Raw genomic sequence first — 57,671 nt, forward strand, 5'->3', positions numbered from 1 at the left:
CCCGGCGCCGGCCGCCGCCGAACCCGCGGCGCCCGCCGCGAACCCGCACGCGGGACACGGACGGTAGCGCCCCATGATCAAGCGAATCATCCGCTTCTCGGCGGAGAACCGGTACCTCGTCATCGCCGCCACGATCGTCGCCCTCATGGGCTCGGTCTGGGCGATGCGGAACATCCCGCTCGACGCGCTGCCGGATCTCTCCGACACCCAGGTGATCGTCTACTCGCGCTGGGACCGGAGCCCGGACATCATCGAGGACCAGGTCACCTATCCCATCACCACCGCGCTCCTCGGCGCGCCGAAGGTGAAGGCGATCCGCGGCTTCTCGGACTTCGGGTTCAGCTACGTCTACGTCATCTTCGAGGACGGGACCGACATGTACTGGGCGCGAACGCGCGTCCTCGAGTACCTGTCGAAGATCACCTCCCAGCTCCCGCAGGACGTGAAGGTGGAGCTCGGCCCCGACGCGTCGAGCGTCGGCTGGGTGTACCAGTACGCGCTCGTCGACCGCAGCGGGCAGCACTCGTCGGACGAGCTGCGCTCGTTCCAGGACTGGTTCCTGCGCTACTCCGTCCAGAGCGTCCCCGGCGTCTCCGAGGTCGCGACGGTGGGCGGCCAGGTCCGCCAGTACCAGATCACCGTGAACCCGAACGCCCTCGCCTCGTACAAGCTGCCGCTCGAGGCGGTGATCAACGCGGTCCGCAAGGGCAACAACGACGTGGGGGGGCGCCTCGTCGAGTTCAGCGGCCGCGAGTACATGGTCCGCGGCCGCGGCTACGTGAAGAACATCTCGGACCTCGAGAGCCTCGTCTTGCGCTCGGAGGGCGGCACGCCCGTGCTCGTGAAAGACGTCGCCACGGTCGCGCTCGGGCCCGAGATGCGCCGCGGCGTGGCCGACCTCGACGGCGAGGGCGACGTCGTCGGCGGCATCGTGGTGATGCGCCAGGGCGAGAACGCGCTCAACGTCATCAAGCGCATCGAGAAGAAGCTCGAGGAGGTGAAGCCCTCGCTGCCGAAGGGCGTCGAGGTGGTGACGACCTACGACCGGTCGGAGCTCATCGACCACGCCATCGAGACGGTGAAGGGGAAGCTCGTCGAGGAGATCGTCATCGTCTCGATCATCATCCTCATCTTCCTCTGGCACGTCCCGTCCGCCATCATCCCCATCGTCACCATCCCGGTGTCCGTCGCGCTCGCGTTCATCCCCATGTACGCGATGGGCCTCAACGCGAACCTGATGTCGCTCGCGGGCATCGCCATCTCCATCGGCGTGCTCGTGGACGGCGCCATCGTCGAGGTGGAGAACGCCTACAACAAGATCCACCACTGGGTGAAGGACGGGAAGAAGGGCGACTTCCACCACGTCCGGCTCGAGGCGCTCCTCGAGGTGGGGCCAGGCGTCTTCTTCTCGCTCCTCGTGATCGCGGTCGCGTTCATGCCCGTGTTCACGCTGGTGGACCAGGAGGGCCGGCTCTTCCGCCCGCTCGCCTACTCGAAGAACCTGGCGATGGCGATCGCGGCGTTCCTCGCCATCACGCTCGACCCCGCGATGCGGATGCTGTTCGCGCGCATCGACGAGTTCAGGTTCCGGCCGCGCTGGCTCGCCTGGATCGCGAACCAGGCGCTGGTCGGGAAGTACTACTCGGAGGAGGCGCACCCGATCTCGAAGCTCCTCCACCGGCTCTACGAGCCGCCCTGCCGGTTCGTGCTCCGCCACCCGAAGGCGACCATCGCGGCGAGCATCGCCCTCGTCCTCACCACGATCCCGGTGTACCTGTCGCTCGGCTCCGAGTTCATGCCGCCGCTGCGGGAGGGGACGATCCTCTACATGCCCTCCGCGGTCGAGCCCGGCATGTCCGTCGCGGAGGCCCAGAAGGCGCTGCAGGTCCAGGACAAGATCCTGAAGACGTTCCCCGAGGTGGAGCGCGTGTTCGGCAAGGCCGGCCGCGCCAACACCTCCACCGACCCGGCGCCCTTCACGATGATGGAGACCACCATCATCCTGAAGCCCGAGTCCGAGTGGCGGGAGGCGCCGCGCTGGTACTCCTCCTGGGCGCCCGAGTGGGCGAAGTCCCTGCTCCGGCCGTTCTGGCGCGATCGCATCACGCAGGAGGAGCTCGAGAACGAGATGAACGCGAGGCTCCAGCTCCCCGGCATCTCGAACGCCTGGACGATGCCGATCAAGGGGCGCCTCGACATGCTCTCGACCGGCATCCGCACGCCCGTGGGGATCAAGATCAGCGGCGCGGATCTCGCGACCATCGAGCGCGTGGCGAAGGAGACCGAGGCCATCATCCAGAAGGTCCCCGGCACCCGCAGCGCCTACGCCGAGCGCGTCGCGGGCGGCTACTTCCTCGACTTCGTCCTTAAGCGCGAGCAGCTCGCCCGCTACGGGCTCACCGTCGACGACGCGAACATGATGGTGATGACGGCCGTGGGCGGGGACAACCAGTCCACCACGGTGGAGGGGCGCGAGCGCTACGGCATCAACGTGCGCTACGCCCGCGACTACCGCGAGGACCTGTCGGCGCTGCGACGGGTGCTCCTGCCGCTGCCCGGCGGCCAGGGCCAGATCCCGATGGAGGAGATCGCCGACGTCGTGCTCGCGCAGGGCCCGTCGATGATCCGAGACGAGAACGGGCTCCTCGCCGGCTACGTGTACGTGGACTTCGACACCTCGAAGATCGACGTGGGCTCGTACGTGACGGAGGCGAAGAAGGCGGTGGCGGCGGGGCTGAAGCTCCCGACCGGCTACAGCATGGTCTGGAGCGGCCAGTACGAGAACATGCTGCGCGTGAAGGAGCGCCTGAAGCTCATCATTCCGCTGACGCTCGTGCTCATCTTCGGGCTGCTGTACATGAACACGAAGTCGTCGTTCAAGGCCACGCTCGTCATGGCTGCGGTGCCGTTCTCGGCGGTCGGCGCGGTGTGGCTCCTGTGGGCGCTTGGCTACAACGTCTCGATCGCGGTGTGGGTCGGGCTCATCGCGCTCATGGGGCTCGACGCCGAGACGGGAGTGTTCATGCTCCTCTTCCTCGACCTCTCCCACGACGAGTACAAGGCGAAGGGCCTGCTCCGCACGAGGCGCGACCTCGTCGAGGCCATCGTCCACGGCGCCGTGAAGCGCGTGCGGCCCAAGGCCATGACGGTGTTCGCCGCGATGATCGGCCTCTTGCCGATCATGTGGTCGGTCGGCACCGGCGCGGATCTCATGAAGCGCATCGCCGCGCCCATGATCGGCGGCCTCGTGACCTCGTTCCTGATGGAGCTGCTCGTCTACCCCGCGGTGTACTACCTGTGGAAGAAGAAGGAAGTGAGCGACGAGGACACGATCACGGCGGTCGCCGCCTGAAGAACGCGGCGCCGGGCACGCGTTCCCGGGGCGCGGGACCCGGTCCGTCGCGGGGCGGGCCGGGGGCGGCGGGGTTGCCGGCCAGGGGGACACGGACTTGAGTGCGCTGACATCGCCTGCCGGGAGCCTCGCGATCGCGATCTCGGCCCTGCTCCTCGTCATCGGCTTCCGTCTGGCCGCGCCGGGGCGGTTGCGCGAGTGGCTGGCCGTCGCGGCGTACGCCGGCGCGCTGGCGGCGCAGGCGCTCGGGGCCCTCGGCCTTTTCGGGCCGGCGAGCGTGCCCGCCATGAGCCAGCGCATCGCCGGGGCGGCCTTCCTCGTCGCCGGGATCCTGCTCGCCGGGGGCCCCTCGCGCGCGCGCAGGCGCACCGCGCTGGGCGTGCCCGCGTCGCAGGCTCCGGCTCCGCCGCGGGTGGATCCGGTGTACGCGGGGCTCGCGCTCGTCCTCGTCGGACAGCTCCTGCGCGGCCCCTCTCGCGTCGGGGCCACCGCGGTCGCGGTGGCGTTGCTCGTGGCCGGCTGGGTCGCGCTGTCGCCGCGGGCGGGCGGCCGTGCCCGCGAGGCCAGCGCCCGTTGAACGCGTGAGGGAAGGGACGAGCGGGTTCGTGCGGCGCGCGACGGCGTACGAGCGTGCGGATTCGATCTTCTCGGACACACCGCGGATGCGGTCGGTCCGACGGCTCGCGACTCGTCGCGGGATTCACCGACATCCCGCTGGCGGGATCCCTGGCACGCGAGAGCATGCTCCACCTCCCCGAGGCTACCTCGGAGCCTTCGCGGCCCCGAGCTTCACGGTGTCGGCGCGAAGGCGCTCGCCGACGTGCGTCCCGCGGATCACCGCGCGCTGCCCCACCTGGACGTCCTCGCGCCTGGCCGGCTTCTCGCCCCGGAAGAATCGCGTCTCCGGCGTGACCGTGAACGCGACGGAGTGTCCGTCGGCCGTCTTCACGACGAGCTGCTGGGCGGTGACGCTCTCGACGACCCCCATCGCGCGGCCGCCCTGCTCGTGCGCGGCCGCTGCCGGTGCGGTGAGCAGCGTCGCCAGCAGCGTGAGCGTTCTCGTGCGCTTCATCTGTGCTCCTTCCCGTGCGGGTGGGCCCCGTCCCCGGGCGGACGCGCCGCCGGCTCCTCGCCGCGCAGGAACGCGTCCTCCTCCTGGAGGGCGCGCCACTCTTCGGGTGACCTCGGGTTGAGCGCCTCCATGGACGCCCTTTCCTCGGCGGTGAGCGTCGGGAGGTGGCGGATGAAGTGGACGAGGTGCCAGCTCTCCTCCGCGGTCCCCGGACCGCCCCACGCCGGCATCCCCGTGAGCCGCACGCCGTTCTCGATGATGTAGAAGAGCTCCCCGTCCGTGAGCCTCTGCGTCTCCGCGGCGCGCAGGTCGGGCGCGCGCGGATAGAGGCTCCTTCCGAGCTCGGTCTGGCCGCTGCCGTCGTTCGCGTGACAGGTGGCGCAGTGGTCTGCGAAGTGCGCGAGCCCCGACTCGAGCACGCGCGGGCTCGGCGCGATCGGGTTCGTCGCCTCGCGCGCCTCCCCCGGGATCGCCCAGCCCCGCAACGCGCGGGCGACGCGCGCCTCGAGCGCCGAGGGCCGTGCGCGCGCTGCGATCCCTCCGCGCAGCACGTGCGCGCTGCCGAGCGCCGCCAGGGCGATGATCACGAGCCCGATCCCACCCACGAGCCAGCACGCGCTTCGCATCCGCGGTCCTCCAGCGCCCCCTCGCCTGCTAACGCCCGCCGCGGGCCTCGAGGTCCTCGGCGCCCAGACGCTCCGCGCCACAGTCCTCGGGGCTCATGTCCGGCGGAGGCGCGCGGCGCGCGTCCACGTAGTGGCGCGGCCCCGCCGGCTCGGCGAGTGCACCCTCTTCGAGCGCTCGGGCGCTCGCCGCGCCGCCGGCGGCGAGGGCGAGGACGCGGCGATGCGTGATCCCCTTCTCTCATTGCACGGCGCGCCTCTCATCGTGCGATCCTTTGGCGTTCCAAGCGATTTGGAGCGCGCCGCCGCGGAAGCTCCAGGCCGGCGACACTGGTGCCCGCGGGGTGCGATCGTCTGGAGGCGCGCGCTGCGGCGGCTCGAGCGAGCTGAACCGTTTCGCCACACGCCGTGTTCTCCCTGTCAGGAGATCTCATGCGAAATGACCTCAAAAGTCCGCCCCCCGAATTCCTCCCCGCCGCTCTCGGCGCGGTGCGCCGCGCCTCCCGACCGCTCGCCCTGCTCGCGATCGGGGCGGGACTCCTGCTCGCCGCGTGCGGCGGCGGCGGCGACACCGGCGGGCCGGGCACCTCGGGCGCCACGCTCAGTGGAACCGTCGTGAAGGGGCCGGTGGGTGGCGCCGCGGTGACCGCGTTCGCCGTCGCGAACGGCACCAAGGCGGCGCAGCTCGGCACGGCGGCGACGGATGCGCAGGGACGGTTCACGATGACCCTCGGGTCGCACACGGGTCCCGTCATGATCGAGGCGATCGGCGGGACGTACACGGACGAGGCGACCGGCGCGACGATGACGATGCAGGCGGGGAGCGTCATGACCGCCGTGATGCCCGCCGTCGACGCGGGAGCGGCGGCGGACGTCCAGGTGACGCCGCTCACCTCGATGGCCCAGGCTCGTGCGCAGAGCATGCCGGGCGGGATGACGGCGGCCAACGTCGGGACCGCGAACTCCGAGCTCGGCGGCTACTTCTCGGTCGGCGACCTCCTGCACACGATGCCCATGAATCCGCTCGTACAGGGCTCCGGCGCAGCCGCGACGCAGGAGATGAAGAACTACGGGATGACGATCGCGGCCATGTCGCAGTACGCGGCCATGATCGGCATGACCACCTCGTCCTCGGGCGTCGTCACGGCGATGATGCGCGACGCCTCCGACGGCGTCATGAACGGCATGTCGGGATCGACGGCGGTCTCGATGAGCGGGATGGGCGGCATGATGGGCGGCAGCCTCGCGCCCTCGGCCGGCACGGCCGATCTCGCGGACGCCATGTCACGCTTCGTGAGCTCCGGGATGAACAGGTCGGGCGTGGCGCTGGCGGACATGCAGGCGCTCATGGACAGGCTGCGCCTCTCCGACGGCCAGCTCTCGGGGACCGGCACCGGGACGACGAGCGGCATGCTGACCGGCAGGGCCTTCATGGGCACGATGTCGGGCGGGACGATCGGCGCGTTCGCTGTCCAGAACGGCCAGGTCGGCGCGATGATCGCCAGCGCCGCGCTGGACTCGACGGGGAGCTTCAGCCTGCCGCTCGGCTCGTACACGGGGCCGATGATGTTGCGGGTGAGCGGCGCGTCGTACGCGGACGAGGCGACGGGCTCCAGGATGACGATGCTCCCGCGCGACGTGCTGACGGCGGGGATCCCCGCGGCCGCTGCGGGCATGAGCGACATCCAGGTGACCCCGCTCACCTCCATGGCCGAGCTCCGGGCGCAGGCGATGACGGGGGGCTCGAGCGCCGAGAACATCGCGGCGGCGAACTCGGCCGTCGCCACCTACTTCTCGTGCGGCGACCTCCTGACGACCGCGCCGATGGATCCCTCCGCCGTGGGCTCCGGCTCCTCGGCGGACGCGAACAGCAGGAACTACGGGATGTCCATCGCGGCCATGTCGCAGTACGCCCAGATGATCGGGATGACCACGTCCTCTGGCATCGTCACGGTCATGATGGACGACGCCTCGGATGGCGTGATGAACGGCATGATGGGGACGACGCCCATCTCCATGACCGGGATGGGCGGGATGATGGGCGGCGGCGGCATGATGCAGCCCACGGTCGGTACGTCCGGCCTGGCGACGGCGATGACCACGTTCGTCGGCGACACGTCCGTCAACAGGTCGGGCGTGACGATGGCCGACATGCAGCCGCTCGTCGACCAGCTGGCGCGCTCCAACGGCGTGATCCAGTGACGCCGGCGGCCGACCCGGATCTCTGCGGGATTCCCCAGCTGTACGCCGGCGTCCTCGCGGTGACCGGGTCCCGAGCCGGCGTCCGCTTGACCTGACACCTCTCCGTTATCTAGGATGCCTCCGTTATCACGGACGGGGGGGGGGGGGGCCGGGGGCGCCGCCCCCCGCGGGGACAGGGCCGGGGGGGGGGGGGGGGGGGGGGCCCCCCCCCCCCCCCCCCGCGCCCGCCCCCCCCCCCCCCCCCCCCCCCGCCCCCGTGTGGAAACGGGCAGGCATGGCGGTCGTCCCGACGTACCCCGCGAGCACGCTCTCGCACCTGGACTGGCTGGAGGCGGAGGCGATCCACGTCCTGCGGGAGGTCGCCGGTCAGTGCGCGAGCCCCGCGCTGCTCTTCTCCGGCGGCAAGGACTCGATCTGCCTCCTCCGGCTGGCCGAGAAGGCCTTCCGGCCGGGGCGCTTCCCCTTCCCGCTCCTGCACATCGACACCGGACACAACTACCCGGAGGTCCTCGCGTTCCGCGACCGCCGCGCGGCGGAGCTGCGCGAGCGGCTCGTGGTCCGCTCGGTAGAGGACTCCATCCGCGCGGGCCGCGTCGTGCTGAAGCACCCGCAGGAGTCGCGCAACAAGCACCAGTCGGTGACGCTGCTCGACGCGATCGCCGAGCTCGAGCTGGACGCGTGCATCGGCGGCGCGCGCCGCGACGAGGAGAAGGCGCGCGCGAAGGAGCGCGTGTTCTCGTTCCGCGACGAGTTCGGCGGCTGGGATCCCAAGAACCAGCGCCCCGAGCTCTGGAGCCTCTACAACGCGCGCGTCCACAAGGGCGAGAACGTGCGCGTCTTCCCGATCTCCAACTGGACCGAGCTCGACGTGTGGCAGTACATCGCGCGCGAGCGGCTCGAGATCCCGTCCATCTACTTCGCCCACCGGCGCCCGGTCGTCCGGCGCGGCGGCGCGCTCGTGCCCGTGACGCCGCTCACCCCGGCGCGGCCCGGCGAGGCGGTCGAGGAGGTCTCGGTCCGGTTCCGCACGGTCGGAGACATCACCTGCACCGCGCCGGTCGAGTCCACCGCCGACACGCTCGCGAAGATCGTCGCGGAGACCGCCACCACCACGATCACCGAGCGAGGCGCGACCCGCCTCGACGACCAGACCTCCGACGCCTCGATGGAGCAGCGCAAGAAGGAGGGGTACTTCTGATGCTCGCCGCCGAACGGCTCTCCGCCCCCGCCGCGGACGGCCTCCTCCGCTTCCTCACCTGCGGCAGCGTCGACGACGGCAAGAGCACGCTCATCGGGCGGCTCCTCCTCGACACGCGCTCCATCCTCGCCGACGCGCTGCACGCCATCGAGCGCACCTCGCGCAGGCGCGGCCTCGAGGCGGTGGACCTCTCGCTCCTCACCGACGGCCTCCAGGCCGAGCGCGAGCAGGGCATCACGATCGACGTCGCGCACCGCTACTTCTCCACCGGGACGCGCAAGTACATCATCGCCGACGCCCCCGGGCACGAGCAGTACACGCGGAACATGGTCACCGCCGCCTCCACGGCGGACCTCGCCGTCATCCTCGTCGACGCGCGCAAGGGCGTGCTCACGCAGACGCGCCGCCACTCGTACCTCGCGCACCTCGTGGGGATCCCGCACCTCGTGGTCGCCGTGAACAAGATGGACCTCGTCGGCTACTCGCCCGACGTCTTCGAGCGCATCCGCGCCGACTACCTCGCCTTCGCGGCGAAGCTCGGGATCAGGGACGGCGTGCACTTCGTCCCGATGTCGGCGCTCGCGGGCGACATGGTCGTGGAGCGCGGCGCGAACCTCCCCTGGTATCAGGGGCCGACGCTGCTCGAGCTGCTCGAGGAGGCGCCGCCCGCGCGCGACGCGTCGCAGGGGCGGTTCCGGTTCCCCGTCCAGTGGGTGTGCCGGCCGCAGACGCTCGAGCACCACGACTTCCGCGGGTACACGGGGCGCGTCGAGTCCGGCGAGATCCGCCCCGGCGACGCCGTGCAGGTCCTCCCCTCCGGCCAGACGACGCGCGTGAAGCAGCTCCTCCTTCACGACGCGCCGCTCGCGCGCGCCTTCGCGGGCCAGTCGGTCACGATCCTCCTAGAGGACGCCGTCGACGTCTCGCGCGGCGATCTCCTCGTCCGCGCGGGCGAGGCGCCGGAGCCGACCCGCAAGCTCGACGCGACGCTCTGCTGGCTCTCGGAGCGGCCCGCCCAGGCGGGCCGGAGGGTGCTCCTCCGCCACGGGACGCGCGAGGTGCGCGCCACGCTCGCCGAGCTCGCCTACCGCGTGGACCTCGCGGAGCTCGCCGAGGCGCCCGCCGCCGCGCTCGGCATGAACGACATCGCGCGCGTGTCGCTGCGGCTCGCGCAGCCCGTCGCCGCCGATCGCTACGCGGACAGCCGCGCCACGGGCGCGTTCATCCTGATCGACGAGGCGACGAACGACACCGTGGCGGCGGGGATGATCCTGTGAGCGGCCGCACGCGCGAGGAGCTCGCCCGCTGGGCGCGAGACCTGGAGGGGAAGCACCCGGCGGAGATCCTCGCGGAGGTCACCGCCGCCTTCCCGCGCGGTCGCGTCGGCTTCGCGACCGGCTTCGGTCCAGAGGGGTGCGTGCTCATCGACGTCGCCGCGCGCGCGGGGCTCCCCATCGACGTGTTCACCCTCGACACGGGCGCCCTCTTCCCCGAGACCTACGCACTCTGGAACCGGCTCGAGGCGCGGTACGGGATCGCCATCCGGCGGGTGGCGAGCGCCGCGGCGGACGAGCTCGTGCCCGACGGCGCGCCCCCGCCGTGGGAGGCCGATCCGGATCGCTGCTGCGAGCTCCGCAAGGTGCTGCCGCTCCGCGCCGAGCTCGCCCGCTTCGACGCCTGGGTGACCGCGATCCGCCGCGACCAGACCGCCGACCGCGCGACCGCGGCGATCCTCGAGTGGGACGAGAAGTTCGGGCTCGTGAAGGTGAACCCGCTCGCCGCGTGGTCGAGCGCCGACGTGTGGCGGCACGTGCGCGCGCACGAGGTGCCGACGAGCCCGCTGCACGACCAGGGCTACGCGAGCATCGGCTGCGCGCCCTGCACGACGTCCGTCGGCGCGGGCGAGGACCCGCGCGCCGGCCGCTGGCGCGGCCGGTCGAAGAAGGAGTGCGGGCTGCACGCGAGGCCGGCGGCACGAACGACCGCGACCTCGACCTCGACCTCGACCTCGACCCTTCCCCTCGCACCCGAGCGCCGAGGCTTCATCCTGTGGCTCACCGGTCTCTCCGGCGCGGGCAAGAGCACGCTGTCGCGCGCGCTCCGGTGCTCGCTCGCCTCGGAGCGGCCGGTCGAGATCCTCGACGGCGACGAGGTCCGCGCCTACCTCTCGGCGGGGCTCGGGTTCACGAAGGAGGACCGCGACACGAACGTCCGTCGCATCGGGTTCGTCGCGCGCCTGCTCGCGCGGAACGGGACCGCCGCCGTCACGGCGGCGATCTCGCCCTACGCCGCGACCCGGGACGAGGTGCGGTCGCTCGCCGAGCGCGACGGCGTCCCGTTCGTGGAGGTGTTCGTGTCCGCGCCGGTGGCGGCGCTCGCGGCGCGCGACGTGAAGGGGCTCTACCGCAAGGCCCTCGCCGGCGAGCTCGCGCGCTTCACGGGCGTGTCCGATCCCTACGAGGCGCCCGAGCGGCCCGACGTCGTCGTCCGGACGGACGTCGAGTCGATCGAGGAGTCCGCTGGCCGCATCCTCGAGCACCTCCGCGCGCGCGGGCTCGTCCGCGCGGCGGCCCCGCCCGCCGCCGCGGAGCGCGCCTCGTGAGCGCCGACGCCCGCCGCGGTGTGCTGCCCGGGTTCGGGCTCTCGACGGGGTTCACCGTGCTGTACCTGTGCCTCGTGGTGCTCGTGCCGCTGTCGGCCGTCGCGCTCCGCTCGAGCAGCCTCGGGTGGCAGGAGGCCTGGAAGGTCGTCGCGTCGCCGCGCGCGCTCGCCTCCTACCGGCTCAGCTTCGGCGCGTCGCTCCTCGCGGCCGCCGCGAACGTGGTCTTCGGGGGGCTCGTGGCGTGGGTGCTCGCGCGCTACCGCTTCCCCGGTCGCGCCTTCGTGGACGCGCTGGTGGACCTGCCGTTCGCGCTCCCGACCGCGGTGAGCGGCATCGCGCTCACCGCCGTGTACGGTCCCACCGGCTTCATCGGGCGGCACCTCGAGGCGGCCGGCGTCCGGGTCGCCTTCTCGCCCCTCGGCGTGACCCTCGCGCTCACCTTCATCGGCCTGCCGTTCGTGATCCGGACCTTGCAGCCGGTCCTCGAGGACCTCGATCCCGAGGTGGAGGAGGCCGCGGCGGTGCTCGGCGCGTCGCGCTGGGAGACGTTCCGCCACGTCCTCTTGCCCGCGCTCGTCCCCGCCGCCACCACCGGGTTCGCGCTCGCGTTCGCCCGGGGGCTCGGCGAGTACGGCTCGATCGTCTTCATCTCCGGGAACATGCCGATGCGGACCGAGATCGCGCCGCTCCTCGTCATGACGCGCCTCGAGCAGTTCGACTACGCCGGCGCGGCCGCGCTCGCGACGGTGCTGCTCCTCGCGTCGTTCGTCCTGCTCCTCACGATCAACCGGCTCCAGGCCTGGACGCGGACGCGCGCGGGGGCGGCGTGACGTCCCCCGCCCTCGCGGTCCCGGCGCCCGATCGCGAGGCCCCGCCGCGCCCGGCGCCCTCCCGGCCCGCCGCGGTCCCCGCGCCGCCGCGCCGGCGACCCCGGCGCGCCACGGAGGACCCGGCGCTCGTCCGCTGGGCCCTCGTCGCCATCGCGCTCCTCTTCGTCGGCGCGTTCGTGCTCGTGCCTGCCGCGACGGTGATCGCCGAGGCGCTCCGCGGCGGCGTCGCGCTCTGGTGGAAGGCGCTCGCCGACCCCGAGGCGCTCGCGGCGGTGAGGCTCACGCTGCTCGTCGCGGCGATCGCGGTGCCCCTCAACGCGCTCTTCGGGCTCGCCGCCGCCTGGTCCGTGACCCGCTTCCGCTACGCGGGGAAGAGCGTCCTCGTCTCGCTCGTCGATCTGCCGTTCGGCGTCTCGCCGGTCGTCTCGGGCATGGCCACCGTGCTCCTGTTCGGCGCGCACGGCTGGCTCGGCCCGTGGCTCCTCGCGCACGGCGTCAAGGTCGTGTTCGCCGTCCCGGGCATCGTCCTCGCGACCGTGTTCGTCACGTTTCCGTTCGTGGCGCGCGAGCTCATCCCGTTCATGGAGGCCCAGGGCGTGGAGGAGGAGGAGGCCGCGCTCGTGCTGGGCGCGAGCGGCTGGCAGATCCTCACCCGCGTCACCCTGCCGAACGTGAGGTGGAGCCTGCTCTACGGCGTCATCCTCTGCAACGCGCGGGCGATGGGCGAGTTCGGCGCCGTCTCCGTCGTCTCGGGGCACATCCGCGGCCTCACGAACACGGTCCCGCTCCAGGTCGAGATCCTGTACGGCGAGTACGCGTTCCAGGCGGCGTTCGCGGTGGCGTCCCTGCTCTTCCTGCTCGCCCTCGTGACGCTCGTCGCGAAGAAGGCGCTCGAGTGGCACCACCGCCCCCGTCCGTCCGCCGTCCGGAGCGCCCCATGAGCATCGTCGTCCGCGAAGTCGAGAAGGCCTTCGACGCCACCCCCGTCCTGCGCGGCGTCTCCCTCGAGATCCCCGACGGCGAGCTCGTCGCGCTGCTCGGCCCGTCCGGCTGCGGGAAGACGACCCTGCTCCGGATCATCGCGGGGCTCGAGTCCGCCGACGCGGGCGAGGTGCGGCACGACGGCGAGGACGTCTCCGCGCGGAGCGCGCGGGAGCGGAACGTGGGCGTGGTGTTCCAGCACTACGCGCTCTTCCGGCACATGACCGTGGAGGAGAACGTCGCGTTCGCGCTGCGCGTGCGGAGGCGCCCGAGGGCGCAGGTGGCCGCGCGCGTCGCCGAGCTGCTCCGCCTCGTCCAGCTCGAGGGCCTCAAGGGACGTTATCCGCAGCAGCTCTCGGGCGGGCAGCGCCAGCGCGTCGCGCTCGCGCGTGCCCTCGCGACCGAGCCGCGGATCCTGCTCCTCGACGAGCCCTTCGGCGCGCTCGACGCCCGCGTGCGCCAGGAGCTGCGCCGCTGGCTGCGGCGCCTCCACGACGAGCTCCACGTCACGAGCGTCTTCGTCACGCACGACCAGGAGGAGGCGTTCGAGGTGGCCGACCGCGTGGTGCTCATGAACGCGGGGCGCGTGGAGCAGGTCGGGACGCCGGCGCAGGTGTTCGAGGAGCCCGCGAGCGCCTTCGTGATGCGCTTCCTCGGCGCGGTGAACGCCTTCAAGGGCTGGGTCGAGGGCGACCGCGCGTTCGTGAGCGGCCTCGACCTCGAGCTCGTTGCGCCCGCGTCCGCGGCGCACCGCGCGCGCGCACACGTCTTCGTCCGTCCGCACGAGCTCGACGTCCACCGCGCCCCCGTCCCCGGCTCGTTCGCGGCGAACGTGGACCGCGTGCTGCCGCTCGGCGCCGCCGTCCGGATCGAGCTGTCGGCGCCAGGGTTCGGCGGGATGGTGGAGGCGGAGCTCGACGTCCGCCGGAGCGAGGCGCTCGCGCTCGCTCCCGGAGACGCGGTGCACCTCTCCCCGCGCCGGGTGCGCGTGTTCCCCTCGCGCGAGGACGAGCTCGACAGCCTCACGGCGAGCGGCCTGTGACGCGCTCCCTCCGCCAGGGCGCTCGACGCGCCGGCCCGTGAGACGGGCGCGGTCGTGGGGTATACCGACGCGAGGACCGGCAGACCCCACCGCCCCCGAAGGAGCCCGAGATGCCCGCGCCCACCGCCCCCTCCCCCGCAGACGGCGCGCTCGCCCTCGTCGGCGGCACGCCGATGGTCCGGGTGCGCCAGCTCGACACCGGGCCGTGCGAGCTCTACCTCAAGCTCGAGAGCGCCAACCCGGGCGGATCGATCAAGGACCGCATCGGCGTCTCGATGATCGCCGCCGCCGAGCGAGACGGGAAGCTTCACGCCGGGCAGCGGCACCTCGTGGAGGCGACGGCGGGCAACACGGGCCTCGGGCTCGCGCTCGTCGCCTCGCAGCGCGGGTACCGCCTCACCCTCGTCATCCCCGACAAGATGAGCCGGGAGAAGATCCTGCACCTCAAGGCGCTCGGCGCCGAGATCGTGATGACCCGCTCCGACGTCGAGAAGGGTCACCCGGAGTACTACCAGGACCTGGCCGAGCGGATCGCGCGGGAGGAGGGCGCGTTCTACGTGAACCAGTTCGGGAACCCGGCCAACCCGCTCGCGCACGAGACCACCACGGGCCCCGAGATCGCGGAGCAGCTCGGCGGCAAGCTCGACGCGATGGTCTGCGGCGTCGGCTCGGGCGGCACCCTCACCGGGCTCTCGCGCCACTTCGCGCGGGCGATGCCCGCCTGCGAGATGGTGCTCGCCGACCCGGAGGGCTCCGTCCTCGCGGGGTTCGTGGAGACCGGCACGGTGGGCAAGGCGGGGTCGTGGCTCGTCGAGGGCATCGGCGAGGACTTCGTGCCGCCCATCGCGGATCTCTCGCGCGTGCGCCGGGCGTACCGGATCCCGGATCGGGAGAGCCTCGAGACCGCCCGCGACCTGCTGCGGAAGGAGGGCCTCCTCGGCGGCTCCTCCACGGGCACCCTCGTCGCGGCCGCGCTCCGGTACTGCCGCGAGCAGGACCGCCCGCGGCGGGTCTGCACGCTCGTCTGCGACTCGGGGAACAAGTACCTGTCGAAGATGTTCGACGACCTCTGGATGCTCGACCAGGGGCTGTCCGCCCGGCCGCTCGTGGGGGACCTGACGGATCTCGTGACGCGCCGCTTCGCGGACCGCGCGGTGGTGACGGTCGGCCCCGGAGACCCGCTCCTCGTCGCGCTGAACCGCATGAAGGCGAACGACGTGTCGCAGCTCCCGGTCGTCGACGGCCGCCGCATCGTCGGGATCGTGGACGAGTCGGACCTGCTGTCCGCCGCCCTCGAGGACGAGCGGCGCCTCGCGCAGCCGGTGCGAGACGTCATGGCCACGCGGCTCGAGACGGTGTCGCCCTCGACGCCGCTCCGCGAGCTGCTCCCGATGTTCGCCGCGGGGCTCGTCCCCATCGTGATGGACGGCGACGCGTTCGTGGGGCTCGTGACCCGGATGGACGTGCTCGGGCACCTCCGGCGCGCCGTGAAGGGGTGAGGCAGCCCTGTCACGCGCGACGGCGGCGCTCTCCGGGCGCGAGCGGCGGGCGCCCCATGGCCTCAGCGCCTGCCGGCCTTGATGAACGTGCCCGCCTCGAGCTCCTCGAACGCGGTTCGCAGCTCCTCCTGCGTATTCATCACGATCGGCCCGTACCAGGCGACGGGCTCGCCGATCGGCTTCCCCGAGACGAGCAGGAACCGCACCGGCTGCGCCTCGGTCGTGACGGCCACCGCATCTCCGTCGCCGAAGAGCACGAGGTGCCCGTCGTCGATGAGGGCGTCGCGCTTCAAGTCGAAGTAGCCCGCCCCCTCGGCCTCGTAGGAGTAGGGATCCCGCTGCGGGCCGAACATGGCCTCGCCGCCGAAGACGTACGCGAAGACCGTGTGTCCACGCGGCGTCTCGCGGGAGAAGGTGACGCCCGGCGGCACGGTGACGTCGAGGTACTCGGGCTGCGTCACCACGTCGGTCACCGGCCCGGTGATCCGGTTCACGGCGCCGGCGATCACCTTGATCGTGGCGCCGCTCCCGTCCTTCACCTCGGGGATCTGCGCCGCCGAGATGCCCCGGTAGCGTGGGGCCATCATCTTGTCCGCGGCCGGCAGGTTCGCCCACAGCTGGAAGCCGTACATCGCGCCCGAAGGATCCCCCTTCGGCATCTCCTGGTGGATGATCCCGCTTCCGGCGGTCATCCACTGCACGTCCCCCGGGGAGATCACGCCGCGGTTGCCGAGGCTGTCGCCGTGCTCCACCTCGCCGCGCAGGACGTAGGTGATGGTCTCCATGCCCCGGTGCGGGTGCCAGGGAAAGCCTTTCCGGTAGTGCTCCGGCTCGTCCGAGCGGAAGTCGTCGAGCAGCAGGAAGGGGTCGTAGAGCTCCGGGGGACCGAAGCCGATGGCGCGGCGGAGGTGGACGCCGGCCCCCTCGACCGTGGCCCGGCTCTTCACGACCTTGCGGATGCGTCGCTCCTCGGCCACGGGCGGCCTCCCTCTCCGGCGCGCGTTCGACGCCCGCGCCCCAGCGCGTGAGATGTCTCCGCGGGCCGGGGCTGTCAACCGAGCCGCGAGGCTGGCCACGAGGAGGAAGCCCGGGCCCATCCCGTCGCTCGCACGGCCGTCACCGCAGAGTGGAGGTGACGCGCCCTTCGCCGTGACCGAGCCGGTGACAGCGTGACCGCTCCGGCCCCGCCGCGGCCGTCGTCCGTCGCCACGATCCCCGCGATTGGCGGGCGGGCGGAGCGCGGCGGGTGCGCGCTCGAGCTGGCACGGGGGTCGCAGTCTCGATCGCTCGAACCCGTTCTCAAGGAGAAGCCGCACATGCTCGCCCGCCTCATCCCTTTCGGCCTCGCAGCACTCATGACGGCGTCGGTCGCCGCCGCGTCGGACCTGCCGCCTCACGCGGGCTCGCACGACGACGTCACCTACGGCGACATCTCTCGCTCCTCCTTCGACGTCGCCCTCGCCCGGCCCGACGGCGCGACCGGGGTCGGCTCCCCGTACGACGACACGCGCTACGCGGCCCCGGAGGAGAGGACGTCCGCGGTCGCGGCACGCGAGCGGCGCCCCCACGACCGCGCCGCGTGCACGTGCTGCAAGGCGTGATCGCCTGACGCGGGCTTCGCTCGGGTGGAGCCCGCCATGGGATCCATCCGAGCGAAGCCGTGAGGCTGCGGCGGGGGTCACAGCCGAGCGCGCCGCAGGAGCTGGGCGTTCACGGCGACGACCACGGTGCTGACGGACATGAGCACCGCGCCGATGGCCGGCGGGAGGAGGATGCCCCACGGCGCGAGGACGCCCGCGGCGAGCGGGATCGCGACGACGTTGTAGCCGGCGGCCCACCAGAGGTTCTGGATCATCTTGCGGTACGTCGCCCGGCTGAGCGCGACGATCCGCGGCACGTCGCGCGGGTCGCTCCGGACGAGCACGACGTCGCCGGCCTCGACCGCCACGTCCGTCCCGGCCCCGACGGCGATGCCGACGTCCGCGGTCACCAGGGCCGGCGCGTCGTTGACCCCATCCCCGACCATCGCGACGCGCTTGCCGCTCCGCTGCAGCGCCTCGATGACCTCGGACTTGCGATCAGGGAGCACCTCCGCGTGGACGGCGTCGATCCCGAGCTCTCCGGCCACCGCGGTCGCCACCGCGCGCGAGTCGCCGGTGAGCATCGCGACCTCGAGCCCCATCTCGTGGAGGCGGCGGACCGCGGCCGGGGACTCGGGCCGCACCGCGTCCGCGACCGCGAACGCCGCGAACGCCCTCCCCTCCTCGACCAGGAACACCACGGACTGGCCGCGCTCCGCGGCCTCGCGCGAGAACGCGTCGAGCTCGGCGGGGGGCGCGACGCCGAGCCGCCGGAGCAGGTTCGGCCCGCCGACGTGCCGCTCGCGCCCGTCCACCCGCGCGCGCACGCCGTGGCCCGGGATGGCCGCGAACGCCTGCGCCTCGGGGACGGCGAGGCCGCGCTCGCGCGCCGTGCGCACCACGGCCTGCGCGACCGGGTGCTCCGAGTCGCGCTCCACGGCGGCGGCCACGCGCAGCGCCTCGTCCTCGCCCATCCCGGCGGTGGACCGCACGCCGACCACGCGGTGCTCGCCGAGGGTGAGCGTCCCCGTCTTGTCGAAGACGATCGTGGTGAGGCGCCTCGCCTCCTCCAGGCCCCGCCGATCGCGCACGAGCAGGCCCGAGCGCGCGCCGAGGGTGGTCGAGATGGCGATGACGAGCGGGATGGCGAGCCCGAGGGCGTGCGGGCAGGCGATGACGAGGACCGTCACCACCCGCTCGACCACGAACGCGCCGGGCGCGCCGGCGAGCCGCCACGCCAGCGTGGTGAGGAGCGCCGCCGCGATGGCGGCGATCGTGAGCAGGAAGGCGGCGCGGTCCGCCAGCGCCTGCGCGCGCGAGCGCGAGGTCTGCGCGTGCTCCACCAGCCGCATGATCCCGGCGAGCGCGGTCCGCTCCCCCGTGCCGGTCACCTGCGCGCGCAGGGATCCGGCGCCGTTCACCGTACCGGCGATGACGCCGTCGCCAGGCCGCTTCTTCACCGGGCGGGACTCGCCGGTGATCATCGACTCGTCGACGGCGCTCTCGCCGGACTGGACGCGCCCGTCGGCGGGCACGCGCGCGCCGGGCCGGACGAGCACGAGGTCGCCGTCACGCAGCGCGGCGAGAGGGACCACCTCCTCGCGCCCGTCCACGACGCGCACCGCCGCCGAGGGGAGGAGCTTCGCGAGCTCCTTCAGCGCGCCCTGGGCCTGGGTGATGGACCGCATCTCGATCCAGTGGCCGAGCAGCATCACCGTGACGAGGGTGGCGAGCTCCTCCCACAACGGCATCCCGGGGTAGCCGAGCGTCACCGCGGCGCTGAAGACGAACGCGACGCCGATCGCGAGCGCGATGAGCGTCATCATGCCCGGGAGGCGGTCCTTCACCTCGCGGACGGCGCCCTGGAGGAACGGCAGGCCTCCGTAGACGAACACGACCGCCCCGAGGAGCGGCGGGATCCACGTCGACCCGGGGAACGCGGGGGCGTGCCAGCCGGTCACCGAGGTGAGCATGTGGCCCCACAGGACGGTGGGGATCGTGAGGGCGAGCGCGATCCAGAAGCGGCTGCGGAACATCGCCACGCTGTGGCCGGCGTGGCGGTCGTGCCCGCCGTGCGCGTGCTCCGCCGCGGCACGCTCGGGCGCGACTGGCCCGTGGGTCGCGGGCGCGTGCGCGCCGTGCCCGTGGCCCGCGTGAGCGCGCTGCTCCTCGCGCGCCACCTTCAGTCCTCGTCGACGTCGGCGCGCGCCCAGGGCACCGAGCGAAGCCGCTCGAACGGGATGGGCGCGCCGCTCCGCTCGCTCACGCCGTACGTCCCCGCGTCGAGCTTCGCGAGGGCTCGCTCGACCTCGGCGAGGAGCGCGCGCTCGCGCTCGACGACCCTCTGCTGGTGCTCTCCCTCCGTCGAGCGCTGCGCCACCTCCTCGAGCTCGGTGCGCTCGTCGTCCGACGGCGCGGCGCCCGCGGGCGCCGCCAGCACGCGGGCGATCCTCTCGCGCTCGACCTCGAGCGCGCGGCGTAGGGTCTCGAGCTGCGCCTTCGTGAGCACGGACGTGGAGCTCACCACGGTCCCCTCCTCTCGCCTCCGCAGATCGCGCGGGCCGCTCACTCAGATGTTTGCGCGCCGCCGCGCTGTCAACGCGCCGCGCGGTCCGCCTCGGCCGGGACGCACGGCACGAGCGCTCGCCCGTCGGGCGGCCCCGGCCGTCCACACGACGCGCACCCAAAGGAAAGGCCCCCGGCGAACCGGGGGCCTCTCGGTGCTGCCACGCTGGACGTCCGCCGCGTTACGGCTCGACGGTCGCCACGTACTTCGGCGCGTTCTTCTGGATGCCGATGATGACCGCCGACTTCACCGGGTTGTGGTCGGCGTCGAGGCGGATGGTGCCGGTGACGCCCTGCAGCGACGTGGTCTTCTCGATGGCGTCGCGGATCGCGGTCGGCGTGAGGTCCGAGGCGCGCTTCATCGCGTCGATGGCGAGGAGCGCCGCGTCGTAGCCGAGCGCGCCGAACGCGTCGGGCTTCGCGTGGTACGCGGCCTCGTACTTCTTCGCGAACTCCTGCACCACCGGCGACGGGTTCTCGACCGAGTAGTGGTTCGTGAAGAAGCTGCCGTCGAGCGCGCCCTGCGCGATCTCGTAGAGCTTCGCCGAGTCCCAGCCGTCGCCGCCCGCGAGCGCGACCTTCACGCCGAGCTCGCGGCTCTGGCGACCGATGAGCGCCACGTCGGTGTAGTAGCCGGGCACGTACACGATCTCGGGCTTCGCGAACTTCACCTTGGTGAGCTGCGCCTTGAAGTCCTGGTCGCCGGCCTTGTAGCTCACGTCGAGCACGATCTCGCCGCCGAGCTCCTTGAAGGTCTTCGCGAAGTAGTCGGCGAGGCCCATCGAGTAGTCGTTGCCCACGTCGCGCATGATCGCGGCGCGCTTCACCTTCAGGGTCTCGCGCGCGTACTTCGCCATCACGGTGCCCTGGAACGGGTCGATGAAGCAGACGCGGAACATGTACGCGCGCGTCTTGTCGCCGTCCTTCGTGACCTTGGGGTTCGTGGAGGCCGGCGAGATGGCCGGGATCTTGTTCGCCTCGGCGATGGGCGCGAGGGCGAGGGTGCTCGTCGAGCCGAGCTCGCCGATGAGCAGCGTCGCCTTCTTCTCGTTGATGGCGCGGGTGGAGGCGATGGCGGCCTCCTCGGGCTTGCCCTGCGTGTCGTAGATCTGGAGCGAGAGCTTGCGGCCCTTCACGCCGCCGGCGGCGTTCGCCTCCTCGACCGCGAGCTTCACGCCGTTGTTGGCGCCCTCGCCGAACGTGGCGATGTCGCCGGAGAGCGGCATGACGTTCCCGATGACGATCGGGGCCGCCTCCGCCTGCGCGGCCGGGGCCGCCGCCTGCTGCTGCTGCTTCCCCTCGTCCTTCTTCGAGCACGCCACGCCGGCGACGAGCGTCGCGAGCGCCACAGCGCCCAGCTTCCGCATTGGTGATTCCTCCTTGTGCCGCGTCGCGCATGCGCCAGCGGGCGCAGGGCGCGGCCCGTCACGTGCATATCACGCCGGCCGGGAAAAGGGACTCGAGCGGGCCCCGCGAGGCGTGACTCATCGCGGCATCCTGGCGCCGAGCCCGGGCGCTCACGACTTCTGCCAGACGCGGACCCAGTCGACGTCCATCCTGGTGGTGCTGGTCACGCGCGAGCCGTAGCCGCCCGCCGGCACGTACCCGGCCCAGCTCGCGTCCGCGACCTCGCAGGTGAGCTGCAGGTACTCGCTCCGGTGCGAGAGCGCCGCGGCGGTCGTCCAGGCCGGCAGCCCGTCGACGTAGAACGTGTAGCCCGTCTCCGTCCACATCACCCCGAAGACGTGCCACTCCCCCTGGATCGGCGCGTTGCCGGGGAGCGACACGACCTTCTGGACGTTCTGCCGCGAGGACGCGGTGCGATCCCAGTTGAGGTTCATCGCCGACATGTCCTTCAGCGCCGTCCAGCCGTGGTCGTCCGTCGCGCGGTGCTCGACGACGTCGATCTCCACGCCCGCCTTGCCCGGGTCGCCCATCGGATCGCCGTTCGTCGGCGAGTCGATCCAGAACGCGCACCACTCTCCCGGCGAGTCGTTGAAGCGGATGCGAGCCTCGAAGTACCCGTACGTCATCTCGACCGTGCCCTGCGTGGAGAGGAAGCCGGTGTGGTGCTTGCCGGACGCGTCGGTGTAGGTCGTGAGCGTGAGGAGGCCGTCGTGCACCTGGGCGGCGTCGGGCGTGGCGATGGCGTCGAGGCGCGGGGCGGAGAGCGCGCTCCAGGCCGACCCGAGCGCGCTGCCCTCGAACTCGTCCTGCCAGACGAGCCTGTAGCCGGGCGGCGGCAGCGCGTCGGGGTTCGTGTTCGCCGGGACCTCCGTCGGAGGCGCCGTCGGCTGCTGGCGCGGCGGCTCGGGCGGCGGCGTGAGCCCGCACGCCGCCGCGAGCATCGCCAGGGCCACCGGGATCGCACTCTCCAGCCTCGATCGCTTCACGATCTCCTCCCAGCGCGCGCTAGAACGCGAGGTTCACGCCCACCGCGAGCACGCCGTTGTGGGACCAGCTCGTCGGTCCCCAGTCGTAGTAGGTGACGTAGAAGGTGCCCGGCCTCCAGTCCCACCGGCCGAACCCGTACACGACGCGCCAGCGCGGGGTGCCCGTGGGCCCCTCGAACACGCGCGGCACCGTCCACCCGATGCCGCCCATGGCGAACCACTTCCCCGCCACCGTGAGCGTCGCGCGCGCGCTCACGTAGGGACCGCCGCCGAAGGGGACCGTTCCGCCCAGGAGCGGCGAGAGGCAGAACGCGCCGCCGCAGAGGTTCGGGCCGCGGTAGCCGAGGTTGAGCTCGGCCCCGTGCATGGCGAGCCCGTCCCCGGGCCGGACCGGCCCCCAGTTGTCGAGGTGCAGGAAGAACGTCCGGCCCCGCCAGTCGTCCCAGCCGATCCCCCACAGCATCCGCGCGTTGCCGCCGGGCGAGAACGGCGTGCCCTCGGCGCCGAAGCGCAGGAACGAGGCGCGCCAGGGCCAGAGCGTCGCGACCGCACCGGCGCCGGCGCGATCGACGCCGCGGTAGTCGGTGAACAGGGAGAGCGTGAGCGGGTGCGTGTACAGCCGGGCCCGGTGCGGCGCGGTCGAGCCCTGCGCCACCGGCGAGACCGGCAGCGCCTCGGCGCGAGCGGCCTCGGGCGTCCCCGGGTAGCACGCCCCCGCGACGCCCGGGAACGCGGCCGGGACCATGACCCCGCCGCGCCGGGCCGCGCGGGCCTGCGGCCCCCTCGGCCCGGCAGGCCACGGACCGTGCAGCGGGCCGGCGCGCGCGAACAGGATCGCCTCGAGGACGACGCCGTTCGTGTTCGCGTTGAGCGACCTGTTCATCCCGCCGCGCTCGTAGATCCCCGCGTACCAGCCGCGGGCGGGGTCGCGCGCCTGCGCGACGGCCTGGCGGAGCACGCGGGAGTACGGGTCCTCCGGGAAGAGCGCCGCCAGCGCGAACGCCGCCTTGGTGGAGAGCGCGCGGAACCGCCCGGCGTCCCCGCCGTCGGGCGTGAGCGCCTGCCAGGGGCCGCCGTCCGCCCAGATCGCGCCGTACACGAACCACGGCGCCTCGTCGACGTGGTCCTCGCTCGCGGCCGTCGGCACGCCGGTCTGCTCCCAGCGCCGTCGCTGCACCTCGAAGATCCGCCGCAGGAGCTCGCCCCGCTCGCCCCCGCGCCCGAGCTCGAACGCGCCGAGCACCCACGGATCGGTCACGAGGGCGTTCACGGCCCCGAACCGCCGCCTGTCGCGCGTGTCGTGGCGGACGGGGACGCCCAGGATCGGGGTGTCCGCTGCGAAGCGGTCGTAGTCGCGCGCGCGGGACACCGCGAAGCCGAGCCGGGCGAAGCTCTCCGCGGCGTACTGCTCGTACCCGAGCCGCCCTTCCTGGACGACCTGCACCTTGCCGCCCGCGTCGACGATCGCGCCGTGCAGCTCGCCGTCGCCGAGGAGCCGGCAGTAGCGCCAGCGCGCGAGGACGCGCGCCACCCCGGCGCGGTGCTCCGGGGCGCGCTCGGCGAGGATCGTCAGGGCCGAGGCCAGGCGGGCGAGGTCGATCGCGGAGAAGCCGATGCCGGTCGCGGTCGGCTTGTTCGCGTAGTCCGCCATCCGGCCCGTCGCGGCGTCGTACGTCTTGTTCGGCAGCTCACCCTGGAAGAGCGGCTGCATGGCCAGGGTCCAGAGGAGCGTGTCGATGCGCGCGTCGAAGGTGGAACGCTCGACGAGACCGAGGTCGCGCGCGGCGAGCGTCGCGAGCACCGTCGAGCCGAGATCCCACATCGTCGTGTTCGGGTAGCCCTCGACCGAGTTCACGAGCCCGGTCGCCGGGTGGTAGTTCCGCTCGAAGTACCGCCAGGCGATCTGCGCCGCCTCGAGCTCGGGATCGACGGGGCGTGCCGGCTCCGCGGGAGGTGGCGCCGCCGGCTCGGACGGCGGAGGGATCTCCGACGCCGGCTCCGCGGCGGGGGCCTCCGGTGCGACGGCGGTGGGCGGCTGCGCCCCCCCGCCCGGCTCGGCCGCCGCCGCGGTTTCCGCCGCGGGCGGCGCGGGAGCTTCCGCGCGGACGGCGCCGCGTGGCGCGATCGCGAGCGCGGCGGCGAGGACGGCGGCGAGGACGCGGTCGCTCACCGGCGGGCCTCCGGGGCCTCCGGGGCCTCGGGCTCCTCGGGCCGGAGCCACGGACCGCGCGCGCGGTACGCGAGCGCCTCCAGCACGAGCGCGTTGGTGTTGAGCGACAGCGCCCGGTTCACCGCGCCGTCCTGGTCGTAGCGCCCGGCGTAGAGCCCGCGCGCGTCCACGAGCTCCCGGGCCGCCGCGGCGAGGCGATCCGGGTACTCGCCGTCGAACAGCACGCCCCAGCCCACGGCCGCCTTGGTGGAGAACCCGAGGTCCTGCGGGACGGGGGTGCCGTCGGGCGCGAAGGCGGTCCAGCGCTCGTCCCCGTTCAGCACCGCCGAGTAGGCGAACCACGGCGCGCGGTCGAGCGCGTCCTCGGAGATCGCGGTGAGCTTCCCCGTCGTCGCGAAGCGCCGCTCCTGGACGCGCACGAGCGCCCGCGCGATGGGGAGCGTCGTCGCGTCGAACCCGTGCTCGAGGGCGTCGAGGATCCAGGGCTCGGAGAGGACGGCGGCGTGCGTGCCGCCGTACCGGCGCGGGTGGCGATCGTCGTGCGGGATCCGTTGCCCGAGGACCTCCGAGAACGCGAGGTGGGCGCGGTAGTCGATCGCGCGTGCGACCGGCACGCCCCAGGGCAGGAGCGCCTTGGCGGCGTACTGCTCGTAGCCGAAGCGGCCTTCCTGGTACCTCTCGACGGCGCCGTCCGCCCGCCGCTGCGCGCCGACCAGGGCACCCCCGTCGCTGAGCGCCCCGAGCCGCCAGCGCGAGACCGCGCGGCGCACGAGCGGCGTCAGCTCGGGGTGGCGCCAGGTCACGATCCACAGCGGGACGAGGACGCGGGCCACGTCGAGAGCAGACCAGCCGATCCCGTTCGGCGCCGGCCGGTTGTCGTACCCCACCATCTCGAGCGTGCGCGTGTCGTACGCCTTGTTGGGCAGCTTGCGATCGAACAGCGGGATCGCGCGGAGCGACTTCAGCGCCCGGCGCAGACGGAGCGCCGCCGCGTCCGTCGAGATGACGCCGAGGTCCTCCGCGGCGAGGATCGCCATGAGCTGCGAGCCGGTGTCCCACATGGTGGTGGACGGGTAGCCCTCGACCGAGCCGGCGAGGCCGGTCGCCGCGTCGGTGTTGCGCTCGAAGTAGCTCCAGGCCGCGCGCGCCATCCGCCGCTCGTCCGCGTCGAGCGGCGCGGGCCGGCGGAGCGCGAGCGCCTCGTCCGAGGCCAGCGCGGCGAGCCCCGGGGCCGGCCCGGACTCGGCGCGCGCGAGCTTCCCGGCGTAGTGCACCGTGAAGATCGCGGCGGCGAGCCCGACGAGGAACGCGAGGTGTGAGCGCGCGGTGAGGAGTCCACCCCAGAAGCTCAAGCGACGACCTCCTTCTGCCGCCTCGGCACGAGCGCCGCCATGACGAACGGCGCGAGGCAGGCGGCGTTGTGCAGGCTCCAGAACAGGTTCGCGGCGTACGCGGTCGCCTCGCCGGGCGCGGCCAGCGGTCGCGTGAGGAGCACGCCCCGGTAGACGAGCCCGGCCGCAATCGCGCCGAGGAGCACGAGGTGCGGCACGACGAGCCCGAGCGGGCGCCGCGCCGACGCGATCTTGGGCGTGACGGGGAACCGCAGCGGGCGCCGGGCGACGACGTGGACGAGCGCGCGGAGGTTCAGCCAGAACGAGGCGAGGTGGTACTGCTCGCCGCGCCAGGTCGGCACGCCCCAGGTCCCGACCATCACGGCGAGCCGGCTCGTGAGGAGGAACGGCACGATGCGGACGGCGAACTCGCCGTCGTACGCCCGCACGGGCGTCACCCCCGCGAAGAAGAACGCGAGCGGCGCGAGCATGAGCGGGAGGACCCACAGCGGCGCGAGGTACGCGTACATCGTCGCGCCGTACATCACCTTCTGCCAGGCGGTGAGGCGGCGCAGGCGCAGCGGGTTGTCGTGGAGCGCGATGTCGAGCGTCCCGCTCGCGTACTTGAAGCGCTGGATGCTCCAGGCGAGCAGGTCCTGCGGCGAGAGCATGCGGGTGAGGACCCGCGGGTGGTAAACGGAGCGCCAGGGTCGCGGCGCCGCGTGGAGCCTGATGCTCGTGTAGATGTCCTCGGAGACGTGGAACTCGTACGGCGTGAGCTCGATGCGGCGCGCCGCCTGCGACGCGAGCGCGGTGGCGAGCGTCGCGCGGCGGGCGCGGTCCGGCACCCGCTCCGTGATCGGGCGAACGGCCGCCTCGACCGCGGCGCCGAACTCCGTCAGGGCGCCCTCCATCACCGCCTCGCGGCGGTGCACGCTGCCCGCGCCGCAGCAGAAGGCCGCGTTGCACCAGTTCCGGCAGCGCTGGACCACGTGGTAGAAGGCGCGCGGATCCGACCCGAGCCGGTCCGCGCCGACGGCGATCGGCCCGAACGCCGCCTCGATCGCGCGACCGACGGCGCGGCCGGCGCGCCCGAGCCGCGCGCGGCGCGCGAGCCAGTCCGGGAGGCGCACGCCCGGGTCGAGGTCGTAGAAGGACTGCGGCGTCTGCACCCAGGCCACGCTCGGATCCCGGAAGTACCCGAGCGTCTCCTCGAGCAGGGCGGGGAGGGGCCGCGTGTCCGCGTCGCAGATGACGACGAGGTCGCCGTCGCTGTGCTCCAGCCCGTTGCGGAGGTTGCCCGCCTTGTACCCCTCGTTCGTCGCGCGGCTGAGGTAGCCGACCCCCTCCTCCCCGGCCATCCGGCGCATCTCGGGCCGGCGCCCGTCGTCGAGCACGTACACGCGCACCGTGAGCGGGAACGGGTAGGTGAGCTGCTTCGCGTCGCGCACGGACAGGCGCACGAGCCCGACCGGCTCGTCGTAGGTCGTGAGCATCACGTCGACCTTGATGGGCCGGTCGTGAGGGAGCGGCTCGTCGCGGAGCTCGTTCACCGTGCGCGGCGCCGGCTGCGCGGGGGGATCCTCGGCGCGCCAGATCGACAGGAAGAAGAGGACCGCCCCGAGGTACGCGAGGGTCTCCGCCGCCGCGATGACGACGGCGAACCCGAGCGCGTCCGGGTTGAGCGACGCGGTCCAGCGCCAGGCGAGATACCAGCCCCCCAGCACCGTGGCGAGGACCGCCAGCACCTGGAAGGCGAAGTTCCGCACCGCGTCGCCGCGCGCCCGCACGCCGGGCGCGGCGGTCTCGGGCTCGATCCGCGGAACGTACGAGGCGTCCAAGGCGATCACTCCCCGACGGCGGCGGCCAGATCGTCGAACTGCGGGAAGAGCTCGTCGAGCCGCGTCCGCTCGAGCAGCGCGCGGACGGACGGCGAGGCGTGGACGAGGCGCAGCTCGGCGCCGGCGTCCATCGCCTTGAGGAGCGAGATGAGCGCCGCGATCGCCGAGCCGTCCATGGCCGCCACGTGCTCGAGCGAAACCACGACGCGCCGCCGCCCTCGCACCTGGTCGGCGACCCGCGCGCGCAGCTCCAGCGCGCACTCGGCGTCGAGCCGCGGCGCGAGCGGCGTGACGACGAGCGATCCGTTCCTGTGAGCGAAGCGGAGATGGAGCATGCGTGAGGATCCGGGCGGCCCCCCGCCGCACCGCATCCGCTCTGCAAACTGGAACGTCGCCCGGACGACGCAAGGGTTGACCGTTTCATCCGACCCTCGCCGGGAAGGCGCGCCGGGAGGCCCGGGCGCTGCGCACGTGGGAGCGTGGGCTCGCCGGCTCGCGCCTTCAGCGCAGCGTGCTAAACGGCCCTGTCGTCAGGGTCTTCGCCAGGGGTGGGCGTCAGCGAACGCTGACGAGGCTCGCGACGCGAAAAGGTCCTGCAGCGGACGCTCGCCCGCGGCGCGCGCGCCCCGTCGGGCGCGACCTCGCACGGGGTTCGGCCACCCGACTTCCCGGAGAGCGCTCGGTCCGCGTCGCGCGTGCTCGAGGCCTCGCTCGCTCGCGCCTGCAGCCAGCCGCCGCGCAGGCGGAGCCCCGCCAGCCCTCAGCCGTGGCCGAAAGAGGCGCCGATCACCGGGAGTCGCCGCCGGAGTCCCGGTCCGAATCCCGCCAGACGCGCCGCAGCCGGAGGAGGGAGAGCGCGACCGCCCCGAACGCTGCCACGATCGCCGCCGCGGCGGTGATCCACGGCGCGCCGAGCGACGGGAACGACGACGCGAGGACCCGCGGGACGAGCCCGACCGCGATCACCGCGAGGAGCCCCAGCCCGCCCACCTGGAGGAGCCCCAGGACGGTGAAGGCCCTTCGCCGCTCGGCCTCCTCCGCTCGCTGATCTCGCTTTTCGTCGGGTTCGCGCATGGTGGGTCCTTCCGGGCCTGCGGGACGCAGCTCGGCGTCATCGCCGCGCGGCGACGGCGGCGCGCTAGGGAGCGGCCCCGCGCGTCATGCCGGCCAGCGGGACCCGCCGGCGGTACCCCTCGAGCGCGGCGCGCGCGGCGTTCGCGTTCGCCGGATTGCCCGAGGCCTCCAGGATCGCGACCGCCCTCTGCTCCTGCTCGATCGCGCCGTCGAAGTCGCCGGTCGCCGCGTAGGCGACCGCGAGCGTCTCGAGCGAGCCCGGATCGCGGTCACCCGTCTCCTCCACCGCCGCGCGCGCGAGGCGCACCGCCTCGGGCGGATCGCGCAGGCTCGCGTCGGTCGCCAGCAGGAGGGCGAGGTGCTGCTTCGGCGCGGCGAGGTCCGGGGCGAGCTCCACGGCGCGGCGGAGCTGCGCCACGGCGTCCCCGGTGCGGCCCAGCATCGCCAGCGAGACCGCGAAGCGATCGCGCAGCGTCGCGTCCAGGGGCGACACCTGGAGCGCGTCCTCGTAGTGCTCCGCCGCCTCGCCCGTCAGCCCCTCCGCCTGCAGGATGTCGGCGAGCATCCTGTGGGCGGGTGCGAGGGCGGGGTCCTCGGCGAGCGCCTCGCGCAGCGCCGCGGTCGCGTCCGCCGTGCGCCCGCGCAGCGCGAGGACGCGGCCGAGATCGACGCTCGCCTCGACGAGCAGCGGGGACGCCTGGAGCGCGGCCCGGTAGAGGGCGATGGCGTTCTCGTAGTCCCCCCGCAGGTCGAGCCCCAGCGCGTGCGCGAAGATCGCCTCTCCGACGATCTGGTGGACCACGCCGAAGTCCGGCGCGTCGGTGAGCGCCCGCCAGAGCAACCCCTGCGCGCCGGTCGTCCCGCGCGCGTCGCCGACGAGCCCGTCGAGGAGATCGCCGACCGCCCGCGAGCTCGCCTCGAGCGCCGCGGCGTCCCCGCCGACCAGCGCGACGTCCCGGAGGCCTCTCCGGCGAAGCTGCGAGATCTCGGCGAGGTTCCCGGTGACCCGCTCGGCGTCCGCGCCGGCGAGCGCTCCGGGCGGGTAGAACTCGAGGATCGGGCGCTCGCGAGAGTTCGTGGTGCTCCCGCCGGACACCCAGGCGCGCAGCGCCGCCGTGTCCGCGACGAGCAGGCTCGCCACGTCGGTGGCGCGGCGCCAGCCGTAGCGGCGGAGGTCGTCGGTCTCCGGCGCGTCGAGGACGCGCTGGACGTGGGCCATGTCGAGGGTCAGCGCCTGCTTCGAGCCGACGAGGAAGCTCGAGTGATGGCCCAGCCACATGTACGCGTGGGGGAACACGCCCGTGAAGGTGCGGACGATGATCTGCAGGTCCTCCGGCTCGACGTCGAGCGGCACCCACTGGATCATCGTCCCGTCCGCGGCGAGGTGGTCGAGCGCGCTCCGGTAGTAGTCGCTCGAGTAGAAGAGCCCGTTCCCAGCGTGCCCCGAGCGCGACTTGCCGTCCGAGATGATGGCGTCGTAGCGGGCGCGGCTGCGCTCGAGGTAGTTGACCCCGTCGTCGTTCACGACGCGGATGGCGGGGTGCTCCAGGGCGCCGCCGTTCCAGGGCGCGAACTCGCGCGCCGCCTCGATGACCGAGGGGGAGAGCTCGACGCACTCGACGCTCGCGACGCCCGGATGGCGCGCGACCTCGCCGACCAGGATCCCCGTCCCGAGCCCGATCGACAGCACGTGCTCCGGGGTCCTCCGCGAGAGCATGAAGGGCAAATGGGCGAGGACCTGCTGCTTCATGTCCACGCCAGCGCTGCTCTGGCCGATCGTGACCCCGTCCACGGCCATGACGAGCTGCCGCCCGTCCCGCGCGCGCCGGAACACCTTCACCGTCGAGACCGGCCCCTCCTGATAGAAGAGCACCGGATCCAGGGCCTCGCCGCCGCTGGCGGGCAGCGGCTGGGGCCGCCACGCCCACAGGAGGACGACGCTGCTGCACAGGCACACCGCGACGGGCGCCGCCCGGAGCAGCCTCGCTCGCCAGGGGCTCCGCTTCAGCTCCTCGGAGAGCCCCCAGCCCGCGCCGAAGAGGTTGAACGTGGCGACGAGCGCGATGCCCTTCTGCATCCCGAGCAGCGGCAGCACCACGAACCCGCCGAGCGCCGCTCCGGCGACGTTCCCCAGGGTGTTCGCGCCGTAGAGCTGGCCGAGGCGCCGGCCCAGCGTGTCCACCGAGCGCGCCCAGATCACCGCCGCGATGGGCAGCGTCGAGCCGATGAGCGTCGTCGGCACGATCATGATGAGGAAGCTGAGGGCGAACCTGCCCCACAGGGCGGTGGTCCAGCCCGGCTCGGCGGCCTCGAACCAGCGCTTCCCGTACTCGAGCACCCAGCGGGTCAGGGGGATCGTGGCGAGCGTAGACGCCGCGATGGCGACCTGGATCCAGCCGAGCGTGCGGCGCGGCTGGCGCAGGCGATCGACGAACGCCCGCGCGACGAGGCTGCCGAGCGAGATGCCGACGAGGAACGTCGAGAGCATCGTCACGAAGGCGTACGTCGAGGTGCCGACGAGGACGGCGAGCATCCGCGTCCAGAGCACCTCGAGGCACAGCGAGGCGACGCCCGAGAGCATCATGACGACGAGCAGCCGCCGGTCGGTGCTGCCGGGCGCCGCGTCGGAGACCCCCGGCGCGGACCGCGGCTCGGACGTGCGGGAGGGCTCGGCGCCCGGCGCCCTGCGACGAAGGGCGGCGACGCCGAGCGCCGCGACGCCCACGGCGCAGTTCACCGCCACCGCGATCCACAGCGTCCCGTGGACGCCCAGCGCGCGGATGAGCACGAAGCCCGCGGCGACGCTGCCCAGCACCGCGCCGGCGGTGTTGAGCCCGTACAGGAGGCTCAGCCCGCGCCCGAGGTTCCCGATGCGCTGCACGAGCGCGCGGGTGATCGCGGGCAGGGTCGCCCCCATGAGCAGCGTGGGCGGGAGCACCACCACGGACGCGAGCACGATCCGGAACAGGAGCAGGGCCGGCGAGCCCGGCGGGAGCTGGGCGGCGGCCCACGTGTGCACGGGGTGGAGCAGGCGGATCGCCACGGTGCCGGCGATCGCCGTGGCGGCGATCCCGAGCTCGAGCCACCCGTAGACGCGGAGCGGGTCGCGACTCCGATCCGCGACCGGGCCGAGCGCCCATCCCCCGAGCGCGAGGCCGCCGAGGTACGTGGCGAGGACGGCCGTGATCGCATGGATGCTGACGCCGAAGACGTCGTTCAGCATGCGCGACCAGACGACCTGGTAGACGAGCCCGGCCGCACCGGAGACGAGGAAGATCGCGGAGACGACTGCGAGATCGCGTCGGCGTTGCATGGAGCGCGGACTGTACCCGTTCGGCGCGGCCGACCCAAGCCGCGCCGTGCCGCCGCCCGGCGGCTCCCCGCGACTGCGGAGAGGCGGGCGAGCGCCCGCGCGCCCTACCCCGCCCGCACGGCAAGCCGCTCCCGCGCGGCCCTCCCCGCGCGAGCGGAGCGCGCCGCCTCAGCGACCGCGGCGGACGACGAGGGCGACGAGGAACATCCCGGCCGCGATCGAGATGATCACGGGGCCGGTCGCCCGGTGGAGGCGCGAGGCCAAGAGCTCGCCGGCGAGCGTGGAGGTGACCGCGACGCCGACCGAGATCGCGAACATCTGGTCGAGGGTGCGCGCGAGGTGCTTCGCCGTCGCGGCGGGGATGATGACGAGCGAGCCCATGAGCAGGACGCCGAGGTAGCGAAGCCCGAGGGCCACGGTGAGCGCGAACGCGAGGAGGAAGAGGAGCTCGAGGCGCGCGACGCGGATCCCGGAGGTCCGCGCGATGTCGGCCGAGACCAGCGTGATGACGAGCCGGTTCCGCTGCGTGAGGACGAACGCGACCACCGCGGCGGCGCCTGCGAGCCCGAGCGCCAGCTCCCACCCGCCGAGGGTCCCCGGCGCGCCGAGGAGCGCGTCAACCAGCTCGTCTCCGGTGGCGAGCATGCTCCCGAGCGCGAGCGCGAGCGAGAAGACCACGCCGATGACCGTCTCGGTCGAGCTGCGGGTCTGTCGCTCCAGCCCCCAGACCAGGAGCGTGCCGGCGAACAGGGCCGCGAGCCCGCCCAGCACCGGATGGAAGTGGAACACCAGGGCGAGCCCGATGCCGGGCAGCGCGACGTGGGACATCGCGTCCGACGCGAGCGCCATCCGGCGCATCAGCGCGAAGCAGCCGACGAGGCCGGCGGCCACCGCCATCCCGATCGAGAGCGTGAGCCCGGTCCACTGCATCAGTGGTGATGGTACTTGAGCGGCGTGCCGTACACCTGCTCGATCCGCTCGGGCGTCAGGATCTCCTCCGGGGCCCCGAAGCACGGCGCCTCGCGCGAGAGGCACAGCACGTTCGTGGCGTACCGGTAGACCACGCTCAGCTCGTGCGAGATGAGGAGCAGCGTGAGCCGCTCGGTCTCCTGGACCCGGTGGATCATCTCGTACAGCCGCTCCTCGCCGGGCTCGTCCACGCCCGCCGTGGGCTCGTCGAAGAGGAGGACCGTGGGCTCGCCCAGGAGCGCGGACGCGAGGAGCAGGCGCTGGAACTGGCCACCGGAGAACGCCCCGATGGCCAGGTCCGCGGCGCTCGGCGGCAGGTTCACGAGCTCGAGGGCCCGCGCGAGGTCGGCGCCGGGGGCACCCGACACGTGGGCCTTGGCGCGGAGGAAGTCGCGCCCGGTGACGGGGAGGTCGCGCTCGATGTCGAGCTTCTGCGGCACGTACCCGATGCGCGTCCCGGGCGCCCAGCGGACCACGCCGCCGTGCGGCAGCGCCCCGATGAGCGCCCGGAAGAGGACCGTCTTCCCAGCGCCGTTCGGCCCGATCACGGCGAGGGCGCTGCCGCTGCGGACGCTGAAGCTGAGCTCGCGCAGCACCTCGGTCCCGCCGAGCCGCACCGAGAGCCCCTCGACCTCGAGCGCGTTCTCCATGCCTCAGCCCCTCTCCTCGGGCCGCCCATCACGAGCGGCCGACGCCCGGCCGACGGCGGCCCTCGCGACGGCGAGCCCCGCGAACGCGCACAGTGTGCCCCACGCTGCGCCGGCGAGCACGTCCGTCGGCCAGTGCACCCCCACGTACACGCGGCTCAGCGCGACCGCCGCGGCGATCGCCAGCGCCGCGACCCCGGCGCGCCGGTCCGCCGCCCACGCGACGACGCCCATGGCGAAGAAGTTCGCCGCGTGGAGGCTCGGCAGCGACCCGACGTCGCTCGCCGGCGCGAGCCACCGCACCGCTTCACCCAGCGCGAAGCACGGACGCATCCTGGCGAACAGCGGCCGGAGGACCCGCGCCCCGAGGAAGTCGCTCGTCGCGAGGGCCGTCGCGAAGGCGACCAGCAGCGCGCGCCGCCTCGTCCCGCTGGCGACGAGGATCGCGACGACGATCGCCGCCCCGACGACGGCTCCGAACCACCGGCTGGAGAGCGCCACCGCGAGCGCGTCGAGCACGCGCCCGCCGTCGAGGTTCAGGGCCCGGAAGATCTCCTCCTCGAGTCGCGTGTGGTGGTCGGACGTCATGCGTTCCTTCATTTCACGAGACGCGCCTCCTGCCTACGCCTTGGGGGCAGGGGGCGGCGGGAACGCGACCCGGAGGCGGACGGAGACGTCGACCGTTCCCTCGCGGTGCCCCCAGTGCCGAACCGCGGCCCGGGTGCGCACGCTCATGCCATGAAGACGCTGCTCAAGCTGGGCGCGGGCGTCGGTCTCTGCGCGGGTGCGTACGCGCTGCTCGTTCGCCCGCGCATGCTCCGGTGGGGCGCGACGCGAGAGGAGGTCCAGAGGCGATCCCCGGGCGACGACCTCCTTCCGGACGGCAAGCGCGGCTCGACCATGGCCGTCACCCTGGACGCCGCGCCCTCCGCCGTGTGGCCATGGCTCGTGCAGATGGGGTTCGGCCGAGCGGGGTGGTACAGCTGGGACCGTCTCGATCACTTCGGCCGGCCGAGCGCGAGCCAGATCCATCCGGAGTGGCAGTCGCTCTCCGTCGGAGACCGTCTGCCCGCCACTCCGGACGGCAGGTACTGGTTCGACGTGGCGGCGGTGGATCCCGGGCGCTTCCTCGCGCTGCGCGTCCTCACCTCCGGCGGTCGCCAGCACGACTCGGCGGATCCGCGGCCACGCTCCGCGAAGGACTTCGTCGATTCGCTCTGGGCGTTCCAGCTCGACGAGCTGCCCGGCGGGCGGACGCGGCTCGTCGTGACCGTCCATTCCGCCGGCCGGCCGCGGCTCCGCGACACCGCGCTCGGCTTCGTCTTCTGGGAGCCCGCCCACTTCATCATGCAGACCCGCCAGTTCACGAACCTCGCGCGCCGAGCCGGGGGCGCGCTCCGCGAAGCGCGGCGAGAGCGCTCCGCGGGGCCGCCGGATGAGGTGCCGCTCGCGCCGCACCCGCAGACCTGACGAGGCGGGACCGCCGCCCTCAGAGCGCCACAGCGCGTCAAGCTGAACCGGTCTCGGAAGCCACGGGACCCGGCTCGCTCCGCCGCAGCCTCATCTGGCTGCGGGCTGCGCTTGTCCCCGGTCACGAGCCTCGACGCCGCGCCGCGCTGTGCGAGCTTCGCCTGATCGCCGACAAGCTTTTTCTCCGCACAATGCGGCAGCGTGCCTCATCCCCTCCAGGATTGCTTCACAAGTAGTCTCGTAGCCTGATCGGCACCGCCGTCCCCACACAGAGGTCCTCCATGCGCCAACTGCTCGCCGCGACGATCGCGGTGTGTTGCGTCGTCGTCTGCCTGAGCTGCGGCTCGGGCGTCCCGGGCAAGGACGAATCGTCGACCGCGACCGCCGGCCGCTTCTCGATCACGGTGCAGGGCGCAGAGCGCGCTCAGGAGGCGGCTGCCGCCGGGCGGAGCGACCGTGGCGCCGAGGAGCCCCCGACGTCGGCTCCGGGACGCCTCATCGTCAAGTTCCGGGACACGCTCGGCGAGCCCGCCGACGTCATCCACCGGTTCGGCCTGAGGTTCGCGGCGAACGCGCGCTCCGGCGGCGCCGACCTGGACCGGCTCGACGCCGAGTACCGCGTGAGCGCGGTGAGGCCGGTGTTCTCGTCCCTCTTCGCGCGCGCGATCTCCGCCCCTGGCAAGGGCGCGATCGCGGATCGGCGGAGGAAGCTCCTCGAGACGGTGAACGCGTCCAGGGCCCGGTTCGCCGCGAGGGCTTCGCGCGCAGGACGCGCCGAGCTCCCGGACCTGGTCCGCACCTACGTGTTCGAGGTCCCCGCGGACACCGACGTCGCGAAGATGGCGCTCGATTACGCGGCCAACCCGAACGTCGAGTACGCCGTCCCGGATCGCCTCGCGAAGACGCAGGCCCTCCCGGACGATCCGTATCTCCAGTCCTCCGGCTCGTGGGGACAGGCCTACGGCGATCTCTGGGCCCTCGCCAAGATCGGCGCACCGGCCGCCTGGGACGTCGCGACGGGCGCCGGCTCCGTGGTCGCGGTCGTGGACACGGGGCTCGACTACAACCACCCCGACATCGCCGCGAACGTGTGGGCCAACCCGGCCGAGCTCGGCGGCGTTCCGGGCGTGGACGACGACGGGAACGGCTACGTGGATGACGTCCGCGGATGGGACTTCGCCTACGGCGACGCCGACCCGATGGACCGGATGGGCCACGGAACCCACGTCTCGGGGACGATCGCCGCAGCCGGGAACAACGGCGCCGGGGTGATCGGGGTCGCGTACCAGGCCCGGATCATGCCGGTGAAGGGGCTCGACGACTCCGGCTACGGGCCGTTCTCGACCCTCGCGGCCGCCGTCACGTACGCCGCGATGAACGGCGCGGACGTGATCAGCAACAGCTGGGGCTGCTACGGCACCGGCTGCACCGACGCCGCCATCGCCGACGCCGTCGCGCTGGCGCGGAGCCTCGGCTGCGTGATCACGTTCGCCGCCGGCAACGACGACGCCGACGTCAAGGATGCCTTCCCCGCGAAGCTACAGGACGTGATCACGGTCGCGGCGTCCGGCGCCGACGACTCGAAGGCGTCCTTCTCGAACTGGGGCTACCTCGTCGACGTCGCCGCTCCCGGCGGCGGCCCCGACGCCGCCTCCCCCTACGCCGCGGCCCGCAACATCCTCTCGCTGCGCGCCGCGGGCACCGGCGATGCGAACCTCGTCGTCGGCGGCAGCTACCTCCGGCAGGCCGGCACGTCGATGGCGACGCCTCACGTCTCCGCCGTCGCCGCGCTGGTGCTGTCCGCCAACCCGCAGCTGACGGTGGCGCAGGTCGAGTCGATCATCCGTCACACGGCGCGCGACGCGGTCGGGGACCCGGCGCTCGACACCGCGGGGTACGACCCATACTACGGGTGGGGCAGGCTCGACGCCGCCGCCGCGGTCGCCAGGGCGTTCGATCCGCCGGCGGACCCGCCCCTCCTGAAGGTGCTCGCGGAGCCGCTGGAGTTCGACGTCCCGGCGACGGCGTGCGCGGGCCAGCAGTGGACGCTGCCGGTGGACGTCTACAACCTCGGCGGCGGTACGCTGAGCTGGTCGGCGGACGCTCCCGCCTGGCTCACCGTGCAGGCCTCCACGGCGACGACGCCTTCGTTCACGTCCGTCTCGTTGAGTCGCCTCGAGGACGCGACCGGCGTCCTGACGATCCACTCTCCCGAGGACCCGGGTGGCTCCACGGCGCTGCCGGTGATCGCGCGCCTGGCCTCCGGCATCACGATCAGCAACTGCAGCACCGCCCTTTCGAAGGCGTACTCCACCCAGCAGTGGGATCCCTTCCACCACCTCAGCACGCAGCCCCCTGGCGTCCCTGACGGCGCCGGAGGGGCGTTCTACGTCTGGACCGACACGCGGTACGGGAACCCCGATCTGTTCATGCAGCGGGTGGACGCCTCCGGGAATCCGCTCTGGAGCACGGACGGGATGGCGTTGACCTCCGCCTCGCCGGGAGCGGAGATCCGCCCCGCGATCGTCTCCGACGGAGCAGGAGGCGCGATCGTCGCCTGGGTCGAGGGCGCCAACACGGGCAACGTCTACGACAAGCACATCCGGGCCCAGCGAGTGAGCGCCACCGGGCAGAAGCTCTGGGGGACCTACGGGGTCTGGGTGTGTCAAGCCTCCGGAGGACAGGAGCGGCCGACCCTGCTCTCCAAGGGCAGCGGGACGGCGATCGTCGCCTGGACGGACTATCGCAACGGCAATGCGGACATCTACGCGCAGAAGATCGACGCGAGCGGAACGATCGCGTGGCAGACCGACGGCGTTCCGGTGGTGCAGGCGGCCAGCTCCCAGTCCGAAGTCGCGATCGCGACGGACAACTACGGCGGCGCGATCCTGACCTGGGTCGATGCGCGCACGGGATACCAGACCGTCTACGCCCAGCGCCTGACCTCGCTCGGCCAGGCGCTCTGGGCTCAGAACGGCCTGCTCCTCACGCCGGAGACGTCGATGACCCCGGGCGTGCCGGAGATCGCCCTCGGGCCCAGCATCCTCCCGGATGGCCAGGGCGGCGCGATCATCGCCTGGCACGACTTCCGGAACTTCCCCTTCAAGCCCGGCCCCAACTTCCTCTCGCGGAGCGACCTCTACGCGGTGCGGGTGGACCACCTCGGCCAGAGCCTCTGGACGCCCGGCGGCGTTCCGCTCACGTCGGGCCTGACCGCCACTCCGAGCACCTTCGTGCCCGGCTATTCTCCCTCCCGGCTCACGATGGCGCCGGACGGCCGTGGCGGCGCGTTCGTGGTGTGGCACGACAGCCGTAACGCCAGCTGGGACGTGTACACGCAGCGGTTCGACCGAGACGGGAACCGGCTGTGGGGCACGGACGGCGTGCCGGTCACGACGGCGGCGGGCAATCAGCTCTCGCCGTCCGTCGCGTCGGACGGCGCGGACGGCGCGGTGTACGCGTGGAGCGACGATCGGCCGGGCCACCAGGACGTGTTCGTGCAGCGCCTCGGGCCGACGGGCGCGCCGCTCGCGCCGCCGAACGGCCTGTGGATCGAGGGCAAGCCGGGGGACCAGTCCTATCCGTACGTCGTGCCGCTCGCGCGCGGCAAGTTCCTCGTCACGTGGGACGATTCGAGCAACTGCGCTCCCACGGGGTGGTGCGCCGGGACCGGCATCGACTTCGTCGGCAAGGTGATCGACATCGGGACGGGGTTCCTGCTCGACGTCTCCCTCACCGGCGACGGCGTGGGGACGGTCACCTCGACTCCGGCCGGGATCTCCTGCGGCGTCACGTGCTCGGCCGACTTCGCGGCCGGCACGTCCGTCACGCTCACCGCCCAGCCGGCGTCCGGCTCGATCTTCTCCGGCTGGAGCGGCGCCTGCGCCGGCACGGCTCCGACCTGCACCGTCAGCATGGACGCCGCGCGGACGGTGGCCGCGAGCTTCTCGCTCGCGAGCTATCCGCTCACCGTCGAGCTCTCGGGCTCGGGACAGGGCACCGTGACGGGCGACGGGATCTCCTGCCTGACCCCTGGGGCGGCGGGGTGCACGGCCACGGTCCCCAACACGTCGCCGCCGGCGACCGTGACGCTCACCGCGACGCCGACCGCGCCGTCGGTCTTCGCGGGCTTCACCGGGTGCACGTCGGTCTCCGGGAACGTCTGCACGGTCTCGATGACGGGGGCGAAGACGGTGACCGCGACGTTCCACTCGGTCGCGCTCCTCACGGTGAGGACGTCCGGGCTGGGGCGCGGGACGGTGACGGGCGAGGGCATCGCCTGCACCACCGGCTCGACGGACGGGTGCACGGCCTCGGAGCCCCTCACCTCGCCGGCGACGACCGTGACGCTCACGGCCACGCCGGACGCGACCTCGCTCTTCTCGAGCTGGACCGGCTGCACCTCCGTGTCCGGGAACGTCTGCACGGTCTCGATGACCGGCGCGAGGACCGCGACGGCGACGTTCCAGCCGGCGACCTGGCTCCTCACGGCGAAGACGGCCGGAACCGGGCGCGGGACGGTGACGGGCGAGGGCATCGCCTGCACCACCGGCTCGACGGACGGTTGCACGACCTCGGTGCCCAACACGACGCCTGCGACGACCGTGACCCTCACGGCGACGCCGGACGCGACCTCGGTCTTCTCGACCTGGAGCGGCTGCACCTCGGTGTCCGGGAACGTCTGCACGGTCTCGATGACCGGCGCGCGCACCGCGACGGCGACGTTCCAGCCGAGCACGTATGCGCTCACCGTGAAGACCGCCGGGACGGCCTCCGGCGGGGCCGTCCAGGGTGACGGCATCGACTGCAGCTCCACGACGGGGTGCACCTACGTCGAGCCGAACGGGGCCACGATCACGCTGACAGCGGTCCCTGACGCGACGTCGCTGTTCAAGAGCTGGACCGGGTGCACGACGACGAACGGCGCGACCTGCACGGTCACCATGGCGTCGGTGAAGACGGTCACGGCGACGTTCCAGCCGAGCACGTACGCGCTCACCGTCAAGACCGCGGGCGTGAACGCCAGCGGCACGGTCCAGGGCGACGGCATCGACTGCAGCTCCACGACCGGCTGCACCTACGTCGAGGCGAACGGGGCCACGATCACGCTGACCGCGACGCCGGGAGCGGCGTCGGTCTTCGCGAGCTGGACCGGCTGCACCTCGTCGTCCGGCAACGTCTGCACGGTCTCGATGACCGGGGCGAAGACGGTCACGGCGAGCTTCCAGCCGAGCACGTATACGCTCACGGTGAACGCGACGGCCCAGGGTGGGGCCGGGACGGTGACCGGGCCGGGCATCGCCTGCACCACCGGGGTCACCGGAGGCTGCACCACCGCCGTCGCGAACGGCACGACCGTGACCCTGACCGCCGCCCCCGACGCGAGCTCGATCCTGAAGAGCTGGAGCGGCTGCACCTCCGTGAGCGGCGCGACGTGCACGGTGTCGATGACCGGAGCCAAGACGGTCACGGCGACGTTCCAGCCGAGCACGTACGCCCTCACGGTGAAGACCGCCGGGACGGGCGCCGGCGGCGCCGTCCAGGGCGACGGCATCGACTGCAGCTCCACGACCGGGTGCACCTACGTCGAGGCGAACGGGGCCACGCTCACGCTGACGGCAGTCCCGGACGCGACGTCGCTGTTCAAGAGCTGGACCGGGTGCACGACGACGAGCGGCGCGACCTGCACGGTCACCATGGCGTCGGCGAAGACGGTCACGGCGACGTTCCAGCCGAGCACGTACGCGCTCACCGTGAAGACCGCCGGCGTGAACGCCAGCGGCAGCGTCCAGGGAGACGGGATCGACTGCGGCTCCACGACCGGCTGCGTTTACGTCGAGGCGAACGGGGCCACCCTCACGCTGACCGCGACGCCGGGGGCGGCGTCGGTCTTCGCGAGCTGGACCGGCTGCACCTCCGCGACCGGCGCCACGTGCACGGTCACCATGACGTCGGCGAAGACGGTCACGGCGAACTTCCAGCCGAGCACGTATGCGCTCACCGTGAACGCGACGGGCCAGGGTGGGGCCGGGACGGTGACCGGACCGGGCATCGACTGCACCACCGGGGTCACCGGAGGTTGCACCGCCGTCGTGGCGAACGGCGCCACCGTGACCCTGACCGCCACCCCGGACGCCAGCTCGATCGTGAAGAGCTGGACCGGCTGCACCTCCGCGTCCGGGAACGTCTGCACGCTCACGATGACCGCCGCGAAGACGGTCACGGCGACGTTCCAGCCGAGCACGTACGCGCTCACGGTCAAGCCGGCCTCGAGCTACGGCGCGACCGGCACGATCAGCGGGGCGGGGCTCGTGTGCAGCGATCCGGCTGGCTGCGTGACGACCGTCGCGAACGGCAGCGCGGTGACGCTCACGGCCTCGCCCGCGGCAGGCGCCCTGCTGAAGAGCTGGACCGGCTGCACGAGCTCGAGCGGCGACACCTGCACCGTCACGATGTCGTCGGCGAAGACGGTGACGGCCACGTTCCAGCCGAGCACGTTCCGCCTCACCGTCACGCCGGCGGGGACCGGCTCGGGCACCGTCACGGGCCCTGGCATCGCGTGCACGTCGGGCAGCGCCGACGGCTGCGCGGCGGACGAGAGCACCGGCTCGTCCGTCACCTTGACGGCGACGCCGGGCGCCTGCGCCACGTTCACCTCGTGGAGCGGCGCGTGCTACGGCACCGCGAGCCAGTGCACCGTCACGATGTCGGTGGCCAGGTCGGTCACGGCCACGTTCGCCGCCGGCACCTGCCCGCTGTCCGCGGCGGCGCGCTGAGGACGGCCGGGGACGGCGGCTCGCCGTCCCCGGCTCCCATCGCAGCGGAGGGGCGCTCGCCTCGTCGCGTGATCAAGCGGTGGGCGTGCAGTCGGAGCGAGGCCACGTGAGCGTGAACGTCGTGCCAGCCTCGCGGGATGAGCTCACTGCGACCGTTCCGCCGTGCGCGCGCATGATCTCGCTGACGATGTAGAGCCCGAGGCCGAGCCCCTCTCGGTTGCCTGCACCTGCTTCGCCGCGCTGGAACGGATCGAAGAGCCTCAGCAGGCGATCCTCGGTGATGGGCTCACCGTGATTCGTGACCTGCACGACCGCGCCTTCACTTGCACATGCCGCAGTGACGACCACCGGCCCCTCACCGTAATTGAGGGCGTTCGCGAGGAGATTGCCGACCGCCTGGAACGCACGGTCGCGATCCCAGTGACCCCAGAGATCACCGCTGGCGTTCAGGATGATCTCTCGATCAGGATTCGTGAGGATCGCGTCCTCGACGGCGGCGTGGCAGACCTCGCCCAGGTCCACGTGCGTCGTCGTGTCGACCGGGATGCCGTCGCCGAGGCGCCCGCGGGAGAGGTCCAGCAGGTCGCGCACCATCCTGCTCATGCGCTCCGCGTTGCGGGCGATTCGCCCGGCGGCGCGGTCGAGACCCGGCGCGAGGCGGCCCGACCGCAGCATGTGGTCTGCGCTCATCAGGATGGCGCTGAGGGGCGAGCGGAGATCGTGGCCCAGCACTCCGATGAAGCGCTCGCGGATTCGCTCCCGCTCCTCCACGAAGTATTCGACGGAGTCGCTGATCGCCTGATCGAGGCCCGCGTTCAGCCGCGCGAGCTCGACGACGCGGCGCTCCATTCCTTCCATGAGATCGACGGAGCCTGCCTGTTCCTCGGCCTCGGCGTGCAGCAAGAGCCGCAGGATCGTCGCTCTCAGCACGCGGAACTCGGTGATGAGCTGGGCGAGCTGGTACGCGTGCTTCAGGCGCTGCTTCGCATGCGTGATGGGAAGGCCCTGGAGCATGCCACCGGCAGGTGCATCCGGCGCCTTCATCCAGGTGGCCAGCGCGTCGAGGAACTCCGGAAGATCGTTCCGGAGGGCCGAGTCCTCCAGCGGGATGGGTCTCGGCTCCGCGTGGATCGCGCGCTCCCACTCCGCCATGATGCGGTCGCGTTCGCGCGTCAGAAACTCGTGTGTGATCAAGGTCATGCTCCGCTCCGCGAGCCAGCAATCCTGGGTGGGCGGAGTAGTACACCATGAGGGCGCAGGCGGCTGCGAGCTCGCCGGCTTTCATGCGACTGGGGACTGGTTACTGCCCGGCGAAAGCCTAATATTTACAGCCAAGATGCCTGGCACCGGCGCGTTCCTGCCGGGCACGAGCAGGTCGTGAGCCTCTACGACTTCATCACCAGCGACAAGAACGACATCCTCTCTCTCGCCCGAGCGAAGATCATGGCGAGGAGGTGGCCCACCGTCTCCGCCCTGGAGCTGGAGCACGGGCTACCGCTCTTCTTGTCCCAGCTCTCGGAGACGCTGCGGCTGCGGTCGAGCTCCGAGCCGTTCTCCAGCACCGCCATCGGGAACAGCGCAGGCAAGCACGGCGGCGAGGCGCTGGCGAAGAACTTCAGCGTGGCTCAGCTCGTTCACGACTACGGGGACCTCTGCCAGGCCATCACGGAGACGGCGGTCGTCAAGCACGTGGAGATCAGCGCGAAGGACTTCCAGACCCTGAACGGCTGCCTCGACGACGCCATCGCCGGAGCGGTGACCGAGTTCAGCCGCCAGCGAGAGGAGGCGCTCGGCGAAGGCGAGGCGGAGCGGCTCGGCTACCTGACGCACGAGCTGCGCAACCGTCTGTCGACGGCGATGCTCTCGTTCGCGGCGGTGAAGAGCGGGCGGGTGGCGGTCGCCGGGAGCACCGGGTCCATCGTCGAGCGCAGCCTCGCGGCGATGCGCGACCTCCTCGACACGACGATCTCCGAGGTGCGACTCGCCGCCGGGAGCCAGGAGCCGAAGCGGATGTCCATCGCCCGGTTCCTGCACGAGGCGGAGGGCGCGGCGTCGTTGCAGGCGGCGCAGCGCGAGATGAACGTGACCTTCGCCGACGTGCCGGACGACGTGATGGTCAAGGCCGACCCGCAGCTCCTCTCGTCGGCGCTCTTCAACCTCATCCAGAACGCCTTCAAGTACTCGGTCCCCCACGGCTACGTGACGGTGCGCACCGTCTGCGCGGACGCCCTCGTCTCCATCGAGGTGGAAGACGAGTGCGGCGGGCTCCCCGAGGGGAACTCCGAGGCGTTCTTCACGCCGTTCGGCAAGCGACGGGGCCAGGACCGCACGGGACTGGGGCTCGGGTTGAACATCAGCCGCAAGGCGGTGAAGGCCTTCGGTGGAGACATCACCGTCCGCAACCTGCCCGGCAAGGGCTGCATCTTCACCATCGAGATGCCGGTCTCGGCGTAACCCGACGGCTCCCTTCGTCGCTGTCCCGCCGGTCATGCCGCAACCAATCCCTGCCGCCAGCTCGGGTGCGCCGGGCGCCACGCCAGCTCGCGCTTGGTCATGACCACGAACGACAGGGGCTGAAGGTTACAGAACCCACTCCTGGGAAGCGGTGGCCGCGAGGCGCCGACCGTCGCGCGGCTCGGTCATCCCACGTATCGCGAGCTGCTGCCGTCCCGCTCGCTCGTTCCAGCTCTCGCCGCGTCGATGATCCGCGCGACGTTCTCCTCGGACATGAACTCGGGGAGGGGCGTCGCACCGGTCATCGCCGACAGGTAGGCATCCGTCGCGGGCTGGTTGTGTTGCAGCGCGGCGAAGAGCGCCTGGAGCGGGGGCGGCGGCGGCTCGAGCGTGGCGATCTCGTTGGTGAGCTCGTACATCGGTCGAACGCGCTCGTTCCGGGCCGCCTCGTGAGCGGCCAGGAGGTCCTCGAGCGGGCCGCGGCCGGACAGGCCTGCATCGAGCGCCTCGACGAGCCGCTCGGCGTCGATGAAGGAGTCGCTGATGCCCTGCGCCGTCATCGGGTCCTTGCAGTAGCCGGCGTCGCCGACGAGCGCCCACCCGGCGCCGTACGGCCGCCGGAAGTAGCCGGGCACGCCGGCGACACCGTACCAGCGCTCCTCGCGCGTTCCCTGCGATACCCGGGCGCCGAAGTCCGACGCCAGCGCGAGCGCCTGCGCGACGTGGGCCTCGACGTCGGCCCGCACCTCGGCGAAGCGCTGGGCGGGCCAGTTCACCATCACGAGGTGGAGCCCGTCATGGGTGGGGGCTCCGCCGAACGCGCAGCGCTCGCGCAGATACAGCTCGAGGTCTTCCTGCCGAACGCCGCTGAAGTAGGAATAGTAGGCGCAGACGGCGATCGGGCGCGTGTCGTACTCGGGGGCCCGCACGGCCGCGGCGACGAAGGAGTGAACGCCGTCAGCGCCGATGACGATCCGGGCCCGCTCCTCGACCTGCTTCCCCCCGGCGCCTCGCCCCCGGAGCCCGACGACCGCGCCGTCTGCGAAGAGCAGGTCGTCGACCGTGAAGGACTCGCGCACCTCGGCGCCGCTCCGCGCCGCGGCGTTCACGAGGAGGCCGTCGAGGATCGTGCGCCTCGGACAGAATCCCCCCCGGCCGCCATTGGCGCCGCGGATGGTGCCCCGGAGCACGAAGGGGCCGACGTCGAGGGACATGCGCCGGCAGATCGGCGGAAGCCCCGTGGCCGCGAGCGCGTCGAGGAGACCCCACCGCGCCAGGGCCTCGGCGCCATGGGGCCAGAGAATGTGCGTGGAGATGGTGTCGCTGGGAAACCTCGCCCGATCCACCAGCAGCACCCTGTAGCCCTTCCGTGCAAGCAGCATGGCGGTGGGCGATCCGGCGCAGCGGGCGCCGACGACGATGGCATCGTACATTCCGTCCTCCCGGTGAAGCCCATGCGACAGGGCGAAGCGCTCTTCGACCAGACGCATGCGTAGGAAGGAGCCGCGCCGCCGGCATCGGGAGAACCACCCATCGCCGGTGCCCAGGCGATGGGTGGTTCTCCGCACTCCCGGCGGAGCGGATCAGACGAGCTCGTGCTCGTACGCGAAGGCGGTCGCGGCCGCCCGCGAGGGGACGTGCAGCTTCCCCAGGATGCTGCTCACGTGTCGGTCCACCGTCTTCTCGCTCAGGCGGAGCGCGGCGGCGATGGCCTTGTTGGTCTTGCCCGCAGCGACGAGGCGGAGGACCTCGAGCTCCCGTGGCGTCAGGCCGTGAGGGCGGCGGGAGCTGTCGAGCCTCGCGAGCGAGTCGACGTGGGCGGCGTCGGGCGCGGCTCCGAGCTTCGCGAACATCCGCCGCGCCGCCTCCAGCTCCAGCCGGCCCCCCTCGTCGTCGCCGAGCGCGCGGCACGCCAGCCCGGTCACCAGGCGCGCCTGCGCAGCTTGATAGGGCGCCTCCATCTCGGCCCAGATGCTCCAGGCCCTGCGCACCAGGTCGAGTGCCGCCGTCGCGTTCCCCTCCGCAAGCTCGACCGTGCCGCGCGCCTGCAGCGCCAGCGCGCACAGCACGCCCGTCTCGAAGCGCTGCGCGATGGCCTGCAGCTCGTCGCTGGCGGCGCGGGCCTCCTCCACCTTGCCGCCGGCGAGCAAGATCTCCACGTAGGCCGGGAGCAGGCGAGTCCGGACCAGGGGATCTGCCGTCCCTCCCACCACTCGACGGAGGGCGGCGACTGCGGCACCGACGCGCCCCTGCGCCAGGCGCAGCAGGGCCAGCCCGGGTTGAGGCTCTCGCCCCTCCTCGTTCGCGCTGAGGAACCACGCCTCGGCAGCCGCCTGCTCGCCACGCAAGCGGCTGATCTCGCCCAGCTGATAGGCTGCCTCAGCAGCCGACGGCCGATCGGTCGCGGCCCGCTCGCGGGCGCGCCGCGCCTCGTCGATGGCCGCTGACCAGTCGCCGCCCAGCTGCAGCACCTCTGCCCGGTGGACGCGGCAGGCTCCGGTGAACGACACCATCTCCGGCTGGCCGTCACACCAGCGTGCCAGCGCGGCCGTCCATTCCCTGGCGCGCTCCAGCGCGTGAACGCTGCGGCAGCATTCGACGATGCTGCAGTACAGAAGCCCGGTAGGAATGGGCGACAGCTCCCCGGAGGTCACCGCCAGCATGGTCTCGTCGAGGAGCGCCAGCCCTTCCTTCACCCGCCCTTCGTGCAGCCGTGCCCGTCCCTGCAGGTGACGGGCGATGGCCACGAGGTCCTCCTCGCCAGAACGCTCGCCCGTGTTCGCGGCCGCGCCGGCGATGGAGAACGCACCCTGCGTGTCGCCCGACCGGAGCCGCTGCTCCGCGACCGGCAAGAGCATGTAGCCGCGCTCCACGCATTCGCTGCTCTCATGCTCGAGCAACCGTCCCGCGCGCGCGTGCCATGCGGTCGCCCGTCCGGCCTCTCCCCGGAGCAGGAATCGCAGGCCGATCCAGAACGCGCACCGGGCGGCGCGAGCCGACCTCGATGCGGCGAGGTGGGCGCGGTAGGCGTGGTCGAGGGCATCCAGGTATTCGCCGTCCCGGCCGACGAGGTACGCCGACACCGCCAGGAGCTCGAGATCCTCGGCGCCGAGCGGGGAGCGCCCATCGGCGCGGGTCAGCGAGGTGTACGCCTCGCCCCAGGCCTTGAGCCGGTAGTGCTCGCGCCCGCGAGCGAGGTCGCCGGTCGAGTCCTCCATGAGACGGTCCTTAGGGTGACCGGCAGCGACGCGCACGCGGACGCGCCTCCCATCGCCCACCGCGTGGCGGCCACGTCGAGGCGAGACCTCGCTGCACCGTCATCGACCGGAGGTCCGTCTCACGGCAGTCCCACGACCTCCGTCGGCACGTCTCGTGGGCTGGTCGAGTCGTCGCCCAGCTGGCCGGCGCCGTTGGCGCCCCAGCAGTAAAGGGTCCCCGAGGTCGCACGGGCACAGGTGTGGCGGTAGCCGGCATCCAAGGCGTTGAATGAGAGATCGCCTGCGACCGCCGAGGGCGCGAACCTATCGATCGTGGAGTCGTCGCCGACCTGCCCCAGCTCGTTTTCGCCCCAGCAGTACGCCTTTCCGCTCGCCGTCAGCCCACAGGTATGGCCGATGAACCCACCGGCTATCAACTGGACGAAGGCCAACCCGCCGGACACAGGGACTGGCACGAAGCTGTCGCCCACCGAAGGATTACCCAGCGCACCGAAGCTGTTCTGGCCCCAGCAATAGGCAGAACCCGCGGCGGTCACACCACAGGTGTGACTGGCAAGCCCGGTGGTCAGCGCCACGAACTTGATGTCCCCGGAGACGGGCGCGGGCACTGGGTGCGCAGTGAGGTCGCGCCCTCCGATCCCGAGCTGCCCCGATTCGTTATCGCCCCAGCAGTACGCCGCGCCGGTGAGGGTGAGCGCACAGCTCTGGCCGATCCGATAACCCGGTTCGGAGACTTCGAAACCGCCAGCCGCTATCTGCTGGAAGGTGTGGCCGCCAGTCACGGCCACGGGTACGGAGCTGGAGCTCGTCGTCCCGGTGCCCAGCTGCCCCCGGTCATTGGCTCCCCAGCAATACGCGGCGCCATCACTGGTCAGCCCACACGTGTGCTGGGCACCCGCGTCGATGGCGACGAACCTGAGCTCGGTCGCGACGGGTACCGGAGTGTCGCGATTGTTGCTGGAGCTGTCGCCGAGCTGGCCACTCACATTGTTTCCCCAACAATGCGCCACCCCCTCGTTCGTTAGACCGCACGTATGGGAGCCGCCCGCCGCCAGCTGCGCGAACGCGAGCCCGCCCCCGACCGCGACCGGGACACGGCTGCACGGAAACGTCCCCGTCTGCAGTTCGCACGTCGTCGTCGGAATCGGTATCCCGAGCTGCCCGCTCTCACCGCGACCCCAGCAGAACGCAGATCCCCCCGTCGTGAGGGCGCAGGTGTGAGCGCCGCCAGTCGCAAGCGACGCGGATCTCGGAAGAGCGACCGACACCGTGACCGTGGCGCTGCCGCTCTTTCCCTCCGAGCTGGCGGTGATCGTCGCCGACCCTGCACCGACGGCCGTCACGTTGCCCGCGTCGGAGACGGTGGCGACCGCTGGCTCGGTGCTCGACCAGGTGATGGCCCGTCCGGTCAGTGGATTACCGGCCTCATCTCGGACACTCGTCGTCAATTGCTGCGATGCGCCGACCACCAACGTGAGCTCGCCCGGCGTGACCGTGACAGAGCCGACCGGCGTCTGTGGACCGCTTTGCTCGCCCTTACCACCACCACCACACGAGGCGAGGCTCAGCATGCATGCGAGCATCCAAGGTCCGAGGAGCCGCTGCATGGGGTACCTCCTGCGCGCGCCCACGAGAGGTCGTTCACCGGACGGGCCGCGGCGCCGCCGCCGACGACCACTGCGGGTCGCTCTCCCGCTCGGGCTCCGCGATCCCGCTTCACGCGAGTTCGAGGCCGCCCTCTGTCTCTATTGGTCTCGAGGGTGAGGGCGATGCCCAGGCAGGGCCGCCCGTCGGCAGGGCCGTCCGCGCCGCCGGTGACGACCGCGCGTCACCCCGGCATGTCGTAGGGCATCGCGGTCCAGTACGCGTAGAACGCGTCGTCGAGCTTCCGCCAGGCCGCCGCGACCTCGGGCTGGTGCTCCCGAGTCCACCGCAGAAAGTGCGGACGCGTCCCGTCCGCGTCGGTGACGCCGTACTCCTCGCCGAGATCCCAGGACGCGAAGACCCGCCCGCTCTTCGCGGCGACGTTCGGGTCGGCGGCGAGCGCGGCGATCCCTCGGCCGACGAAGAGCGGCGTCTCCGACGCGATGAACGGCTTCACCTTCTTCGCCGCGTCGCGCCAGTTCGCCTCCGTCACCCCGAAGTGATCGAGCATCCACTCCGAGCGGAGGAACCCCGGCGTCACCGCGAGCGCCGTGACGCCGCGGCCGCTCAGCTCCTGCGAGAGCGCGAACGCCATCCGGATCACGGTCGTCTTCACGAGGTCGTAGAAGAAGTGGCCGCGGTAGAAGTAGCCGTCGCCGTCGGTGATCTCCACCACGAGCCCTCCCCGACGGATGCGCGGGAGGCCGTGGTAGCTCGTGATGACGTGCGTCTTGATCGCCCGGTCGATGAGGGTGAGGCCGTCCTCGAGCTTCGTCTCCCAGAGCCGCTTGCCCCACGCGACGAGGTCGTCGCCGCCCCAGATGTCGTTCACCAGGATGTCGAGCTCGCCCACGCGCTCGAACAGCCGCGCCACCTCGTCCGGCACCGTGTGATCGACCCGGACGGCGATGCCCCGGCCGCCGCGCGCGGTGACGAGGGCGGCGGTCTCGTCGATGGTCTCCGGCCGCCCCTTCATCCCGGGGCTCCCGGGGACGCTGCGCCCGGTGCAGTAGACGGTGGCGCCCGCCTCGCCGAGCGCCGTCGCGATGCCCCTCCCGGCCCCGCGCGTGGCGCCCGCGACGACGGCGATCTTTCCCTCGAGCGGTCTCATGGAATCCCCCCAGTTGCGCCTCGCGCATAACCGGAGCCCGGCGCTGGCGCAGGCGCGCGGCGGGTCCCCAGATGAGCGGCCACGGCCGTCCGCGCGCCGGGACTTCACGCCGAGCGGCGCGCGCGCCGCGCGCACCCACCGGGGATCGCGGCACGCCGTAATTCGATGATGGCGCTCGGAAATCCGAGGTGGCGAGCTGAGGGCGGGCGGAGCACATCCGCGGAACGCCGCGCACTCGACCCTCCGCGCGCGGCGGATACCGGGTCCGCGTAAACCCCGGGTTATTTTGACGTCACACGATCATGGTGCTTCTCGGTCGGCATTCGTGCTCCGCCACGCGGCATGGCGGCGTCCTGCGTGCAGCAGGGGGCACCCGCTGCACGCGGGATGAACCCGCAGCAGGGGCGGTCTCCGAGCCCCCTCATCGCCGGGCGAGTCGCCCGGAGAAGGGAACACGATGCACCGGATCAAGCACCTCGCCGTCGTCGCCGTACTCGCCGGGGTTGTTGCCGCGCCGCTCTCCGCGAGCGCGCTCTCCACGTACCTCTCGACGTTCAACTCCAAGTACGGGACCTCCGGCACGGCCCTCGACAGCTGCACGACCTGCCACGGCAGCGGCGGAACGAGCACGTTCAACCCGTATGGCACCGACGTGCGCGCCGGGATCGCCTCCGGCATCACGTCAGCGCTCACGGCCGCCGAGCCCAAGGACTCCGACGGCGACAAGGTCACGAACGTCGACGAGATCACCGCGCGCACGCTGCCGGGAGACGCGACGAGCTTCCCGGTCGCGCCCGCGCCGAAGATCGCGGTGGCGCCGACCTCCATCGCGTTCGGCACCGTGGCGGTCGGCAGCTCCGCCACGCAGACCGCGACCGTGTCGAACACGGGGAGCGTGGATCTCACGGTGACCTCGGTGTCGAGCTGCACCGGCACGTCCGCCGAGTTCAGCGCGTCGCCCTCGGCCTCGTTCACGGTCGCGCCCGGCGGCTCCCAGACGCTCACCGTGAAGTACGCGCCGACCGACGCGTCGGCGGACAGCGGGTGCTTCCAGATCGCGAACGACGACGCCGCGACCGGGACGGTCCAGCTCACCGTCAGCGGCACGGGCCAGAGCCAGCCGAGCGCGGTGGTGGACGTGGACGTCACCCGGTTCTCGGTGCCGAAGCGGCTCGACCTCTCGCGCGGCGGCACGGCCGCGCCGAAGGTGTCGGTCGTGAACGCCGGGACGGTCGCCGGGACCGTGGCGGTCCACGTGGAGGGCTCCGTCACCGACGCCCAGGGTGTGACGGAGATCGTGTACTCGGCCAGCCAGGACGTGACGCTCGCGCCCGCCGCCACCGCGAAGGTGTCCTTCCCCACCTACGCGCCCGCGGGGCCAGGAGTCGTCACCTGGACCGCGACGGTGGTCGACCCGGATCCCGACGCCGACGTCGCGACGGCGACGAGCAAGGTCGTGCCGTAGCAGGTCTTCGCGGATGGTGAACGAGGGGGAGGGCGCCAGCGCGGCCCCTCCCCCTCTGCTTCTCACGGCGCTGCGTCCCTTCTACCGGGCGCTTTCCGAGCGGCTCGGGTGGGTGCGGCCACCGCAGAGGAGCGCCTGGCTGCGCGCCGGCGAATCGAGCATCGGGCAGCGCGAGTCGCTCATCCCACTTACCTACCGGTCGAGCCAACCGCTACGCAGAGGAGGCGCCGCGAGTACGCCCGGCCGTCCGTTGCGTGTCGGGCGTGGTCGCGAGGAGATCGCAGGGAGGAGCTCCGGTGCCTCGATTGCTCTCGGTGAACGTCGGTCTGCCGCGCGATGTCGCCTGGTACGGGCGCATGGTCCATACCTCCGTCTGGAAGGCTCCCGTCACCGGCCGCCGCATGGTGCGGCGCCTCGACGTGGACGGGGACGCCCAGGGAGACCTCATGGGCCACGGCGGCGAGCACCGGGCCGTGCTCGTCTACCAGATCGCGTCGTATCGGTACTGGGAACGAGCGCTGGGGCGCGGTCCGTTGGACCCTGGACAGTTCGGAGAGAACTTCACGGTCGAAGGGCTCGCCGACGACGAGGTGTGCATCGGCGATCGCTACCGGATCGGAGGTGCGGTCTTCGAGGTGACGCAGCCCCGCGTGACCTGCTTCCGCGTCGGGATGCGCATGGGGGAGCCGCGCATGGCGGCCCTGCTCGTGGCCCACCACCGGCCCGGCTTCTACTTCCGCGTGATCCAGGAGGGCGAGGTCGGAGCGGGCGACGACATCATCCGCGTCGCTCGGGGCCCTGAGGAGATGACCGTCGCCGAGATCGACGCGCTCCTCTACCTGCCCGGGCACCCACCCGATCGGCTGGAGCGGGCGTTGCGCATCCCGGCGCTGAGCGCCGGATGGCAGGGGTCCTTTCGCGCGCTCCTCGCGCAGGAACGAGCGGGCGGGCCGCCGGCCGGCAATTCCGGGCTCGCACCCGACGTCGCGCCGGCGCCCGCGTGGGAGGGCTTCCGACCGATGCGCGTCGCCCGGCTGGCGCAGGAGAGCGCGAGCATCCTCTCGGTCACCCTGGAGGCCGTGGACGGATCACCGCTGGCCGTGCCGCTCCCCGGGCAGTTCGTGGTCTTGCGCGTCCGCCCGGATCCTTCCGCACCGCCGGTCGTGCGCAGCTATTCGCTCTCCGACGTCCCCAGCGCGGAGCGCTACCGCGTGAGCGTGAAGCGCGAGGTGAACGGTGTGGCGAGCGGCTACATCTTCGACCACGTCCACGCCGGCGACACGCTCGACGTGAGCGCGCCTCGCGGGAGCTTCACGCTCCGTCCTGGATGGAACGCAGTGGTGCTCGCCAGCGCGGGGGTCGGCGCCACGCCGGTGCTCGCGATGCTGCACGCGCTCGCGGCCGCGCGCACGCCACGCCACGTCTGGTGGCTGTTCGGTGCCCGCGATCGCGCGAGCCATGCCTTCGCCGCGGAGTCGCGGGCGCTCCTCCGAGCGCTCCCGAACGCCCACGCGCACGTGCGCTACAGCCGGCCCGCCCCGACCGACCGCCTGGGCGTCGATTTCGACGCGCCCGGGCACCTGACCGTCTCGGCGTTCGAGGAGCTCGGGGTACCCCACGACGCCGACTTCTACCTGTGCGGGCCCCCGGCGTTCCTCGCCGACCTGCGGGCTGGCTTCGCGGGCCAGGGCGTCGCGCCCGGCAGGATCCACACCGAGGTCTTCGGTGCCGGACCGTCCTTGACGCCTGGGATCGCTCCTGGGGCCCGCGTTCGTCCGCATCAGCCCGAGGGCCGCCCCGGTGAAGGGCCGATCGTGTCCTTTGCCCGGAGCGGGCTCGAGACGCGCTGGTGTTCGCGGTTCCAGAGCCTGCTGGAGCTCGCGGAGGCGTGCGACGTGCCCGTGCGCTGGTCCTGCCGGACGGGCGTCTGCCACAACTGCGAGAGCTTCCTCGTCTCCGGCAGCGTCCGCTACGAGCCCGAACCCGTCGAGCCGCCGGGCCCTGGCGCCGCGCTCATCTGCTGCTCGCGACCGGAGGGCGATGTGGTGCTCGACCTGTGAAGCGCGAACGACGATCGCCTTGACGCTCATTCAGTTCTCGCGGCCAAGTCCCGCCGGATCCCTGCCCTGTCGCAGGGAGTCGCGGGCGGGCGGCGCCGGGTGACACCGGACGCGCGTGCACAGCGCACGCGCCCGGGCGAGCTCCGGCAGGTCGCGGTCGGCGTTGCGCCAGTCCGAAAGGAATCTCTGCACGAGGCCGCGCGCCTCGTCCACCTGGCCCTGCCGCTCCAAAACCTCAGCGAGGAGCAGCGCCGAGCGGGGGAACATCCAGTTCTGGAACAGGACGACCGGCGAATGGTCCGTCCTGTACTGCCGCAGCGCAGCGACGGCGCATCCGAGATCGCCGTCCTCGGCGCACGCCTGTCCGAGGGCGAACGCGCAGACGAGTCGCGCCTTGAAGCGCCGTGATGCCACGAGGTCGCGGAGCATGGCGCGGCCCGTCGCTGGATCGCCGCGCGCACGCGCGGCGACTGCTCGGACGAAGGTCGCGACGGAAAGGACCTCGTCCGGGAAGACGGTGCTGCCCGGATCCGCTTGGTCGCGCGACAACGCCCCCGCGTAGCGCTCGGCCTCCGGCACGTCGCCCGCGAGCGCGAGCGCGAGCGCGGCGAGCCAATCGAGTGACGGCTGGGCGGCGACCAGCGCCCGGGCGCGCGCGCGGAGTCGCTCGGTCGGTCCATCGGCGGCGGCGATCCCGAGGGCGGCGTAGGCTGCCAGCGAGCCGCCGCGCGAGGCCTCTTCCAGGACCGCGAGCGCCTCTCTCCTGCGCCCCTGGTACGTGAGCGACACCGCGAGCCAGCCGATTCCCTTCCCGGATCGCTCGATACGCTCGCGTGCCACCCGCTCGGCCTCGACGTACTCGCCCCGGGCCAGGTGAATCGCCTCGAGCGTCGATCGACCCGGGGACAGGAGGTCCTCGCGCTTCGCAGCCTCGAGCGCACCGTCGAGATCACCGGCGGCCGCGAGGGCCAGCGCCGCCGCCCCCAGGCGACGAGGTGCCGGCGGCTGCGCGAGCCACGTACGCGCGAGCGGGAGCAGCTCCGCCTCGCGACCGAGGTCACGCAGGGCACCGACCATCTGCTCCTGTGCCGGGACGTACATGGGATCGGCCAGGAGAGCCCGTTCGAGGTACGCGAGCGCCTCCTCGGGCGAAGCCGCCACCGACGCGTACAGCGCGAGGGCCTCCTTGTCGTCGGGATGACGCTCCAGGACCTCCTTGAAGAGCGCTCGAGCATCGGCCACGCGCCGCTCCACGATCGCGTTCCAGGCGCGGATCAGCCGTGCCTCGCGCCAGGGGGCGCGGTCGGCCACCTGGATCGCCGCGGTGGCGATCGCCCCGAGCTCGCCGATGGGGGCCTTCTCCCGAGACGCCGCGGTGACGAGCGCGAAGTGGGCGAGCGCGAACTCGGGGTCGAGCTCGATCGCCTCGCGGTAAGCGTCCTGTGCGCCGGGGAGGTTCCGCTCCTCGAGCGACCTTCCCGTCGCGTAGTGCCGATACGCCTCGAGGTTCGGCGTGACGAGCCGTGCGATGGGTGCCGAGTAGGTCGAAGGACCGCGATCCCCGAGGAACTGCTGCCTCGCCCGGACCGCGAGTCGATCGACGAGCGCCAGCACCTCGGACTTGCCCCGCGCCTGTTCGCGGTGCGTGAAGAGGTACTCGTCGCGCTGCGGATCGATCGCTCGCAGCTCCACGAGGACCAGCTCGCCCATGCGGCTGACGGAGCCCACGAGCAGTCCCCCGACCCCCGCGCGCTTCGCGATCTCGCGCCCCGTCGACTCGTCGATGCGGTCCCCACCCTCGTCTCCGATCGTGCGCTGGAGGTCGCGCATGCGGCTGCGGGTGAGCACGCGCAGTCCCGGCGACTCCTGGAGCGCGGTTCCGACGAGGCCCCCCAGGCCGTCGAGATCGGGGTCCCCCGTCTCGTTCGTGAAATCGGCGACGGCGACGAGCGGCGGCCGTGCGGGAGCAAGCGACCGTGGCCCCGGAACGAACCGCCAGGCGAACACCGCAGCCGCGGCCAGGATCGACAGCGCGGCCGCAGCTCGCCGGACGGTGCGAGGCACCCTGCGGCGGACGCGAATCGTCGCCCGCCCCTGCCGCGCCTCGATCGTGCGCACGATCGGCTCGAGGGCCTGCACGACCTCCGTCGCGTCCCGCGGCCGCTTCACCGGGTCGTGCTCGAGCATCCGCTCGAGGAGCGCCATCAGCTGCGGTTCTTCCTCGATGGTGAGCCGGTGTTCCGCGGGGTCTCTGCCCGCCAGGGCGCGAAAGAGGATGGCTCCGAGCGCCCAGACGTCCGTGCGCTCGTCCTCCGGGGCCCCGCGTCGCTGCTCGGGTGCCATCCACCCCGGCGTCCCGCCCTCGATCGTCCGGCGCCTTCCGAAGATGCGGGCGAGGCCAAAGTCGAGCACCTTCACCCGACCGTCCGCGCAGAGGAACACGTTCGAGGGCTTGAGGTCGCGATGGACGACCGCATTCCGGTGGGCGTGCGCGAGGCCCTTCGCCACCTCGAGGACCATCCGCGCCGCCTCGGCCACCGGCATCGGACCGCGCTCGAGCCGGCTCGAGAGCGGCTCTCCCTCGAGCTTCTCGAAGACGAGGAAGGGTCCTGCGTCGCTCACCCCGGCATCGTGCAGGTCCACGATGTTGGGGTGTGCGAGCTGCGCGACGGCCGCGGCTTCCGCCAGCTCGGGGCCGCCCGCATCGACGCGCCGGCCGGGCCTGACGAGCTTCAGCGCGACGCGACGGTGGAGCAGTGGGTCCCTCGCCTCGAGCACCACGCCGAACCCGCCGCGCCCGAGCTCGCGCACGACCTCGAACCGGCCCACCTTCTCGCCGGGGCCGGGCGGAACGCGGGCGAGGCTGCTCGGAGCCGTGTCGCGCGCGAGCGCCTGGAGCAGGGCCGATAGGGTGAACGGCTCCGGCGACCTCGGGGCTGGCGGAGGCTCCCCGGTCATGGCGTCTGACGGAGTGTATGCCGCCCGGGAGCCGCCGGACGCGAGCCTCCCACCCGGGGTCAGGTGGACGGAGAGCACCGTCGGGCGCAAGCCGGCGCGCGCGGGACATCCGGAGGCGCAGCAGCATCCCGCGGAGCCGCACCGTCACCCGGTGCCCCGGCCCGGCGCCGCGCCCGGGGAAGCGGACGAGAGCGGACACGCCGACGTGGGGGAGCGCGACCGCGCCGAGGCGCCGCCCATCAGCGGCATCGAGGAGTGACCCGCGCGGCGGCGGGATCGCCCCGTCGCCCGGCGGCGCTCGGGGCGAGCGCCGGCCTCGCCGTGCGCATCGCGCTCAGTAGGTCCCGATGCCGATCCCGTACGGCCCGCCCGCGTCCCTGGCGCCGACCTGGAACCACGCGGTCTCGCCGGTGCGCAGCGCCACGGACGCCGATTCGGACACGCCCACGCCGCCCGCGTCCACGAGGGGAGGGCACGACGCCGGAGTGCACCCGTCGGCGCTCGGGCCCCACGCGCGGAGCACCGCATCGAACCCGGTCGGCGACACGGAGACCGTGACGGTGCCGGGCTTCGTGCCGGTCCACGTGTACTTGTAGTAGACGTCCGGACCCGTCGAGGCGCACGCCGCGAGCGGATCCGCGAACGCGAGCGAGAGGTCGTCCTTCTCGCCCACGACGATGGCCTCCGCGCCGGAGCAGAGGTCGTTCGCCGGCGGCGCGACGAAGTCGGCGCGCACCGTGTACGGACCGTCGGCCTGCCCGGAGTCGACCCAGAACGCGGTCGAGGTCCCGTCCACCTTCAGCGCCGCCACCTCGCGGCCGCCGATCCCGGTCGCGTCGACGCAGCTCGGCTCGGGCGCGCCCGAGCACGCGGGATCGAGGCGGATGACGGGATCGGAGCGGAGGGTCGAGGTCGTCGAGAACGTATCCTGCCCGGCCACGTCGAGCTTCACCGTGCCGCGTCCGGGGAGCACCGCCCGGAACGCTGCGTCGCCGCCGGAGCCCGCCGACGCGGGGCCGCAGCTCCCGCCGACGTCGTCCGCCGCCCCGCGCGTGTCGCCGACGACGCGCGCGACCGTGCTCGAGACGAGGTCGAGCGTCGTCGCGGTCGTGCACGTGTCGTTCGGGACGGGCGGATAGCTCGGCTCGCCGAGCGTGACCTGCACGTCGTAGGCGTCCGACACCGCGACCCCGACCCAGTAGTCGCCGGGCGGGAGCGCGTCGAAGCGCAG

At 72.7% G+C, this 57,671-nt stretch carries 39 protein-coding genes and 2 pseudogenes (1 of these 41 running past the window's edge); 18 read left to right on the forward strand and 23 right to left on the reverse strand.

What is annotated here, in order from left to right; all coding sequences use genetic code 11:
* Window positions 1-73 precede the first annotated feature (73 nt).
* Window positions 74-3,352: an efflux RND transporter permease subunit gene (locus MNZ29_RS07185; RefSeq protein ID WP_242336100.1), complete on the forward strand. Its 3,279-nt coding sequence runs from the start codon at window positions 74-76 to the stop codon at window positions 3,350-3,352.
* 97 nt (window positions 3,353-3,449) lie between these two features.
* On the forward strand, window positions 3,450-3,929 hold the full coding sequence (locus MNZ29_RS07190) for a hypothetical protein (RefSeq protein ID WP_242336103.1): 480 nt from the start codon (window positions 3,450-3,452) through the stop codon (window positions 3,927-3,929).
* Window positions 3,930-4,112: 183 nt separating this feature from the next.
* Here MNZ29_RS07190 and MNZ29_RS07195 read toward each other — a convergent pair whose 3' ends face one another.
* Window positions 4,113-4,424, reverse strand: coding sequence for a DUF5666 domain-containing protein (locus MNZ29_RS07195; protein ID WP_242336106.1), 312 nt, complete (start codon window positions 4,422-4,424; stop codon window positions 4,113-4,115).
* Window positions 4,421-5,050, reverse strand: coding sequence for a c-type cytochrome (locus MNZ29_RS07200; protein WP_242336109.1), 630 nt, complete (start codon window positions 5,048-5,050; stop codon window positions 4,421-4,423). Before MNZ29_RS07200 ends, MNZ29_RS07195 begins: the two co-directional genes overlap by 4 nt.
* A 429-nt stretch (window positions 5,051-5,479) precedes the next feature.
* Between MNZ29_RS07200 and MNZ29_RS07205 the strand changes: the two genes are divergently transcribed.
* From MNZ29_RS07205 to MNZ29_RS07245, 9 genes and pseudogenes are all read left to right on the forward strand, one after another.
* On the forward strand, window positions 5,480-7,249 hold the full coding sequence (locus MNZ29_RS07205) for a carboxypeptidase-like regulatory domain-containing protein (protein WP_242354276.1): 1,770 nt from the start codon (window positions 5,480-5,482) through the stop codon (window positions 7,247-7,249).
* Between the two features lie 274 nt (window positions 7,250-7,523).
* Window positions 7,524-8,447: a sulfate adenylyltransferase subunit CysD gene (cysD, locus tag MNZ29_RS07210; RefSeq protein WP_242336115.1), complete on the forward strand. Its 924-nt coding sequence runs from the start codon at window positions 7,524-7,526 to the stop codon at window positions 8,445-8,447.
* Window positions 8,447-9,724, forward strand: a complete 1,278-nt coding sequence (locus tag MNZ29_RS07215; protein WP_242354279.1) for a sulfate adenylyltransferase subunit 1 — start codon at window positions 8,447-8,449, stop codon at window positions 9,722-9,724. The genes cysD and MNZ29_RS07215 overlap by 1 nt, the downstream gene beginning before the upstream one ends.
* Window positions 9,721-10,401 (forward strand): annotated as a pseudogene (locus MNZ29_RS07220) (phosphoadenylyl-sulfate reductase); the annotation flags it as partial. The gene MNZ29_RS07215 and the pseudogene MNZ29_RS07220, both read left to right, overlap by 4 nt.
* 84 nt (window positions 10,402-10,485) lie before the next feature.
* Window positions 10,486-11,049, forward strand: a pseudogene (cysC, locus tag MNZ29_RS07225) (adenylyl-sulfate kinase); the annotation flags it as partial.
* Window positions 11,046-11,879: a sulfate ABC transporter permease subunit CysT gene (gene cysT / locus MNZ29_RS07230; protein WP_242354298.1), complete on the forward strand. Its 834-nt coding sequence runs from the start codon at window positions 11,046-11,048 to the stop codon at window positions 11,877-11,879. The pseudogene cysC and the gene cysT, both read left to right, overlap by 4 nt.
* Window positions 11,876-12,820: a sulfate ABC transporter permease subunit CysW gene (gene cysW / locus MNZ29_RS07235; RefSeq protein ID WP_308197049.1), complete on the forward strand. Its 945-nt coding sequence runs from the start codon at window positions 11,876-11,878 to the stop codon at window positions 12,818-12,820. The genes cysT and cysW overlap by 4 nt, the downstream gene beginning before the upstream one ends.
* Complete coding sequence (locus MNZ29_RS07240; RefSeq protein ID WP_242336124.1) at window positions 12,817-13,902, forward strand: sulfate/molybdate ABC transporter ATP-binding protein; 1,086 nt, start codon at window positions 12,817-12,819, stop codon at window positions 13,900-13,902. Before cysW ends, MNZ29_RS07240 begins: the two co-directional genes overlap by 4 nt.
* 110 nt (window positions 13,903-14,012) lie before the next feature.
* Window positions 14,013-15,401 carry a cystathionine beta-synthase gene (locus tag MNZ29_RS07245; RefSeq protein WP_242336127.1) on the forward strand — a complete coding sequence of 463 codons (1,389 nt, stop codon included), beginning with the start codon at window positions 14,013-14,015 and terminating at the stop codon, window positions 15,399-15,401.
* A gap of 62 nt (window positions 15,402-15,463) precedes the next feature.
* Here MNZ29_RS07245 and MNZ29_RS07250 read toward each other — a convergent pair whose 3' ends face one another.
* The gene (locus MNZ29_RS07250; protein WP_242336133.1) at window positions 15,464-16,378 is read right to left on the reverse strand and encodes a pirin family protein; all 915 of its coding nucleotides are present in this window, start codon (window positions 16,376-16,378) and stop codon (window positions 15,464-15,466) included.
* Between the two features lie 339 nt (window positions 16,379-16,717).
* Between MNZ29_RS07250 and MNZ29_RS07255 the strand changes: the two genes are divergently transcribed.
* Entirely contained in the window at window positions 16,718-17,002 is a 285-nt protein-coding gene (locus MNZ29_RS07255; protein ID WP_242336136.1) for a hypothetical protein, read from the forward strand.
* A gap of 77 nt (window positions 17,003-17,079) precedes the next feature.
* Here MNZ29_RS07255 and MNZ29_RS07260 read toward each other — a convergent pair whose 3' ends face one another.
* From MNZ29_RS07260 to MNZ29_RS07320, 13 genes are all read right to left on the reverse strand, one after another.
* Complete coding sequence (locus tag MNZ29_RS07260; protein ID WP_242336139.1) at window positions 17,080-19,161, reverse strand: heavy metal translocating P-type ATPase; 2,082 nt, start codon at window positions 19,159-19,161, stop codon at window positions 17,080-17,082.
* Between the two features lie 2 nt (window positions 19,162-19,163).
* A complete protein-coding gene (locus tag MNZ29_RS07265; RefSeq protein WP_242336142.1) occupies window positions 19,164-19,505 on the reverse strand; it encodes a TraR/DksA family transcriptional regulator in 342 nt (113 codons plus the stop codon).
* Between the two features lie 223 nt (window positions 19,506-19,728).
* The gene (locus MNZ29_RS07270) at window positions 19,729-20,913 is read right to left on the reverse strand and encodes an ABC transporter substrate-binding protein (RefSeq protein WP_242354309.1); all 1,185 of its coding nucleotides are present in this window, start codon (window positions 20,911-20,913) and stop codon (window positions 19,729-19,731) included.
* A gap of 150 nt (window positions 20,914-21,063) precedes the next feature.
* Complete coding sequence (locus MNZ29_RS07275) at window positions 21,064-21,939, reverse strand: glycoside hydrolase family 16 protein (RefSeq protein ID WP_242354336.1); 876 nt, start codon at window positions 21,937-21,939, stop codon at window positions 21,064-21,066.
* A 19-nt stretch (window positions 21,940-21,958) separates the two neighbouring features.
* Entirely contained in the window at window positions 21,959-24,109 is a 2,151-nt protein-coding gene (locus MNZ29_RS07280) for a DUF3131 domain-containing protein (RefSeq protein WP_242354347.1), read from the reverse strand.
* A complete protein-coding gene (locus MNZ29_RS07285) occupies window positions 24,106-25,461 on the reverse strand; it encodes a DUF3131 domain-containing protein (protein ID WP_242354360.1) in 1,356 nt (451 codons plus the stop codon). Before MNZ29_RS07285 ends, MNZ29_RS07280 begins: the two co-directional genes overlap by 4 nt.
* Window positions 25,458-27,281, reverse strand: a complete 1,824-nt coding sequence (locus MNZ29_RS07290) for a glycosyltransferase (RefSeq protein ID WP_242336159.1) — start codon at window positions 27,279-27,281, stop codon at window positions 25,458-25,460. The genes MNZ29_RS07285 and MNZ29_RS07290 overlap by 4 nt, the downstream gene beginning before the upstream one ends.
* Window positions 27,282-27,286: 5 nt before the next feature.
* Window positions 27,287-27,616 carry an STAS domain-containing protein gene (locus MNZ29_RS07295; protein WP_242336162.1) on the reverse strand — a complete coding sequence of 110 codons (330 nt, stop codon included), beginning with the start codon at window positions 27,614-27,616 and terminating at the stop codon, window positions 27,287-27,289.
* A gap of 451 nt (window positions 27,617-28,067) precedes the next feature.
* Window positions 28,068-28,355: a hypothetical protein gene (locus tag MNZ29_RS07300; protein WP_242354369.1), complete on the reverse strand. Its 288-nt coding sequence runs from the start codon at window positions 28,353-28,355 to the stop codon at window positions 28,068-28,070.
* A 64-nt stretch (window positions 28,356-28,419) separates the two neighbouring features.
* Window positions 28,420-31,668, reverse strand: coding sequence for a fused MFS/spermidine synthase (locus MNZ29_RS07305; protein ID WP_242354380.1), 3,249 nt, complete (start codon window positions 31,666-31,668; stop codon window positions 28,420-28,422).
* Window positions 31,669-31,836: 168 nt separating this feature from the next.
* Window positions 31,837-32,598 carry a metal ABC transporter permease gene (locus tag MNZ29_RS07310; protein WP_242336171.1) on the reverse strand — a complete coding sequence of 254 codons (762 nt, stop codon included), beginning with the start codon at window positions 32,596-32,598 and terminating at the stop codon, window positions 31,837-31,839.
* Entirely contained in the window at window positions 32,598-33,287 is a 690-nt protein-coding gene (locus MNZ29_RS07315; protein WP_242336174.1) for a metal ABC transporter ATP-binding protein, read from the reverse strand. Before MNZ29_RS07315 ends, MNZ29_RS07310 begins: the two co-directional genes overlap by 1 nt.
* A gap of 3 nt (window positions 33,288-33,290) precedes the next feature.
* The gene (locus MNZ29_RS07320) at window positions 33,291-33,872 is read right to left on the reverse strand and encodes a phosphatase PAP2 family protein (protein ID WP_242336177.1); all 582 of its coding nucleotides are present in this window, start codon (window positions 33,870-33,872) and stop codon (window positions 33,291-33,293) included.
* A 150-nt stretch (window positions 33,873-34,022) separates the two neighbouring features.
* Between MNZ29_RS07320 and MNZ29_RS07325 the strand changes: the two genes are divergently transcribed.
* Window positions 34,023-34,754 (forward strand): hypothetical protein, encoded by a 732-nt coding sequence (locus MNZ29_RS07325; RefSeq protein ID WP_242336180.1) that lies wholly within the window; start codon window positions 34,023-34,025, stop codon window positions 34,752-34,754.
* A 281-nt stretch (window positions 34,755-35,035) separates the two neighbouring features.
* Complete coding sequence (locus tag MNZ29_RS07330) at window positions 35,036-41,530, forward strand: S8 family serine peptidase (protein ID WP_242336183.1); 6,495 nt, start codon at window positions 35,036-35,038, stop codon at window positions 41,528-41,530.
* A gap of 72 nt (window positions 41,531-41,602) precedes the next feature.
* Here the strand turns inward: MNZ29_RS07330 and MNZ29_RS07335 are convergent, their stop codons facing one another.
* On the reverse strand, window positions 41,603-42,730 hold the full coding sequence (locus MNZ29_RS07335) for a sensor histidine kinase KdpD (protein WP_242336186.1): 1,128 nt from the start codon (window positions 42,728-42,730) through the stop codon (window positions 41,603-41,605).
* A 177-nt stretch (window positions 42,731-42,907) separates the two neighbouring features.
* Here MNZ29_RS07335 and MNZ29_RS24885 point away from each other — a divergent pair, with 177 nt between their 5' ends.
* Window positions 42,908-43,984: a sensor histidine kinase KdpD gene (locus MNZ29_RS24885; RefSeq protein ID WP_242336189.1), complete on the forward strand. Its 1,077-nt coding sequence runs from the start codon at window positions 42,908-42,910 to the stop codon at window positions 43,982-43,984.
* A 185-nt stretch (window positions 43,985-44,169) separates the two neighbouring features.
* Here the strand turns inward: MNZ29_RS24885 and MNZ29_RS07345 are convergent, their stop codons facing one another.
* From MNZ29_RS07345 to MNZ29_RS07360, 4 genes are all read right to left on the reverse strand, one after another.
* Window positions 44,170-45,417 (reverse strand): NAD(P)/FAD-dependent oxidoreductase, encoded by a 1,248-nt coding sequence (locus MNZ29_RS07345; RefSeq protein WP_242336192.1) that lies wholly within the window; start codon window positions 45,415-45,417, stop codon window positions 44,170-44,172.
* A 150-nt stretch (window positions 45,418-45,567) separates the two neighbouring features.
* Window positions 45,568-47,067 carry a helix-turn-helix transcriptional regulator gene (locus MNZ29_RS07350; RefSeq protein WP_242336195.1) on the reverse strand — a complete coding sequence of 500 codons (1,500 nt, stop codon included), beginning with the start codon at window positions 47,065-47,067 and terminating at the stop codon, window positions 45,568-45,570.
* 254 nt (window positions 47,068-47,321) lie between these two features.
* Window positions 47,322-48,809, reverse strand: a complete 1,488-nt coding sequence (locus MNZ29_RS07355; RefSeq protein ID WP_242336198.1) for an Ig-like domain-containing protein — start codon at window positions 48,807-48,809, stop codon at window positions 47,322-47,324.
* A gap of 221 nt (window positions 48,810-49,030) precedes the next feature.
* On the reverse strand, window positions 49,031-49,957 hold the full coding sequence (locus MNZ29_RS07360; RefSeq protein ID WP_242336200.1) for an SDR family oxidoreductase: 927 nt from the start codon (window positions 49,955-49,957) through the stop codon (window positions 49,031-49,033).
* 457 nt (window positions 49,958-50,414) lie between these two features.
* On the opposite strand from MNZ29_RS07360, the gene MNZ29_RS07365 reads away from it, so the two are divergent.
* A complete protein-coding gene (locus MNZ29_RS07365) occupies window positions 50,415-51,422 on the forward strand; it encodes a choice-of-anchor D domain-containing protein (RefSeq protein WP_242336202.1) in 1,008 nt (335 codons plus the stop codon).
* Between the two features lie 296 nt (window positions 51,423-51,718).
* Window positions 51,719-53,482 (forward strand): MOSC and FAD-binding oxidoreductase domain-containing protein, encoded by a 1,764-nt coding sequence (locus tag MNZ29_RS07370; protein ID WP_242336205.1) that lies wholly within the window; start codon window positions 51,719-51,721, stop codon window positions 53,480-53,482.
* A gap of 30 nt (window positions 53,483-53,512) precedes the next feature.
* Here MNZ29_RS07370 and MNZ29_RS07375 read toward each other — a convergent pair whose 3' ends face one another.
* Window positions 53,513-56,440, reverse strand: a complete 2,928-nt coding sequence (locus MNZ29_RS07375; RefSeq protein ID WP_242354392.1) for a protein kinase — start codon at window positions 56,438-56,440, stop codon at window positions 53,513-53,515.
* Here MNZ29_RS07375 and MNZ29_RS07380 point away from each other — a divergent pair.
* Window positions 56,439-56,699, forward strand: a complete 261-nt coding sequence (locus MNZ29_RS07380) for a hypothetical protein (RefSeq protein ID WP_242336211.1) — start codon at window positions 56,439-56,441, stop codon at window positions 56,697-56,699. The genes MNZ29_RS07375 and MNZ29_RS07380 overlap by 2 nt on opposite strands.
* 75 nt (window positions 56,700-56,774) lie before the next feature.
* Here the strand turns inward: MNZ29_RS07380 and MNZ29_RS07385 are convergent, their stop codons facing one another.
* Window positions 56,775-57,671, reverse strand: partial view of a hypothetical protein gene (locus MNZ29_RS07385; protein WP_242336214.1) — the final stretch only. 1,473 nt of this gene lie beyond the right edge of the window; 897 of the gene's 2,370 nt are visible here — the last part of the coding sequence; the start codon falls outside the window, past its right edge — the gene reads right to left on this strand; the stop codon is at window positions 56,775-56,777.

Source organism: Anaeromyxobacter sp. SG64 (genome assembly GCF_022690745.1).
In the GTDB taxonomy this organism is placed as follows: domain Bacteria; phylum Myxococcota; class Myxococcia; order Myxococcales; family Anaeromyxobacteraceae; genus Anaeromyxobacter; species Anaeromyxobacter soli.

Coding starts and splice junctions, on each gene's coding strand:
- MNZ29_RS07335 (WP_242336186.1), bottom strand. CDS start 42,730: ATGACCTTGATCACACACGAGTTTCTGACGCGCGAACGCGACCGCATC.
- MNZ29_RS07345 (WP_242336192.1), bottom strand. CDS start 45,417: ATGTACGATGCCATCGTCGTCGGCGCCCGCTGCGCCGGATCGCCCACC.
- MNZ29_RS07240 (WP_242336124.1), top strand. CDS start 12,817: ATGAGCATCGTCGTCCGCGAAGTCGAGAAGGCCTTCGACGCCACCCCC.
- MNZ29_RS07315 (WP_242336174.1), bottom strand. CDS start 33,287: ATGGAGAACGCGCTCGAGGTCGAGGGGCTCTCGGTGCGGCTCGGCGGG.
- MNZ29_RS07185 (WP_242336100.1), top strand. CDS start 74: ATGATCAAGCGAATCATCCGCTTCTCGGCGGAGAACCGGTACCTCGTC.
- MNZ29_RS07205 (WP_242354276.1), top strand. CDS start 5,480: ATGCGAAATGACCTCAAAAGTCCGCCCCCCGAATTCCTCCCCGCCGCT.
- MNZ29_RS07355 (WP_242336198.1), bottom strand. CDS start 48,809: ATGCAGCGGCTCCTCGGACCTTGGATGCTCGCATGCATGCTGAGCCTC.
- MNZ29_RS07300 (WP_242354369.1), bottom strand. CDS start 28,355: ATGCGCGAACCCGACGAAAAGCGAGATCAGCGAGCGGAGGAGGCCGAG.
- MNZ29_RS07310 (WP_242336171.1), bottom strand. CDS start 32,598: ATGCAGTGGACCGGGCTCACGCTCTCGATCGGGATGGCGGTGGCCGCC.
- MNZ29_RS07195 (WP_242336106.1), bottom strand. CDS start 4,424: ATGAAGCGCACGAGAACGCTCACGCTGCTGGCGACGCTGCTCACCGCA.
- MNZ29_RS07330 (WP_242336183.1), top strand. CDS start 35,036: ATGCGCCAACTGCTCGCCGCGACGATCGCGGTGTGTTGCGTCGTCGTC.
- MNZ29_RS07255 (WP_242336136.1), top strand. CDS start 16,718: ATGCTCGCCCGCCTCATCCCTTTCGGCCTCGCAGCACTCATGACGGCG.
- MNZ29_RS07380 (WP_242336211.1), top strand. CDS start 56,439: ATGGCGTCTGACGGAGTGTATGCCGCCCGGGAGCCGCCGGACGCGAGC.
- MNZ29_RS07375 (WP_242354392.1), bottom strand. CDS start 56,440: ATGACCGGGGAGCCTCCGCCAGCCCCGAGGTCGCCGGAGCCGTTCACC.
- MNZ29_RS07305 (WP_242354380.1), bottom strand. CDS start 31,668: ATGCAACGCCGACGCGATCTCGCAGTCGTCTCCGCGATCTTCCTCGTC.
- MNZ29_RS07215 (WP_242354279.1), top strand. CDS start 8,447: ATGCTCGCCGCCGAACGGCTCTCCGCCCCCGCCGCGGACGGCCTCCTC.
- MNZ29_RS07295 (WP_242336162.1), bottom strand. CDS start 27,616: ATGCTCCATCTCCGCTTCGCTCACAGGAACGGATCGCTCGTCGTCACG.
- MNZ29_RS07270 (WP_242354309.1), bottom strand. CDS start 20,913: ATGCGGAAGCTGGGCGCTGTGGCGCTCGCGACGCTCGTCGCCGGCGTG.
- MNZ29_RS07320 (WP_242336177.1), bottom strand. CDS start 33,872: ATGACGTCCGACCACCACACGCGACTCGAGGAGGAGATCTTCCGGGCC.
- MNZ29_RS07365 (WP_242336202.1), top strand. CDS start 50,415: ATGCACCGGATCAAGCACCTCGCCGTCGTCGCCGTACTCGCCGGGGTT.
- MNZ29_RS07245 (WP_242336127.1), top strand. CDS start 14,013: ATGCCCGCGCCCACCGCCCCCTCCCCCGCAGACGGCGCGCTCGCCCTC.
- MNZ29_RS07360 (WP_242336200.1), bottom strand. CDS start 49,957: ATGAGACCGCTCGAGGGAAAGATCGCCGTCGTCGCGGGCGCCACGCGC.
- MNZ29_RS07200 (WP_242336109.1), bottom strand. CDS start 5,050: ATGCGAAGCGCGTGCTGGCTCGTGGGTGGGATCGGGCTCGTGATCATC.
- cysD (WP_242336115.1), top strand. CDS start 7,524: ATGGCGGTCGTCCCGACGTACCCCGCGAGCACGCTCTCGCACCTGGAC.
- MNZ29_RS07325 (WP_242336180.1), top strand. CDS start 34,023: ATGAAGACGCTGCTCAAGCTGGGCGCGGGCGTCGGTCTCTGCGCGGGT.